This window comes from Providencia sp. 2023EL-00965, from assembly GCF_033550225.1.
Lineage (GTDB): Bacteria > Pseudomonadota > Gammaproteobacteria > Enterobacterales > Enterobacteriaceae > Providencia > Providencia manganoxydans.
In genome coordinates this window covers 1-46823 of the sequence record NZ_JAWUEH010000022.1, presented here as the reverse complement: position 1 = coordinate 46823, position 46823 = coordinate 1, and the positions used below count along the sequence as shown (strand labels likewise).

The following is a 46823-nucleotide window of genomic DNA, read 5'->3' as shown; positions in this document are numbered from 1 at the left end:
GTGGGATGTCTGGAAATGGGAGGATATCCCCCGACAGGTTTTGCCAAACAAAGCCATCTTCGGTTTTTATTAATCGGCTTTCCCAAAAGAAGCTCCAACCACGGCCGAGTACACCGTCATAGCAATAACTGCTTAAATAATTGCGTTGCCAGTAAAGTGGTAATTCAGATTCATAGGTAAAATCCAGCTCCTCTTCACCGTTTAATACTTTTTGCCCACCAATGATTTCGACAGGACGAGTGAGTATACCGAAGGTGCCAATACCCAAGGATAGACCTGTAAACGCTTTACCAAATCGGCAGAAAAAGCGACCGATTTTGGCACTGCTCGGTAATTTCTCCCACAGCTTCGCCACTGCACCGGGGCCTTTTGCTGCCCCAGCACCAAAGCTTAAAAAGCCGGCGAATAACATCGTGAGGTCAGAGGCAGTGGTGAGCCAAGAGGGGATTTCAGGTTCAATATCTTCGGTTGCTTGTGTACCGCCACCAATTCTGACATTGGGGGAGCCTTCCATCACCGTCGCATCACAGGTGGTCTTATCACCGACCCGAGAAGCGGGAAACCCATTGATATACACCGAGCCAGAGCCTTCTGCCATTTGACGGAGGCTATTTTCTTTGTCACAGTTGACCTGACTCTGCGTGGAGATAGCAGCGGGTTTACCATTAATGCGAACATTGCGTGAGCCGGTTTTGATTTCCCCACTGGGACTTAACGATTTAGACCCCGTTTCAACGCACTTATCCCGCACCCATTCTGCCAGCAGCCCTGTACCATAGCCGACCGCCAGTGAAGCACCAATGGCAAGCACACCGACCCCAATACAGCTTGCAGCAATACCAACGCCCATTAAGACACCGGAAACAACGGCACCTCCGATGGCGATGGCTGCACCTAATACCGTACCGACAAGCATTCCCCACATTGATTTGGAGTGACCGATAATATCCCCGACTCTGGCGGCTTCTGGCATGGCGATTACCCTCTTGGTTGAAAGCTAAGTAGGAGGGTATTCATCCATGCCCATTGCTCATCATTAAAGGCGTTCGGCGATGACATTGTAAAAATCAGGGTTTGGGTATCACTGAAAGGGTAAACGGCCTGAATTTGATAGACTTGCTGCTTTTTGTTCGGGCGGTAGCGTGAACTAATAAGGTGGCCGTGAATACCATTCTCACCGAGCACCGAAGGCTTTTCTTCAAGGAGTTGCCAATCTTTCAAGGAACGTTGTAACAGCTGCTTTTGGTGAGCAACATAGTCATCAAAGGTTTCATCAGCGGGTTTGTCATCCCGAGAAATGTTAACCGCATTGCCAGTGGGGGAAATCAAGATGTTGACAGTTTGTTCTTTGTAGCCCTCAGGCAGGCTGATGCTTCCTTCCGTGAATAAACAACGTTGCTTCATGTACGTAATCCTTTGTTTTTTTATATGGTTTGTTGAAGGGTAAATATTAATGTAATAGTGAAAATTATTAGATTAAAACGAAATTTATAGGCTACTATGTCACATAAATCAAATTATCAACATTATTGAATGGTTGTAAATATAAAATAGTTGTGAGGCTTTATGATTAAGAGCCTATCTCGATAGGTGATACAAACAGTATTTTAAGCAGCTGGTATTAACGTTTAAAGACGATAGATACTGCATCAGCAAACATCAGTTCTCTAAAGTTATTTATTTGTCAACTCCCTATTGAGATAGGTTCTAAATAAAGAAAATAGGATAATTAATGTTGATTATGCATGGAAATCAATGCTGGGACTTATCGAGGCCCAGCTCCAAGCTTTGGATATATTCCATTATTAAAGTATTCTGTTTGATTAAAGCAAAGCAGCTGGTGAAAATCACATACACACTGAAAGTGATCCAGTTTTTCATGTAGAAATTAGTCTTATACGCCAGTATTGCTCTGAGCATAAAGTCATGGATTTATCCTATTACACCCTGTATACCACTGTGAACCCTGATGTATGTATCCTGTTTAGTGATGGAATCAACTAGGTCGTATGGTTTATAGCCTTTCTCATAATAAGCTGCTGAAATAGTAGGTTTTAACAGTATGTTAGGGAGTGATGAAATCTTTGCTAAAAGCCCCTTAGGCCCTAAAGTTGTCAAAGGGAGCTTAAAGGGGCAAGCTGTTTCAAAAGGCAGGTAGTGGGCGCTACCTGCCTAAGTCGCTTCTAGTACTGACTATAGCCTATCGTACGGTAATTCGAACTGTAGTGTTTAGAATATTCTTTAGCTAGGTAATTTAATCGTTCTATTACGGTATTATAGTCATCGCTAAAGGATAAGGCTTCTCGATTTAAACAGTACCGACAGTTCTCAGGGTAGTGAACTAATGGACCAGTATCAATAATAGGGTCTAATTCGAGCTGTAACGCACTGTACCACGCTGTGGTAATCATCGTCCGTAAACTAGGTATATTTAAGTCATAGTCTCCTAGATGATAGTAGGCGTCTTTATTGAAGATTAATGCACAGTGGTAGTGAGGGAGGTATCCATCTACGAGCTCTTTTACCCAGATGTAACGTAAACGGTTAGGGTAAACGCGTATCCCTTGACCTATTTTACGGTGTTGATCGTGTTTAAGCTTTGCATTTAAGGAGTTCATAAAACGGGTGATAGGAGAGCCTTCTGTGTTAGGGAAGCAGTTTGGCATATCCCCATATTCATCCATCATAGGGAAATGGAGATCTACTCGTATCACAGTAATACGAGGGTATGCTTGTAAGGCACAATCTAAAGTTTCAGCAATCGCACCTTGGTAACCTGGGTTGTATTCTTTTTTAGACATAATGATCCCTTAGAGTCATTTGGAATGACCCTTTCGTATGAATGTTGGTAGTGATAAAGGACAGATAATGTGGTTATCTGATCCCTTATGGTTTATTGAGTATTGTGTTATTCCTGTTTAACAGGCATAGATTTATTAATCTATAGATTAATAATGACGTATTTATTTAGATGTTGACCTCTGGCTAAGCTGATATTATTGATATTAGGTTACAGTCAGTATTGGATTATATTGATATCTACGGTGTAAGTTATATTAGTTAGTTATTCAGGTTATGTTATTGGTAATATATATTACCTTTCCAACATCAATAATATTGATAATACCCCACCAATACTGAATTGGTTAATAAATAATCACTCTGTAGTTAGTGCTATTCGAATAGTCTTTTTTTCCAATATCGTTTCACGGTAGAAAGGCTAATATTAAAATGATTAGCGACTTCTCGTTGTTTATATCCTTTGCTCCTCATTTCATAAATAGCTTGTTTATAAACACTTCCTTCGGGGCGTCCTAATATTTTTCCTTGTTGTAATGCAATCACATGTCGTCTATCGAGTTTCATTTTTTCATAATTATCCTCAATGTTTTTTAATTGATTGAGTATTTCGGCTAAAGGGACATTTAGCGAAAATACATTTTGGCCTAAGTCGTTGAGGAAGAGTAATTTCATCCCCAGAGATTGGCAGCGTTGTATAACATAAGCGATTTGTTGTGTGTTATTCCCCAAATCATGGAGTGTTCTTGTAATTAAGGTATCATCAGGTGTAAATACCCTATCAATATAATACATCAATTGACTTGGTAGCTCATTGACATCCGTTATTGATTGATGTTCTAAAATAATATGTTCTCTTTTTATTGGATGGGTGCCAGCGATATCGTTTAGGCATTGCTCAACCTCTTGTAGACTAAAATTGCTATTTTGAACGATTCTAAAATATGCATAATGGCTCATTTTGTCACCTTAAGGGTCATAAAACGAATTAATGAACGGTTAGATTGGATTTATGATAATCGTATCTGGACTGCTCTCTATTTTTCTATTTACTCGCGTTTTATCTATCACACCAATTAAAACACACTGATTGTTTGAGTGATAAATAGGAATAAAAGCGACATAACTTTCTTTTAATATTATTTGGTTTTTTTTGAATGCTGCCTCTATTCCATGGAAAACAATATCCTTTATCGGGATGTGAATAATTGCGTTAAAATCGAATAGGTAATTTTTGTATTCAGTGTTTCTAATTAATATTGTATTTGAAAACCCACCTGCTTTATGTAATTTATAGTGAACGTGCCTGTCTGTATAAATAAAAATGGCCTTTTTAATATATGGTGAATCTATATAGCTATTCAATGTTTCTTGAATGGTTTTCTTTTCCTTTAAACCTATTTTGGGGCTTTTATAAGTATGAGGGTAAGCATGTTTATCAATAATGATCCCTTTTTCTATTATGTGGGTTTGCCAAATATCCAATAAGTATTCAGGTAGTGAAAATACGGGGGTGTCTCCCCATAATTTTTGTGAGTTTTTTTTAGGATTAAATAGCTGGTTTTCCAATTCATTAACTATCTGTGTATGTTGATTTATTTCATTCAACAGCGGGCAAGCACTCGCTAATATGTTCGCTATTACAGCGGAGCGTGTTAAATTATTTTTATGGCAGTATTCATCAATAGCTTTTAGGCTTGATTCATTTTTTATGGTAATAGAAATCCGTTGGGACATGATAATTATCCTTTTCTCTGGGTTATATATATATAAATGAAGACAGTCATAGTTGAATCATCAAAATTCAATAAATTAACTGTTTAGTTTTTTATTTTTTTGTGTAATCACAGAAAATAACATGAAGATTTTTAATCTATTCTCCTTATTTGCTATAGTGAATTAAATTAAACTGATTGTCTGTTAAGTAGCCAATCATTTATTTCTGATTCAACCCAGCCAACGGATTGGCGTCCCAAGCGCTTTTGCTTTGGAAAGGTTGGGTCATAGCGTGGCGATTTGGGATTCATCCAGTCGTACAATGTTGAACGTGCTATACCAATACGTTGTAGTACAGCGGGTAAACGCAATATTTTAATATGAGATGTATTCATTGTCGTTAAGTCTCTATAGGTGTGTATGGGATAAGAAATAGCATAATGAAATGTGCTGAGCATAAACATGTAAGGGCCAATCTTTTTTTTTTTACAAGCCTACTTTTTGTGAGGGTATTTGGTTAAATGAATGAATTAAAAGATATTTATGATTTTTTGATTGATACGTATAATCAAAAAAGGAAAGATGCGCTGAAGGTTGCTATTGAATGTAAGTGGTTATCTTCATCAGTAAAAAAAGAAATTGCAGATATCCTTTCTGAGGATAGTGAAAAGGTTCAAAAATTTTTTAAGGATTTTAAAGGGTATTTTTTTGGTACGGCAAAAGGCGTTGCTAAGGATGTGGTTGAGCTGATAAGACTGAAAGGAACCGTTATGCTGATTACGGCTGGTGGGGGTGGATTAAATGATTATGTTAAGACATTATTTTTATGGGCTGCGATTAATAAATCCTGGGCAGAATTTTGCTGGTCTTTTGATAAAAAGGTATCTGTTGAAGCTTTTTTGGTTTCGATTAGCTATTTAACTCAACTGTATTCAGTTGAACATTATCGAGAGCTTTTGAAGATAGAACGAGAATACCGTTTGAAGAGGATATCTTCATCAAAAAAAGGCGGTAATGTCGTTGCTGAATTAGCGGCGCTTTTTCGAAATGAAGCGATAAGGTTACTTCATCTCGCCAAATCAGATGGTAAGGAATGGAAAAGTAAGAAAAAAGCCGTGGAAGCAATAGAAAATGAGTTGTGGCAATTTATTGAGACTAAAAGAAAAGAAGGGCATAAAACGTTACTAAAACAAGAATCTTTGAATGATGCAGTTTTACGTTGGGCAACATGTCATGATGATCTTCGGTTTGCATTGGAAAATGTTGTAAAAAACAAAAAAACAAGGCGTGATTAGTATTTGATGAAAGAAAGCTAGCTAAATAGATTAGCTAGCTTTCTCGATTTATTTTGATGGCGGTAAAAGATAATCTGCCCAAGCTTGCATCATGGGTCTTCGTTGCTCTAATAAATCAGTGCGGTGGTACGCCGCTTCCACTTTATTTTTAACGGTATGTGCAAGTGCCCGTTCAGCTAAATCCCGCGAATAGCCATGTTCTGAACACCAATCTCGAAAGGTAGAACGAAAACCATGTGCTGTTGCAACGCGACCATTGGTGTCACTGGGGGCTTTGGTTCGCCTAAGAAATGAGGTGACAACCATATCGGAGAGCACAATTTGTTTTCTAGGTGATGGAAAAACTAGTGTGTCATGTACGCCTTTTAGATTGTTCAATAGCGCTAAAGTTTGCTCAGATAATGGCACTCGGTGTTGCAACCCTGATTTCATACGTTCTGCGGGTATTGTCCACACCGCTCGTTTAAAATCAATTTCCTGCCATTGCATCGCTCTAGCCTCGCCAGAACGACAGGCTGTTAACATGATAAATAGCAGTATTGCTCGGGTAACATTGTAACGTTCGGGTTGGTATATATGTGTGCGAATATATAAAGGTAGCCTTTTCCAAGGCATCGCAGGTTGATGCTCGGTACGTACATGAGCGCTGATTTGTTGCGGTAATAAATGGTTAACGACATCAGTAGGGTTGGCTGCGCAATAGCCATGAGCCCATCCCCACTGCATAACTGCGTGGATACGTTGTTTTATGCGGGATGCTGTTTCTGAGCGAGTTAGCCAGATAGGGCGTAATGCATCTGCAATATTGGCTGTAGTTATGATATCCAACTTTAATAAACCTATGGTAGGAAATACATATTGTTCCAGTGTAGTGATCCATTGTTTACCGTGTTTTTTATTTTTCCAACCAGGTAGTAACTCTGCATGGAGTTTACGGGCAGCCACCTCAAAAGTAGGGATTGAAGGTTCATCGGAGATTGATTTTTTGAGCTCAAGAGGATCAATGCCTTTAATAATTTGTTCTCGCATTGTTGATGCGATATTTGTAACTTCGGAAATAGATATTTCGGGAAAACTACCTAATCCAGCATTTCTTCGTTTTTGTGTTACAGGACTCATATAACGAAGAACCCACTTACCTCTACCCTTTGTTGATGATGGATGAAGAGTAAGACCGGTAATACCACCATGAGACAATGGTTTATCCCCTGGTTGAATATGTTTTGCTTTAGAATGAGTTAATACCGCCATGATGAATCGATCCTCAAAGTTGGGTATGCCATTTGGTATGCCATTTATGTTAAGTTTTGAATGGAGTTAATTATATGTGTTTGGAAGTGACGTTTGAATAAGTAATTGAAAATAAAGTATAATTTGGATTTGTTCGTACTGGGTTGGAATTGTTTTAGGCAGACGTCCGTTCCGCCACTTATTAAGCCCCGTGAGATAACTCACGGGGCTTTTTACTATGTAATTTTTACTCTTTGTATTACAACTCATTTATCTAATCTCTATTTATAATTCTTATTAAAATCAAGTTATTGTATCAAAAATGCTATCGGTGATAGTAAACACTACTTATCGTTCATTAATGATGAATGAGTAGTTAATTATCACGCCAACTCTGTATTAACTTCATAAGATATAACATGCCGGCTTTGATATACTACAGGGCAGATAGTTTATGAAATTGCTAAAATGCTTTTAATTTCCAATAATTGTAGGGATCCGAAACGTGGCGAAAAGAACCTATTCAGTAAGATATATTGCAGGTCAGCCCGCTAAACGTATTCAGCCAATGCCTGTGCATATGCTAGGTGATTCATTACCCGTAGGTTTGCCTTTGTTTGCTGCGGGGGAAACCTTAGATGTTGTCACTTGGAATATTTATAAACAACAGCGCTCTAACTGGAAAGCAGTACTTAATGAGCTGGTTAAGGATAAAAAGCTTATCCTATTGCAAGAGGCTCAAATGTCACCTGAATTGATTTCTTTTGCAGCATCACACCAACTTATCGCTGATCAGGTTCCTGCTTTACCTTTTTCACCACACCCTGCTGGGGTTATGACATTAGCTACTTCACACCCTATATATTGTTGCCCTCTGCGAGAAAAAGAACCTTTATTACGGCTAGTTAAATCTGCATTGATCACTGTTTACCCTTTACCTAATGGAAAGCACCTTATGGTAGCGAATGTGCATGCCATTAATTTTAGCTTTGGTGTGGATGTTTACATTAGGCAATTAAGTAAACTCGGTGAACATATTGCTAAACACGTTGGTCCCGTTCTTTTAGCTGGTGATTTTAATGCATGGAGCCGTCAAAGAGTAAATGCATTGAAACGCTTTGTAAGAAGCGTAGGTTTAAAGGAAGTGAGTTATAATAATGACCAAAGGACTAAAGCATTTGGTAGACCTTTAGATTACTTTTTTTATAAAGGTCTCAAGATAAAAGATAGTTATGTGATAAACACTGATGCATCAGATCATAATCCGATAATTACACAATTTGATCTGGTATAGAGATATTTAAGATTAGCTAACCTTTTTTGGGTTGCCGCTTTGTCTTACATTTTGATCTGATTCTCAAGATGTTAGAGGGCAATTCAATGCGTGTATTTTTCATTCTCTTGTTTGTATCTAGTTACGTTGTGGCAGATAACAATCTACTTCTCGCTAGGCAAGCAGAACAACTTCCTCGAATTGTTATTTACGACCCTTCTTATCGACAAATTAACTATCCAAATGGGGATGTTCCTCAAGGCTATGGAGTTTGCTCTGATGTGGTTATACGAAGCTATCGCAAAATAGGTATCGATTTACAGCAACTTCTACATGAGGATATTAAGAATAATTTTAGCCAATATCCTAGCCAAAAAATGTGGGGTTTAAGTAAGCCCGATACAAATATTGACCATCGTCGAGTACCAAATTTAGAAGTTTTCTTTTCACGTAAAGGTATTACTAAACCGATTACATCAAATGCAGAAGATTATTTACCGGGAGATATCGTTTCTTGGCGTTTAGATAATGGGCGTCCACATATTGGGATAGTGACTACACATAGAACGGTAGATAATAAACGGTATTTAATTATGCATAACATTGGATATGGACAAGTATCTGAAGATATATTATTTCGATGGGGTATTGTTGGTCACTACTCATACTTAAAGTAAAAGATAATCAAAAAAAGACTGATTTATTTTCAGTAAGTGATAAATAATGTGCTTAATTATAATTTTGTTTATTTTAAATTTTTGATATTTTAATTTTCGTAATTAATTTCATTTGTTTTATTAGTATTAATTGTCAAATAAATGCATGGCGAATTATTTAATTTAAGCTATATTTGTTCAATCAAGCGTTATTTACTTGAAACTCATTGAAATATAGGTGGCTATAGAATGAAAAATATTATTATCGTTGGTGGTGGAACTGGTGGCACAATGCTAGCAAACACCCTTGCTAGGAAGTTAAATAAAGATATTTTTTCTAAAAAAATAAAAATAACACTAGTTACAGATAACCCCATTCATTATTATAAACCAGCCTTTATGTATGTTGCATTTAACTTATTCTTTAAGGATGAATTAAGTCGCGATCAACAGTCATTATTACGACCAGAAATTAATTTAGTCATAGATAAAATTGATTCTTTTGACTTTAAGAATAAAGAGTTAAGAGGCCATAGTGGTAAAATATTGAATTATGATTATTTGGTTATTGCGACAGGTTGTGTACCTAGACCCGATAGAATCGAAGGATTAAAAGAGATAGGTAATCATTTTTACGCTTATGAGCCTGCACGAAAATTAGCAGATCAATTATCTAAAATAGAAAAAGGACGAATTTTTATCACGGTTTCATTTCCAGAAACGCCTAATGTACCTCATCAATGTGGCATTGCTCCAATGGAAACAACGCTGATGTTGGATGAGTTTTTGCGCAAGCGGCGTGTGAGAGACAATATTGAAATTGTTTATACCTACCCAACCGTCTCCCAGCTATTACGAAATTGTCTTTTCATGCAGCAACCTGTTTGTGAAGCTATCCCTGAAATTTTTGATATGAAGAATATTAAAGCCCAACGTGGGTTTACTTTAAATAAGGTTGATCCTGATAAAAAAATAGCTTATTCAAAAGAAGGTGATGAACAACCTTTTGATATTTTAATTAGTACCCCACCAATTACTGCGGTAGAAGCTGTTATTAATACAGGTTTAAGTGAACACAATAATGGTGAAGGCTGGTTGCCAACTGATCATGAAACTATGCAAGTTTATGGTACAGAAGGTGTTTATGTTATCGGTGATACAGTTGACTTACCAATTAGTAAGGCTGGAGGTAGCTGTCACAATCAAGCATCAATTATAGCGGATAATATTTGTGGTGAATTAACTTATGGGTATCCAGCTGCTATCTATGATGGGCGTGTACAAGCTGTTGCGCAAATGGGATTAAATGCAGGTATGCCATTACAGTATGATTACAAACACGATGTGATACCTACTCCTGCGACGAAAGTGGGAGGACTATTAAGAAATGGTTTTAATAGAGGTATCTATTGGGCCGCTATTCGTGGTTTAGTGTAAAGGGAGATTAATTATGTCAAATGATAATGCACAATCTAAATTAATCGAGTTAATTAACTCTGAATCTGCGGCTCACCTTGCTGATAAATTATCACCTTTATTACAATTAAAACGTTTAGATAATATTGTTGATTTACTTTCTTTGATATCTGATCTCGTTGATATTTTAGATTTGGCTACAGTAGAAAAATTAGCGAATTCATTTGAAGATACGTTATCGCCAGTTTGGGAGCTAAGTACTGCGTATAACATGGCTAAAATGGAATCGGTATATGATGATAAAAAACAAAACTTTCGTTCAGTTTATAGCTTATTGAAGGATCCAAATACATTACGGGGAATAAGTATCCTACTCAGAACATTGCAAATTATGGGTTCAAGGGTACCTCTATCCAATGAAAAGTAATTTTTTAGGAGAGTGGTATGAGCGTAAATAAAACTAATGCTTTCGAAACAAGGATTATACATAGTTTTTATAATCAACAAGAAAATAAAGGTGCATTGGTACCTCCTGTATATCAAACATCTACCTACTCATTTAGTAGTGCAGAAGAAGGGGCTGCTTGCTTCAGTGGAGAAAAAGATGGTTATATTTATACAAGGATCAATAATCCTACTTTAGATTTATTAGAGAAAAGGATTGCAGATTTAGAAGGTGGAGAAGCTGCCATTGTATTTTCATCAGGAATGGGAGCAATAACATCAACCTTTTGGTCCTTAGTAGTTCCTGGTGACGAAATATTAGTGGATATGACAGTTTATGGATGTACTTACTCATTTTTCCATGGTGGTCTTGAGCGGTTTGGTCTTAAAGTACGTCATATTGATATGAGTGACCCAACAAATGTGGCTAATGCAATAACTGAAAATACCCGCGCTATTTTTTTTGAGTCGCCAGCTAACCCTGATATGCGTTTAGTGGACATACAAGCAGTTAGCCAAATAGCTAAACGTAACAATGTGATCGTGATAGTTGATAATACCTACTGTACACCTTACGTGCAGCAACCTCTCACTTTAGGAGCAGATATTGCCATTCATTCATTAACAAAATATATGAGTGGTCATGGTGATGTAGTCGCGGGTGCTGTGATTACAACCAAAGAAATCGCCGCGAAAATTAGAATGGTAGGCCTAAAAGATATGACTGGCGCTTGTTTGTCACCACATGATGCTAGTTTAGTGATGAGAGGAATGAAGACCTTACCCGTGCGCTTAGAACGTATTGTGAAGAATGCTCAAATTGTTGCACAATATTTAGAGTCACACCCTAAAATAGCCTCTGTTATTTACCCAGGTTTACCCAGTTTTAAACAATATGAGCTTGCGAAAAAGCAGATGAAACTTGCAGGTGGAATGATTGCCTGTGAAATAAAGGGGGGACTAGAATCAGGTAAGCATTTTTTAAACCGTCTTAATTTGTTCTCTAGAGCTGTTAGTTTAGGAGATTGTGAATCTTTAGCGCAGCACCCTGCCAGTATGACGCATTCAACCTATACGCCTGAAGAGCGCCAATTTTATGGGATCAGTGATGGACTACTTCGATTATCTATTGGTTTGGAAGATGTTAATGATTTGATTGAAGATCTTGAGCAAGCTCTCCAATAATAAGTGGATAAAAAACGCCCCAACGGATTAAATTGGGGCGTAGGTTTTTGATATTAAGTTATTAGTTGAAAATCAAGCAACTGATGTTTCAACTTAATTCTGAGAGGCGTCACCTTTTTGGAACGAGCGCATAATAAAGAAAGTTATTGTCAGTATTACTACCCATACACAGCCAACAATTAAGGCTATCTGAGTATCTTTAAAAAAACCGAGTAATGCGATAACGAACGCCATAAATGCAATGGTGATCGCAGGGCCGATAGGCCAAAATGGCACCGGAAATTTCAATTTTTTAACTTCTTCTTTGCTCATTTTACGGCGCATCGCTACTTGAGACAGTAAGATCATTAACCAAACCCATACCGTTGCAAAGGTAGCAATTGATGCAATAATAACGAAGATCCGCTCAGGTAACAGGTAATTGAGGTAAACACCGAGTAACATAACAACTGACATCACTAAAACAGTGACCCATGGCACACCATTGCGTGTGAGCTTAGTGAAAACTTTAGGTGCCTGTTTATCTTGAGCCATACCATACATCATACGTCCAGCACCAAAAATATCACTGTTAATAGCGGAAACGGCTGCGGTTATCACGACGATATTTAGAATGTTTGCAGCAGAGGAAATGTTTAAGCTAGAAAAAATTTGGACAAATGGGCTACCATTTTGACCAATTTGGTTCCATGGATAGATACACATCAATATAAATAGTGTTAATCCATAAAATAATAAAATACGAATAGGAACGGCATTGATGGCTTTAGGAATTGTTTTTTCTGGATCTTGAGCTTCACTTGCTGTGATACCAATCACTTCAATACCACCAAAGGCAAACATCACTATAGCTAAAGAGGCTATCACCCCAGCTATACCATTAGGCATAAAACCGCCATGCTCCCAGAGGTTTTGAATACCAACAGCATGCTCCGTTTCTTTACCGAATCCATAAAACATAAGAAAGGCACCACCAACAATCATGGCAATGATTGCGGTAACTTTGACGATGGATAACCAAAACTCCATTTCGCCAAAAATTTTCACGTGGCAGAGATTAAGTGCGCCAATAAATAAAACAATGCTGAGTACCCATATCCACTGATCTACATGCGGGAACCAAAAGCCCATGTACATCCCAAATGCAGTAATATCGGCAAGGCAGACAACAAGCATTTCAAAAACATAGTTCCAGCCAGTCAGGAAACCTGCTAATGGCCCCATATAATGGCTAGCGTAGTGAGAGAATGAGCCAGGCACTGGGTGGTGAACTGCCATTTCACCTAAGGCACGCATAACCATAAAAACGGCTGCGCCACCAACCATATAGGCAATAAGAACAGCGGGGCCAGCCGCTTGTATTGCAGAGGCTGAGCCATAAAACAGGCCCGTACCAATAGCGGAGCCAAGCGCCATAAAGCGAATGTGCCGGACACTCAATCCCTTTCTAAGTTGGTTTGTTTTACTACTTTGCATGTTTTTTCCTGTCGTGATCTACCGAATATTGTTTCGGTTTTTTTATCTGATGTACTTCTTCTAATCCAAGCTAGTTACATTACCATAAAGTAGGATAACCAGAGAAAGATATCTACGATATACTTGTCATACTTTAAGTTGAAGGTCCTTGAGTGGCGATGTGCACGTATGCCAGCTACATAATTTTCTATGCAGCTTATTGGCTTAGCTGCAACCTTAATTATTTAGAGTATACAATACACATTATGCTGACAGCGTTAGAGAGTGCGATGAATTACCCAATTAATGAAATTTTTCAAACATTACAAGGTGAAGGTGTGTTCACCGGTGTTCCTGCCATTTTTATTCGTTTACAAGGTTGCCCTGTGGGTTGTAGTTGGTGCGATACCAAACACACGTGGGAAAAAGAAAAGGATAAAGAAGCAACGCTTGGTGATATTGCACTAAAAACTATTGATACAGACAGATGGGCGCTAGCTAACAGTAATGAACTGATTAACCTGATGAATGAAAAAGGTTATACAGCAAAGCATATTGTCATTACCGGTGGGGAGCCATGTATTTATGATTTAGTTCCTTTAACCAGCGAATTAGAAAAACAAGGCTATCAATGCCAAATTGAAACCAGTGGAACTTATCCGATCCAATGCTCTGCTCAAACGTGGGTAACAGTTTCTCCTAAAGTGGGTATGAAGGGGGGATTACAGGTGCTTACGGATTCAATCAATCGAGCGAATGAAATTAAGCACCCAGTGGCACGTGCAAGAGATATTGATGATTTGGATAGCTTACTCGCAAGGCGTACTGTACTGAATACTCCGATTGTTGCATTACAACCGATTAGTCAAAAAGCTTCAGCAACTAAACTGTGTATTGATACGTGTATTGCGCGTAATTGGCGGCTTTCAATTCAAACACATAAATATTTGCATATTGCTTGATGTGCCGCGATGCTCACGGCATATCAGTCATAGCATTACTTACCGCGGTAAATACAGCCTGCATTACAGGTTTCTTTAACGGTAACAGCGCTTAAGAGTGGCAAGAGGGGTTTGGTTTTATGCCAAATCCAGCTTGCTAGCACTTCACTGGTTGGATTTTCAAGGCCATCAATATCATTCAAATAATAGTGATCAAGCTGATCTAAAATGGGTTTAAAGGCTTGCTTGACGTCACCAAAATCAATAATCCAACCACTTTTTGTGTCAACCTCACCCGTTAGCTCTAATCTAACCATGAAAGAATGGCCATGAAGGCGACCGCATTTATGGCCTTCTGGTACATGAGGTAGCTTGTGAGCGGCTTCAAAATGAAAATCTTTATAGATACTTGTTGTCATAATACACTCCTAATAAATCAAAACGCAGCGTATCCTACTGTAATTTGTCCTTCAAGCTACTTATTTTACCGAATTATCAATAACCGTTTTTATGAGTATGATCTACAAACGAATTTCATTAGGCTTTTTAGCTATTACTTATGGCAATACTTTCTTATCCCATTATTGGAGGGTGTTATAACCTGACAAACTATCGGGGTAGTCATTGATGATAAGCAACTCTGGGGTTACAGGATAATGACAAATAAACAGCCTCCAATATCGGCATTGCCAATATCAACGGAGCAACTTTCTCGTTTGCAGACAGCGGTTGATGACTTTTCATCACACCAGCTTGCTTGGCTGTCTGGATATTTGTGGGGAATGGTCAATCAAAATACGGTGACAAGTGTACCGACTAGTGCACCTGTCCCACAAAATGAAACGATAACCATCCTTTCTGCTTCACAGACAGGAAATGCACGTCGTTTAGCTGAACAATTAAGAGAACGGTTAATAAGCGAAAAGCTTAATGTAAATTTAGTGAATGCGGGTGAATATAAATTTAAGCAAATCGCTCAAGAAAAAGTATTAGTCATTGTTGCATCAACGCAAGGTGAAGGGGAGCCAGCTGAAGAGGCTGTTGCTCTATATAAATATTTGTATTCGAAAAAGGCACCTGCTCTTAATGATACCGCCTATGCTGTTTTTGCACTTGGTGATTCGTCCTATGAAAAATTCTGCCAAGCAGGTAAAGATTTTGATACTCAATTGGCGAAGTTAGGTGCGCAATCATTACTTAATAGAATTGATGCAGACGTAGAATATCAAGCTGAGGCTGAAAGGTGGGTTGAAGAATTAACGCAGTTGCTTAAAGCAAGAGTTCCATCACAAACTGCTAGCCAGTTAATCGCGGCTCAGACTGGTTCGGTTGATGAAATCCATACATCACCTTATACAAAAACCGCACCTCTTACAGCATCCTTGTCTGTAAATCAAAAAATCACAGGCCGTAATTCATTAAAGGATGTTCGTCATATAGAAATTGATTTGGGGGACTCAGGCCTGCGTTATCAGCCGGGGGATGCGCTAGGGGTATGGTTTGATAACGATCCTTTGCTTGTTGATGAGTTAGTACAGCTCTTATGGTTAAAAGGTGATGAAAGTGTTCATGTAGGTGAAAATACTTACACTCTTCGTGAAGCATTGACTCATCATTTAGAGCTCACACAGAACACCCATTTAATTGTTGAAAAATATGCACATCTTTCAAAAGATGATTCATTGTTGGGTTTGATCAGTGATAAACAAGCTATTTTGCATTTTGCGCAAAATACGCCGATCGTGGACATGGTAAGGCATGCAGCGGCGCAACCGACGGCTCAAGAGTTTGTTGATATTTTAAGGCCATTGACTCCAAGGTTATATTCTATCGCCTCTTCACAGGCAGAAACAGAAGATGAAGTTCATGTCACCGTGGGAGTCGTGCGTTATGACATCGATGGTCGTGCGCGTACTGGCGGCGCTTCAGGGTTTTTAGCGGATCGTTTAAAAGAAGGTGATGAGTTACGTGTTTTCATTGAGCACAATGATAACTTTCGCCTTCCCAGTGATACCTCAAAACCTGTGATTATGATTGGCCCTGGTACTGGTATTGCCCCTTTTAGAGCGTTTATGCAGCAACGCGATAATGATCAAGCAACAGGAAAGAATTGGCTATTTTTTGGTAATCCACACTTTGTTGAAGATTTTTTATATCAGGTGGAATGGCAACGTTACGTGAAAGATGGGCTACTCACTCATATTTCACTAGCTTGGTCGCGCGATCAAGCTCAAAAAGTGTATGTGCAAGATAAGCTACGCGAAGAAGGTGAACAGGTATGGCGCTGGATTGAAGAAGGTGCGCATATTTATGTTTGTGGTGATGCTAATCATATGGCACGTGATGTTGAACAGGCTTTACTGGATATCATCAGCCAATACGGAAATATGGATAACGAATCGGCGGATGAATTTTTAAGTGAGCTGCGCGTAGAGCGCCGGTATCAGAGGGATGTCTACTAATGAGCGAAAAAAAATATGGGCCTTTGGTCGTAGAAGGCAAGCTCGCTGATAGTGAGCGGATGAAAAATGACAGTAATTATTTACGCGGAACGATTAAAGAAGATTTAAAAAATGGATTAAGCGGTGGTTTTGAGGGAGATAACTTCTTGCTGATCCGTTTTCATGGCATGTACCAACAGGATGATCGGGATATTAGAGCTGAACGAGCGGAGCAAAAGTTAGAACCTCGTCATGCAATGATGCTGCGTTGTCGGCTACCTGGGGGCATTATCACGCCGAAACAGTGGCTTGATATCGATAGATTTGCATCGGAACACACGTTATATGGCAGTGTGCGTATCACTAACCGGCAGACATTTCAGTTTCACGGTATTTTAAAAGGTGACGTGAAGCCTGCTCATCAAATGTTGGCTCATGTCGGTTTAGATGCATTAGCGACAGCGAATGATGTCAACCGTAATGTGTTATGTACATCTAACCCTGTACAGTCAGAATTACATCAACAGGCTTATGAATGGGCTAAAAAAATCTCTGAGCACTTATTGCCGAAAACAAGTGCTTATGCAGAGATTTGGCTTGATAAAGAGAAAGTGGTTACGACAGATGAAGAGCCCATTTTAGGTAAAACTTATTTGCCTCGAAAATTTAAGACATCGGTAGTGATCCCACCACTTAATGATGTGGACTTACATGCGAATGACATGAACTTTATCGCAATAGCACAAGATGGTGAGCTGATTGGTTTTAACGTACTGGTGGGGGGGGGCCTTGCTATGACCCATGGGGATACGGCGACCTTTCCTCGATTAGCCAGCGAGTTTGGGTTTATTGCATTGAAGGACACTTTGGCTATTGCTGAAGCGATAGTGACCACTCAACGTGATTGGGGTAATCGAACTGAACGTAAAAACGCAAAAACCAAATATACCCTTGAACGGGTCGGTGTTGAGGCGTTTAAACAGGAAGTGGAGCGACGTTCAGGGGTCACATTCGGTGATATCCAACCTTATCAATTTACTCATAGAGGGGATCAGATTGGTTGGTTAAAAGGGATAGACGATCGTTGGCATCTCACGTTGTTTATTGAAAATGGTCGTTTAATTGATCTTCCTAATAAACCGTTAAAAACGGGGGTCGCTGAAATAGCCAAGATCCACCAAGGTGACTTCCGTTTAACCGCAAATCAAAACTTGATTGTTGCGGGTGTGCCTGAAGAAGAAAAATCACGGATTGAGTCGATTGCGCGTGCACATGGTTTAATCAGTGATGAAATCACTTCACAGCGTGAAAATTCAATGGCCTGTGTTTCTTTTCCGACGTGCCCATTAGCGATGGCAGAAGCGGAACGTTTTTTACCAGAATTTGTTACGCAAGTTGAACAGATCATGTCATCACATGGTGTGGGCCATGAACACATTGTATTACGGGTAACTGGATGTCCAAATGGTTGCGGTCGCGCAATGCTGGCTGAAGTTGGATTAGTGGGGAAAGCCCTTGATCGATATAACTTACATTTAGGGGGAAATCGTATAGGAACACGCATTCCTCGTATGTATCGAGAAAATATTAGCTCAGCAGAAATTTTATCTATCCTTGATACACTGATAGGCCGTTGGGCAAAAGAGCGTGAGGAGCAAGAAGGATTTGGTGATTATTTAATTCGTAGTGATGTTGTGAAACCGGTGCTTAATTCTGCGGTTGATTTCTATGAGGTAAAGGAGGCAGTATGAGTCAGCTTGAACTTACTGAAGTATTAAACTTAGATAAGCAACAGCAAACTGCTTATTTATCTGATTTTAATGCTCAGTTAGAAAAACAGGATGCAATAAAAAGGATTGAATGGGCTCTAGAGCATTTACCCAATCAATTTGTATTATCATCCAGTTTTGGTATACAAGCTGCACTAACGTTGCATATGGTGACACAAGCATTGCCTGATATACCTGTTATTTTAACTGATACTGGGTATCTATTTCCTGAAACTTATCATTTTATTGAGCAGTTAACAGAAAAGCTTAATTTAAACTTACAGGTTTATCGGGCTGCAAAATCACCTGCATGGCAGGAAGCTATCTATGGTCAATTATGGGAGCAAGGGTTAGACGGTATAGAACAATATAATCAGCTCAATAAAGTTGAGCCAATGGAGCGCGCTTTGCATGAATTAAATGCACAAAGTTGGTTTTCAGGGCTACGTAGAGAGCAATCGGCAAGTCGCTCCACATTACCTGTGTTGAGTATTGGTCGAGGGATCTTCAAAGTCTTGCCAGTGATTGATTGGAATAATCGTCAAGTACACGAGTATTTGACCAAATATGATTTACCTTATCATCCTCTTTGGGAACAAGGATACCTATCTGTTGGTGATACTCACACAACTCGTAAATGGGAACCGGGTATGAGTGAAGAAGAAACCCGCTTTTTTGGTTTAAAGCGAGAGTGTGGGTTGCATGAAGGGTAAGTTACTGCAAATAACTTGAGTGGCTGACCAGATAAATCAGCCACTCAATGTTTAATTCAATTTTAGAATAAGTATTTAAATCTGACCCTGGAGCCATAACGATCTTTATCGCTATTTTTCACTTCGATATCTTTTCCATCAATTACAGAGTAGTAAGCGCCGATATAAATTTTAAAATTATCCATATCAAGTATGTTTGGTAACTCATATGAAGTATATAAAGTGTGAATATCATATTTTCCTGGACCAAAAATGACTTCATTATCGATGTCACTATCATAATTTAATGCGTAGGACTTGATATCATTATGAGCGTAAATATAACCTAGCTGTAAGCGGCGCCATAAAATATTAGTACCGGTAGTAAAATCTGTTTCATTGCTAGCATCTAAATAAGCCGTACTCCAGTTTACGTCGATACCATTTGTTGGATCATCTTTTAAGCTATTCCAACCTAGAGTTAAACCATATCCATTACGCTTAGATTGGTTTTTAAACTCACCTGTATTTTTATCTTCATAGCCATAAGCATTTTGAATAACATTACTTTCAATAGCGGCGGCTACTTTAAAGTTGTCTTTATTCCAAGCGATCACAGGTCGAACATAGATAACATTTTTCTTATTGATTTGTTTTCGCCCATGGTATTCGCCATCGGTAAAGATACTGGTGCCATCTTCAATTAATAGATTTGTTTCAAAATACCAATTATCGTATTTAGTATTAAACATCATGCTGCCGCCACTATTGCTTCTTCCTCGGCCTTCTTTCATCATATAGATATAGCCAAAGCCATCGCTATAGGTATCATTCGCGGTATTACCTGAATACTCAATAAAGGTATCTTGATTTAATGGGAACATATCGTAGGCTTCATAGCGGCCTAATTTTATTTGCCAACTCTCTTTTTTACCAAAATAGAAATTGGCATCATCTAGACCAATTTGTCCATTAATATTAGCGAGTGGTTGAACGGAAAAGCCTGCGTAGTTGTTATTCTCTAAGGAACGCTCACCATCAAGTCCAATTAGAATACGGCCATTAATTCCCCATTTATCGTAATCACCAAAATCTTTATCTTTTCCTGCCTGAGTATTTACTGAGGTCAGTTGTCCTTTTTTACTGGCAATATCAGTATTAAATTCGACATCACCGTAAAGTTTAAGTTTGCCATATTGGCTATTAGTTTCGATTAAATGTGGGGCTTCAGTATGATTTATCGTGGCTGTTGTATTATTGATTGGTTGATTAATAACTTGACGATTTTGTAATGCTTTTTCTAAATTAGCTGCTTTTTGTTCAGCAAGTTCTGCTCTTTTTTCAGCAGCAAGTGTTCTTTGCTCTAAAAGCGCTAAACGTTGCTCTATTGATAGAGAACTTGTATTAGCTTCGGTTATAACAGGCACAGCTAATCCTAAGCTAACAGCAGTAGCTAATAGTTTAGTTTTCATTCTTTATTCCTTGTTTATATCTGGATGGAAAACAGAGTTTCCATCCGATAATTTATTATTTGATTAGTGTATGTATGTCTATTTCAGTTAATGAGTGCACTTCACGATCAGCTTCAGGCAGTGGGCCTTCAGCGATAATACCAATAGCATAAATCCTCGCTTTTTTAAGGGCTTGAATTCCTGCCATTGAATCTTCAAAACCAACACAATACTGAGCAGGCACATCAATGAGCTGCGCTGCTTTTAAAAAGATTTCAGGATCGGGTTTACCTTGTTTTAATGACTTAGGATCAACAATAGATTGAAAATAGTGCTCTATAGCCAATTTTTTCAATATCGTTGGCGCATTTTGGGATGCAGAGGCAATAACACAAGGTATATTGTATTGGTTAGCCTGCTTAATTAAATCTAATACGCCAGGTAAAATATCTTTTGGGCTAATGTTATCGAGTAACTTTAAATAATATTCATTTTTTCTTTCCGAGAGCATATTTTTCTCTTCAATAGTAAATGAATTTTGCTTATTACCATGACGTAAAATTTTATCTAATGACTCTACACGGCTAATTCCTTTTAAGGATTGGTTGAATTGTTCATCAATGTCAATCCCGATTTCGCTAGCCAGCTTTTTCCAAGCTAAATAATGGTAACCGGCGGTATCAACAATAACACCATCAAGATCAAATATGAGTCCTTTAACCATTAGCGTTACCCTCCTTAGAATTTAAGGATAAAGGTGTGTTAGGAACAAGGCTATAGAGGTGGTTATTGATTGATATTGTGCATGCTTTATCACTCATAACGGTAATATTGTTATGAGTTACCTTGATGTGAAACAAAGCACATTGGTGCCTTAATTTAAAACTTAAGCCTTGCCACTGTTTAGGTAACGATGGTGCGATATTAAGAATATCTTGTCGAATATCGACACCAGCGTAAGCCATGATCGTAGTATTTAAAGTCGCTGCCATCACTCCAGTATGTATGCCTTCAGCTGTCGTTCCACCTTGGATATCGTTGTAATCTGAGTACAAAGCATCCTGATAGAGTTGCCACGATAGGTCATGGAGCTGTATTTGTTCGGCTAAATAAGCATGAACAATGCGTGATAAGGTTGACCCATGAGAGGTGCGTTTAAGGTAATAATGTAGATTTTTCTCTGCAAAGCTTTCAGATAATGAGTGGCCCAGAGATTCAATTAAAGATTTCACAGTTGTTTTATCTAAGTTATTAAACAACATGAGTGTGTCGGCTTGTTTAGCGACTTTGAAATCATCTGCTGATTTATTTTCTTTACGTAGGATCCGATCCATTCGATAAATATTGCCATATTTCTGGCGATAACTTTCCCAGTCGAGATCATCTAACGCAAAGTAGCCTGCAAATTGCTCAATAACGTCATCTTGATTTAGCGTGACAGCGAGCTGCGTTTTAATTTGGCAGAGCTTGTCGAGCGTATTTGCAGAAAAACCAAATTCAGATAATTTGTCAGTAAAACGTTTATCGCGATACAGCGTCGTCATCTCATTGAAAAGCCACGCCACCATTAAATTGGTATAGGCATTATCTTTTAGGCCACCTTCTTGAGCATCGGCATATTTTTCATGAAATTCATCGGGACCCATGACGCCACTGATATGAAAACGTTGGTCTTGCTCATCCCACTGACATAGGCCAAGCCAAAATAACGTGATGTCATTGAGCAGCTCTAAGCCATACTCTTTCATAAATAGGTTATCAAGGGTATTACGCCAATATAGCCACACGTTGTAAGCGATAGCTAATGAAACATGGCGTTGGCGACAACTGTGGTCAGGATCCCACTGACCAGATAATGGATTTAAATGCAGAACTTGAGTTTGCTCTGTACCATCGTGACCTGACTGCCATGGGAACATAGCACCTTGGAAACCGGCGGCCTTCGCTGCGAGTCGGGCAGTTTCTAATCGACGATAGCGATAGAGTAAAAGTTGGCGAGCGGTATCAGGGAAATGCATGATATAAAATGGGAAAATGAAGATCTCATCCCAAAAAATATGCCCTCGATAAGCTTCTCCGTGTAGCCCTCGTGCGGTGACGGAAACATCAAGTTTATTTTTTTCGTTACTAAACGGTGACGCTGATGAAAGTAAATGGTAGGTATGTAGACGTAATAATTTTTGCGTCATTAAATCCCCTGATACTGCAATATCAGCTTCATCCCATAAAGTTTGCCATGCTTGTTTTGTTTCTGCTAACTGGGTTTGCCAAGAGGGGAGTTCCCATTTCGTAATATCTTGCCAATTATCGGGGTAGGCCGTAGATGTGGTTAGCGCGACACTTTTTTCAACAGTATAGGGGGTATTTTTCTGAGCATTGAATATGATACTTTGCTCAACAACTGAGTCAGAAAAATGGCAAATAATGTCTTGTGGTGAAAAGAAATCACCACAAAGAGAGGATGCTAAGCCAATCCCTATTTTTGATTGATGAGTTTGAGCTAACAGATAAGCATTTTGTTGCTTTGCACCACCTTCTAACACACTGTAATGGTTTTGATTTAGGCTACGATATCGTTCTACTCCCGCATTACAAGTGTTCCCTTCTAAGCGAGTGAGAAGGGTCATTTCGCCAGAAAAATTTAACGGAATAAATTGGTAATGTAGGCAGTAATGAGACATATTTGCCATATTGGCAAATTTGAAACAGCGAATATTCAGTTGTTTCCCGTCTGTTGTTTCAATAAGCCAGTCAGAAGATAGGACACCGGTTTTAAAATCTAAATGGCGGGTTAGAGCAAGTGTGGTTACATTATTTGGATGAATGTAGTCGCCATCTCCGATTTTAAGCGAAATAAACTGGCCATTAGGTGCATTAACAAAGTCTTCGTTGACCACTTGGTGATCGTTGACTTGAGAGGTTGCTTGATTATATAGGCCTGCAATATAAGTTGCAGGGTAATAATCATGACTAGCTGTCATCTCCGGTAATGTACCGCGCAGGCCAATATACCCATTTGCCACCGTTAGTAGTGACTCTTGGCAATACTCATCTTTCCCTGACGTTAAACCGGAATACTCAATTGACCAAGTAAGTTCTTTTTCCCGATGAATGAATTTCCTCTCTAAGCTGTTCTGTTGATTTACTTCCCTGATATTTTCAATAATAAATGGCTTATTAAGAGATTCAGTAAATAAATTTGCGACATCAATAGTTTTATTATCTTGTGTTTTTATCACATAAGATTTTTTTCCATCGCCATCGACTGGCCGTTGTATAACGCCACCGTCAATTAATTGAAAGTCGCTATTTATTTTCTTAGCAATATTTAACCAGTCATGATAAGTACTATTTACGGTGTCAAAGGTGTAATCATATTTATTATTATTGTACCCAACAGACACGCTGATATCTGTAAAAGCAATGTATAAGTAATTCATAATAAACCTTAAATTTGATGATATATTAATTAGCTTGTAGCGTGCCTTTTCTTTCTTTATAGCGATAGGCGATAACGGTTAATGCAATGGGAACGACAACGGCGATGACCATAGCGAACAGGTAAACTAACCAATAAGTTGGTTGTATCGATAAAATGCCAGGTAAACCACCCACGCCAATACCATTAGATAGAACATGGTTTAAACCGCAAACCAATCCTGCGAGTGAGGCACCAACCATCGCACATAGCATTGGGAAGCCATATTTTAGGTTAACACCATACATAGCCGGCTCTGTTACACCCAAATAGGCTGAAATAGCGGCTGGGATAGTAATTTCATGTTCATTTGCTTTACGGCTAACAATAATGATACCGACAACCGCTGAAGCTTGGGCAATATTTGATAATGCGATAATAGGCCAAATAGGGGTGCCGCCGTAACTTTGAGTCATCTGTAAGTCGATCGCTAAGGTTGTGTGATGTAACCCTGTGATCACCATTGGTGAGTAGAAAAAACCGAAGATAGCTGAGCCAATAGGCGCAAAGTCACCTAGCATTAATAGCTTGATGACTTCGGCAATACCGTTGCCAATGCTTCTGCCAATAGGGCCTAAGATAACGTGTGCGACGAAGACTGAGATAATCAATGTGACGATTGGAACAATAACCAATTTTAAATAATCGGGAATGTAACGGCGTAAACGGGTTTCAAACCAGCCGAGGAATAAACCTGCTAAGATAGAAGGGATGACTTGCGCCTGATAACCGACTTTCTCAATTGTAAACAGCCCAAAGTTCCAAACATCAGGGATTTGTGAGCCTAAATTATAGGCATTCATTAGCTGAGGAGAAACTAAAGTGATCCCTAATACTAAACCTAGGGCTGGAGTACCCCCCATCTTTTTAGTTGCAGACCAGCAGATGCTAACAGGTAAAAAGTGGAATATTGCTTCACAAGGTAACCATAGGAAATCATAAATAGGCTTTAACCAAGGATAAAAATAGGTTAAAGGTTTATTATCCGATACAGGCATCTCACCAATAACGTTACGCAAACCTAAAAGTAAACCACCACAAATTAAAATAGGTAATAGTGGTACGAATATCTCTGCCAAATTTGCGATAAGCCTTTGCCAAAAACTCATATTTTTTTTGGCATCAGACTTTACTTCATCTTTACTTTTTGTTTGTAACTCAAGATGCTTTGAAAGAATTTGATAATAGTGGTCAACATCGACACCAATAATAACTTGGAACTGTCCGGCATTATTAAAACACCCCTTAACAAAAGGGATTTGTTTTATTTTATCTATTTCTGTGATATTAGGGTCATTAAGAACAAAGCGCAGCCTTGTTAAGCAGTGAGAAACACTAATAATATTATTTTTACCGCCAATCAGTGCAATAAGTTCTTCAATGGCCTTTAAATCTTTGGCACTAGGCATATTTATTTTCTCATCGTAGTTATGTTTTTTTTAATATATATCCTTGTTGTCATTATTTGAACGGGAACGTTCCCATAACTAGACGATGATCACAAGTAATAATAATTACTTTCTTAAGTTATTAATTTAAATTATCACTGGAGATAATGATTTTTTGTGGCGGAACATCTTCTTTTGCCATTTTAATCAATATATTAGCAGCCTCTTTCCCACTTTCTCTAAAGCCTAAACGGTAGAATTTGGTTTGAGGAAATAAAAAGGCCAGTAAATCATTTCGCCCAATACAGGCCACATCGATATGATTCATGTTTTGTTCGGATAAATACTTTTGTACACCAAATGCTAATGAGTCTGTTGCGCACAGTATGGCTTGTGGTGATGTGGTTAAGATCTCTTTAGCAAGCATATAGCCACTTTGGTAATTAAGTTCACCTAATTGTGCGTGAGGGGTTAAACCTTGCTGCTGACAATAGTGTAGATAAGATTGGTAACGGAGTAGGCCCGTTGTTTCATCGTGAACATTGATCCCGATATAACTTATTTGTTGGTAATTTTTTTGTTTATGAAAATAGTGCATAAGGTTTTTAACCGCACTTTCATCATCGTGACAAATAGAGACAAAACCTTCTAATGGTCGCGCAATAACAACCATTTTTTGTTTCCAATTGGAGAGCTTATTGATATCAATGCCTGAAAAAGCAAAAAAGACAATCCCATCAACCTTTTGGCGAGTAAGCATTTTAATATGTTCTTCAACTTTTTCCGGTTTAAATTGACTCTCTAAAATAATAGGGTCGATATTATTTTGATAGAAAATAGGTAGCATGGAACTGACTGCTTGGTTTTCAGCATAAGAATCTAAACGCGTCATGATGATGCCGAAAGAGCGGTTTGAATAGCCTCGCATTGCACGGGCAGATTTTGAGGGAGTAAATTGGTATTTTTCAATTATTTGATTAACTTTTTGCCGAGTCTCTTCATTAACCATTGGGTCTTGATTAATCACCCTTGAAACTGTTGATTTACCTACGCCACATAGCTTTGCAATATCATTAATGGTGAGTTTCTTTTTATCCGTTTTTATCATAATGTTTTGTCTTTATTAGCTAAATACTTATAAGGGCTTAGTCATTTATATTTATTTTCTATTTATGTGCTTAGTCTAACTCATTTTTTTCAAGGCATCTGTAGAAAAGAAGCGAACAATATTTATCTTAGTCGTGAAATTGCGTTTTGCTTTGATGCCATTATGAGTATTTCTTCTTCATAACTCATTAGGCTGACTTATTCCTTTAGGTTACATCTAATAAACTTTTAGCATTTCATAACCCCACTTGCACGTCATATAGTCAATTTAAATAGTCGTTTCATACTCGTCATCCTTCAAGTTGCAGGGGTGTTGACTACGCTCAGCTAGCCGAGTCACATAGTTTATCTATGCTCCCCGTCTATCTTCACTTGTCGCCTACCTGCAACTCGAATTATTTAGAGTATAAAAAAGTTATATAACACCGGAAGAGCAAGATGGAATATTTACCATTATTTGTGGATTTACGTTCCCGCAAGGTTGTCTTGGTTGGGGGAGGCGATGTTGCCGCACGCAAAGCGGAACTATTGTTACGCGCTAATGCGGCTTTGGTGATTATTGCGCCGGCACTTAATTCAGCTTTACAACAACTTTGTGAGCAACAATATTTCACGTGGATTGAGGGGGAATATCATCCACAACATATTGAGAAGTCTTATTTGGTGATTGCCGCCACTGACGATGCTGAATTGAATAAGAAAATTTTTCATGATGCAGAGAAACAACAAATTTTTGTCAATGTTGTTGATGATAAACCGTTGTGTTCTTTTATTGTCCCTTCAATCATCGATAGAGATCCTGTCGTGATTGCGATTTCTTCTGGTGGTACCGCGCCTGTTTTGGCTCGCTTATTACGTGAAAAATTAGAAACCATGCTACCAAGTTATTTGGGCCATATGGCTGAAATAGCCGGGCGGTGGCGAGAAAAAGTGAAATCATCAATTAGCAGCATGCGTGAGCGCAAACGTTTTTGGGAAAAAAGTTTCAGTGGCCACTTTGCCTCATTGGTCGAAAAAGGCCAGCTATCACAAGCCGAATTGCAATTAGAAAAGCAATTGTATGAACCCGATAATACGGGGGAGCTGGTTTTAGTCGGAGCGGGTCCTGGAGATGCTGGGTTATTAACGCTTAAAGGCTTACAAGTTTTGCAAAATGCTGATGTCGTTTTATATGACCATCTTGTCAGTGATGAAGTCCTTGAGTTAGTGCGACGAGATGCAGACAAAATTTGTGTTGGGAAACGTGCTAAAGCGCATTCGGTCTTACAAGAAGAAACCAATGCTTTAATCGTGAAGTTTGCATCGCAAGGGAAGAAAGTAGTCCGATTAAAAGGTGGTGATCCATTTGTTTTCGGGCGTGGTGGTGAAGAGCTGCAAATTGCTGCGGAGGCGGGTATTCCATTTCAGGTGGTTCCTGGGATCACCGCGGCAATAGGGGCAACTGCATACGCCGGTATTCCTCTGACACATCGTGAGCACTCTCAGAGCGTGACATTTATCACGGGTCATTGCAAAGAGGGAGGAAATGAACTTGATTGGCCAGCACTTGCACGAGGCAATCAAACATTAGCCATCTATATGGGAACAGTAAAAGCTGAACATATCAGCCAACAACTGATCCACTTTGGACGCTCACCAGAAACGCCTATTGCCGTGATCGGCTGTGGCACTCGGCAAAACCAACACGTGTTGAGTGGCAAGCTGTATGAGCTGGCTGAATTGGCTCATCAGGCTCCAGCGCCTGCGTTATTGGTGATTGGTGAGGTTGCCGCTTTGCATCAGCAATTGGCTTGGTTCGGTGATCAGGTTGAAAAAAACAGATGGCGTTCAGCCGTGTTGGAATTGGCTTAATTAAGGAGGCCATCATGAATGAGAAACGATTAACCCATTTACAGCAGTTGGAAGCAGAAAGCATTCATATTATCCGTGAAGTGGCGGCTGAATTTGAAAACCCAGTTATGCTTTATTCCATCGGCAAAGATTCATCTGTTATGTTGCATTTGGCTCGCAAGGCTTTTTACCCTGGAAAACTGCCATTTCCGTTATTACATGTTGATACCGGATGGAAGTTTCGTGAGATGTATGAGTTTCGTGATAAAACGGCTAAAAATTATGATTTTGAATTACTGGTTCATCGCAATCCAGCGGGTGAGTCATTAGGGATCAACCCATTTATCCATGGTAGCGCGAAACACACTGATATTATGAAAACGGAAGGGCTAAAACAAGCGCTTGATAAATATGGTTTTGATGCAGCATTTGGTGGTGCTAGGCGTGATGAGGAAAAATCTCGAGCCAAAGAGCGCATTTATTCTTTCCGAGATCGCTCTCATCGTTGGGATCCCAAAAATCAACGCCCTGAGTTGTGGCATAACTACAATGGTCAAATCAATAAAGGAGAAAGTATTCGAGTATTTCCTTTATCAAACTGGACGGAACTCGATATTTGGCAGTATATCTACTTAGAAAATATCGATATTGTCCCTCTTTATTTTGCAAAAGAGCGCCCTGTTTTAGAGAGAAACGGCACATTATTGATGGTAGATGATGACCGTATTGATTTAAAAGCAGGAGAAGTTATCGCTAAGCGAAAGGTTCGATTCCGAACCCTAGGCTGCTGGCCTCTGACAGGTGCTGTTGAATCACAAGCAGAAACGTTACCAGAAATTATTGAAGAAATGTTGATTTCAACGACCAGTGAGCGACAAGGTCGATTAATCGATAGTGACCAATCGGCTTCCATGGAGCAGAAAAAGCGCCAAGGGTATTTTTAAGGGGGAAAACGTCATGGCAGATTTAGCATATAACGAAACAATTGCGGAACAAATTAAGCAACAAGGTGGTGTTGAAGCTTATTTGTTAGCTCAGCAACAAAAGGGCTTATTACGTTTTCTCACCTGCGGTAATGTGGATGATGGTAAAAGCACGCTAATCGGGCGTTTATTGCATGACACGCGACAAATTTATGAAGATCAGTTATCTGTTTTGCAAACCGACAGTAAGCGTATAGGAACTCAAGGTGAAAAACTGGATCTTGCTTTATTAGTGGACGGGCTTGCCGCAGAAAGAGAGCAAGGGATCACTATTGATGTTGCTTATCGTTATTTCTCTACTCAAAAACGTAAATTTATAATCGCAGATACTCCAGGGCATGAGCAGTACACGAGAAATATGGCGACAGGTGCATCAACTTGCTCACTTTCTATATTGCTGATCGATGCTCGAAAAGGCGTTCAAGAACAAACTCGACGCCACAGTTTTATTAGTACATTGCTAGGTATTCGCCATTTGATCGTTGCAGTCAATAAAATGGATCTGGTCGAATATAGCGAAGCGGTATTTGAAAAAATTAAGCAAGATTATCAGAAATTTGCGACTGAATTGCCTGTTGACCTCAAGATTTGGTTTGTACCTATTTCAGCTCTAGATGGCGATAATATCGTCAATGAAAGCTCTCAATTGCCTTGGTATCAGGGGGAAACACTGTTACAAATTCTAGAAACAGTTCAGGTTCAACCAAAAGCATCGGAGCAAGCACTACGTTTTCCAATTCAATACGTGAATAGACCTAATTTGGATTTTAGAGGTTACAGTGGAACTTTGTCCTCTGGGATAGTGAAAGTGGGGCAATCCGTCAAAGTATTACCTTCGGGTCAGATCTCGAAAGTAAAAGAAATTGTCACTTTTGATGGCATACAAGACTTCGCGATACCCGGTGAGGCGATCACATTAGTATTAGAAGATGAAATTGATATTAGCCGTGGAGACTTGATTGTTACAGAAAACGATACGTTGCAGTGTTCTCGTGAGGCATTGGTTGATATTGTTTGGATGTCAGAGCAACCGTTAGTGCAGGGACAACAGCTTGATATTAAGATTGCTGGAAAAAGAAGCCGCGCTAAGGTAGAAAATATTCAATATCAAGTTGATATCAACAATCTTACTCAAAAAGTAGCGACTGAGCTGCCCCTCAATGGTATTGGTTTAGTTGAATTATCATTTGATGAGCCATTGCTACTTGAGAATTATCAGCAAAACGCAGAAACAGGTGGCATGATCCTAATTGATAGGCTGACGAATGTGACAGCTGGAGCAGGGTTAGTGCGTGAAGTGACAGAGCGATTTACTGAGCAAAATGATAATTTTAGTGAATTTGAAATAGAGTTAAATCAATTAATTCGCCGTCATTTCCCTCATTGGGGAGCTCGAGATCTATTAGGTGGTAAATAAGTATGGCGAGTACGACAGATAATCATATCGTTTGGCACGACCATCCGATCACTCGGCAATTTAGAGAAAATGCGAATGGTCATAAAGGCGCGGTATTATGGTTTACTGGACTGTCTGGCTCGGGTAAATCTACTTTAGCAGGGGCTTGCGAGCAAGCACTGGCTTCATTAGGGGTAAAAACGTATTTGCTTGATGGCGATAATATCCGTCATGGGTTATGTAAAGACTTAGGTTTTGATGAATCCGATAGACAAGAAAACATTCGCCGTATTGGTGAGGTCGCTAAACTGATGGTTGATGCTGGGCTGGTGGTTGCGACAGCGTTTATTTCGCCTTATCGTGAAGATAGACAGAAAGTTCGTGAGCTATTTGGGGCGAACCAGTTTTTTGAATTGCATATTGCAACCCCTGTTGAAGTTTGTGAACAGCGCGACCCAAAAGGGCTTTATCAGCAGGCAAGAGCGGGGAAAATAAAAAACTTCACTGGGATTGACTCTCCATATCAAGAGCCTTTACAACCTGAATTACGTATAGATGGAAGGCAGGCGATACCTGATTCAGTAACACAAATTCTTCAATTACTGGGTGAGAAAAAAATCATCAAAACTCATAATTAGTACGATAACTTTTTATGAATTTTGCCTAACGGCTCCTTGGGTGTGTCTACGCCTCTGGAGCCGTTTTTGTAAACAAATTACGGATTAACTGAGTATTTTGCGTAGCTGCTCGTAATTTTATTAAACAAATTCACTCGCTTAGGTGATAGTTCTGTAAACCAGTTCAAGATAGTATCCAATTAATCACAGCATATTTCTTAGGTTGATTTTTGAACAGGAATGCCCTGTTTTTGTCCTAGTTTTGATACATTACTTTCTTGATAGTAGCGCGATGAGCTGAGTTATGGGATGATTAGCAAATCATTTCAGGGGGCAGAATGGGCAAATTAACGCTTCTATTAATCGCAGTATTGGCTTGGACACAATATTCTTTATGGCTAGGTAAGAATGGCATTCACGACTATGTCCGAGTGAAAGACGATGTTGCGGCGCAAGAGATCATCAATTCTCGCTTAAAAGTGCGTAATGAACAGCTGTTTGCTGAAATTAATGATTTGAATGATGGACAAGACGCTATTGAGGAACGGGCGCGTACAGAGCTTGGTATGGTTAAGCCTGGCGAATCATTTTATAGAATGGTGAAAGAGAGTAATAATCAGAGAACAAATAATTAAATATACTTGTCATACGGTAGGTTGCAGTTCGATAGGCACTGTATAGATAAACGTTATATGAGTAACAACATCAATCATATAGTGTTCAAGTATATGATTATGCTATGTACAAAAACTAAAAATATTACAGGTTGTGTTTACGTTTATGAAATTGATTACCTCTACTAGCCCACAAATTTCGATGTAAGATCCAAAATAATGAATAACTCAATCACTGGGAGAGCCCCAAACGTTGTTGCGATAATTCCAGCAGCCGGTATTGGTAGTCGTATGAATGCGGACTGTCCAAAACAATACTTGCAGGTCGCTGGGAAGACAATCATTGAACACACTATTAATGCATTGTTATTGAATCCTCTTGTTTCTAATATTGTTGTCGCTTTAAGCCCTGATGATAATTATTTTGCTTCGCTTGAGGTAGCAAGTAACCCGCGAGTTACCACTGTTCATGGTGGAAAAGAGCGTGCAGATTCCGTGCTGGCAGGGTTAAACTTTTTAGCTCAGAATGAACAGATGCAAAATCGATGGGTATTGGTACACGATGCCGCGCGCCCTTGTTTACATCAAGATGATTTAAATAAAATTATTCAGTTATCAACAACGGATTACTGCGGTGGCATTCTTGCTGCTCCTGTAAGAGATACCATGAAGCGTAGTGCCAAAACGTCAGATGTGATTGATCATACCGTTGAGCGTGATGCTTTATGGCACGCACTTACACCACAATTTTTTCCTTTAATTTTGTTGCGTGATTGTTTGAGTAAAGCATTGAAAGAAAATGCTATTATTACTGATGAAGCATCTGCATTGGAATATTGTGGCTATCAGCCTGTTTTAGTCTCAGGTCGCACTGATAATTTAAAGGTAACTCGCCCAGAAGATCTCGCTTTGGCTGAATTTTACCTTTCTAGAATGAAATAAAAGGATCAAATAATGAGAATCGGACATGGTTTTGACGTACATAAGTTTGGCGGGGAAGGACCTATTGTCATTGGTGGCGTACGTATCCCTTATGAACAAGGCCTACTTGCTCACTCTGATGGTGATGTGGTGCTACACGCTGTCACTGATGCCATCTTAGGGGCTGCGGCACTGGGGGATATAGGTAAATTATTCCCTGATACTGATCCTGCGTATAAAGGTGCAGATAGCCGCGTTTTACTCAGAGAAGCCTATCGCCACGTTCGTGAAAAAGGTTATAGCATTGGTAACCTTGATATTACAATTATGGCTCAAGCACCTAAAATGTTACCTCATATTCCACAAATGCGTGTCAATATTGCAGAAGATCTTGAATGTCATATGGATGATGTGAATGCTAAAGCAACAACCACAGAGCAACTCGGTTTTGTTGGGCGTAAAGAAGGGATTGCTTGTGCCGCAGTGGTATTGTTAGTGAAAGATAATGGTAATGAAAGTCATGAATGTACAGTACCTGCATGGTAAACCACTCTCATCAGGTAAGTTAAAAAGCCAACCTGAAGATTTTATTGTTAAAGAAGACCTTGGCTTTGAGCTTGATGGTGAGGGCGAACATGTCATGGTTCGTGTTGAAAAAACAGGGTATAACACCTTATTTGTGGCTGAACAATTGGCTAAATTTGCAAAAATTTCAGCACGAGCAGTCAGTTACGCAGGTTTAAAAGATCGCAATGCGGTTACTGAACAATGGTTCTGTTTACAGATGCCAGGTAAAGAAACCCCAGATTTTTCAAAATGGATGCTTGAAGGTTGTCGTGTTATTGCAACAACTAGACAAAAAAGAAAGTTGCGTATTGGCACACTGAAAGGCAATCACTTTGAGCTAATCATTCGCGATATTTCAGCACCTGAGGATGTCGAATTACGTTTAGAGAAAATCGTTAAGGGGGGCGTTCCTAACTATTTTGGTGAGCAACGGTTTGGGCGAAATGGACAAAACTTAGTCCAAGCTCAACGATGGGCAAATCAAGAAATTACGGTTCGTGAACGAAATAAACGTAGTTTCTACCTCTCTGCGGCTCGAAGTGCTATGTTTAATCATATTGTTAGCGAACGGATTGCCAACCAAACTGAAAATAAAGTACTACTTGGTGACGCATTACAATTAACAGGGCGTGGAAGCTGGTTTGTTGCCACAGAGGAAGAGCTATCGACTTTACAACCTCGTGTTGACTCATCTGAATTGACTATTACGGCTGCTTTACCCGGCGATGGGGAACTTGGAACTCAATTTGATGCATTAAATTTTGAGACAAAGTGTTTAGAAAACTATAATACTTTTATTGCGTTAATGAAAAGTGAAAGAGTTTCACCAGCACGCAGAGCTGCAATCGTGAAACCACAAAATTTTCATTGGCAATGGCTTGATGCCAATACACTGAAGCTTAATTTCTTTTTAAGTTCAGGGTGTTTTGCAACCAGTCTTGTTCGAGAAATCATTAATCAGGAAAGTGCCGATGTTGAAAATTTTATTGAGTAATGATGACGGTGTGACAGCGCCGGGGATCCAAACATTAGCTGCGGCATTACGACAACACTATCATGTGCAAGTGATTGCGCCTGATCGTAACCGTAGTGGTGCATCCAATGCATTAACGTTGGATAGACCGTTAAGGATCCAAACATTGGCTAATGGTGATTTATCTGTACAAGAAGGTACGCCAACAGACTGTGTTTATATTGGCGTTAATAAAGTTGTGAGACCAAGGCCGGATATTGTGGTTTCTGGGATCAATTGTGGTCCTAATCTAGGGGACGATGTCATTTATTCAGGTACTGTTGCTGCGGCAATGGAAGGGCGACATTTAGGTCTACCTTCCGTAGCTGTTTCACTTGATGGGGAAACTCATTATGAAACCGCAGCAAAAGTCACTTGCGACATACTGGATTTATTGCACAAAAATCCATTGCGTGCAGGCAATATTCTGAATATTAATGTACCTGATATTCCCTATGAGGAAATAAAAGGCATAAAAGTGACGCGCTGTGGTAGTCGTCATGCCGCATCTGAAGTTTATAACCTTGAAGATCCTAAAGGGAATATGCTGTATTGGTTAGGGCCTGTTGGCGAGATCCGTGATGCAGGGCCTGGAAGTGATTTTGAAGCTGTTTCTCAAGGCTATGTTTCAATAACACCTTTGCAAGTTGATTTAACGGCATATAAAGCACATTCATTAATTGAAGAGTGGTTAGAGAAATCAGGAGTGACCGTAAAATGAAAACAGGCCTCATGAAAGAACTTTTGGCACAATTACGCCAACAGGGAATTCACGATGAGCGCTTGTTAGAAGCTTTATCACAGGTTCCTCGTGAGCGCTTTGTTGATGAAGCGCTTTCACACAAAGCCTATGATAACATACCGTTACCAATAGGCTATGGGCAGACTATTTCTCAACCTTATATTGTTGCTAAAATGACTGCTCTACTTGATATTTCAGCAAATGACCATGTGCTTGAAATAGGTACAGGCTCAGGTTATCAAACCGCAGTTTTAGCCCATTTAGCCAGTCATGTTTATTCCGTCGAAAGAGTGAAAAGTTTACAATGGACTGCAAAACGCCGTTTTAAGCAGCTCGATTTGCACAATATCTCTACACGACATGGTGATGGTTGGGAAGGGTGGCAATCAAAAGGGCCTTTTGATGCCATTATTGTTACAGCGGCACCTAGTGAAATCCCTTCAAAGCTTTTAGAGCAATTAAAAGAAGGAGGGCGCTTGGTATTACCTGTTGGTGATCAAGATCAGGCGTTGAAGCTCATTACGCGTAGAGGGAATGATTATCACTCAAATGTGATAGAGAAAGTTCGCTTTGTTCCTCTGGTTGCTGGAGATTTAGCTTAATTTCATTTTGAATTGTCTGGCTAATTTTGATAATTTATGGCTCCAAAATCGGGAAACTCGCATTTTCTATTAAGTCATAATCTCAAATTGTTATATTTTTGATACATTTGGCTTGTCCAAGATTTTATATTTCTGCTTTAATAAGCAAAATACTTTTCGTTACGAGAGCTGTGCTCTAAATAATTCAAGGCGTATGTAGGCGATCAACGAAGTTACCCCTATAGAGTAGTTGAGAGGAGTCAACCTACATGCAACTTGGAGGATGGCGAATATCACAGGCTCTGATGTTTACTGACGCAACATAAATTAGCTTGTTATGTCAGATTTTTCTTCACGGGAGAAGAAGCATGAAAATTGTTAGCCCAATAAGCAAAATTCGATGGGCGGTGATCTTTTCATTTGGTGGCGCTTTATTAGCAGGTTGTTCCACGCCGTATCATACAGCCGCCCCCATTTCGAGTGTAAATGATGGCCAAACGACTCGCCAGCAGACCGTTCAAAGAACTGCTCCAGTAACTGGTGGTACAAGTACGGCGATGCCTTCTTCTCGACCTAATTTGTCTTCAAATACATCACCTTCAGTGACCAACTCTGCACCTGTTAACATGAATGGCCAAGGGCGTATTATCTATAATCGTGATTACGGTAGTATCCCTAAAGGTAGTTACAACGGTAGTAGCTATACGGTCCAGCGTGGTGATACCCTATTCTACATTGCCTATATAACGGGTAATGATTTCCGTGAGTTAGCAGATAGAAACAATATTGCTGAGCCATATAGCTTAAATGTTGGTCAAGTTATTAATATTGGTAATGGAAATGTGAACTCGAACGGGCAATTGGCTGCAAATTCATCAAATAGTAACCAGCAACCGGTTGATCTTCGAACAACTAATGCGTATCCTGCAAATGGAAGTGGTCAAACTTCAGGTAAGATGTTGCCTAACAATAAGAAGCCTGCAACACAGACTTCTACGGCAACAACTACCACGGCAGTTTCTACAACCTCTCCGACGACAGGAAGCAGTACTAACAGTTCATCGATAAAATGGCGTTGGCCAGCTGAAGGGAAAATGATTGAAGGTTTCTCTGACGCTCAAGGTGGAAATAAAGGCATTGATATTGCGGGTTCACGCGGTCAGCCTGTACTTGCTTCTGCTCCAGGAAAAGTGGTTTACGCAGGTAACGCACTGCGCGGATATGGAAATCTTATAATAATAAAACATAACGATGACTACCTAAGTGCTTATGCACATAACGATACGTTACTTGTGCGTGATCAGCAGGATGTTACTGCGGGTCAAAAAATAGCCACTATGGGTAGCACCGGTACAAGCTCGGTTAGATTACATTTTGAAATTCGTTACAAGGGAAAATCAGTAAACCCGCTGCGTTACTTACCGCAGCGATAAACTGGGCAGAGTGCAATGACATTCTGTCCTCATTATCAAGGGTAGGAGTCACTGATGAGCCAAAGTTCGCTGAAAGCTAACGAGTTATATGATGACCTCGAAGAGAGCACAATAGAAGATGCTTTCGATGAAAGTCAGTTCAAAGAAGAGGATCTGGTTGCTGAACTAGATGATGAAATGGATTTACTCCAGAGCACAAGTCAACGTGTTTTGGATGCCACACAAATTTATCTCAGTGAAATTGGATTCTCTCCACTCCTAACAGCTGAAGAAGAAGTGTTCTATGCAAGAAGGGCGCTACGTGGTGATATTGCATCACGCCAGCGCATGATAGAAAGTAACCTTCGATTAGTTGTTAAGATCTCTCGACGTTATAATAATCGGGGCCTCGCTTTACTTGATCTCATTGAGGAAGGTAATTTGGGGCTAATTCGTGCAGTTGAAAAATTTGATCCTGAAAAAGGTTTCCGTTTTTCAACTTATGCGACATGGTGGATCCGTCAAACCATTGAACGAGCCATCATGAACCAAACGAGAACGATCCGTCTCCCTATTCATATCGTCAAAGAGCTCAATATTTATCTTAGAACCGCCCGCGAACTAGCGCAAAAGTTAGATCACGAGCCTAGTGCTGAGGAAATCGCTGAGCAGCTCGATAAACCAGTAGAAGATGTCAGCCGTATGTTACGTTTAAATGAACGTATTACATCGGTTGATACGCCTATTGCTGGTGATTCAGAGAAGTCCTTGCTAGAAGTTCTGTCTGATGAAAATGAATCAGGGCCAGAACATACAATTCAAGATAACAACTTAAAAGAAAACATTGTTAAGTGGTTATTTGAATTGAATCCAAAGCAGCGAGAGGTACTCGCTCGCCGTTTTGGTTTGCTAGGCTATGAAGCTGAAACTCTTGAAGAGGTTGGCCGGGAAATTGGTTTAACACGTGAAAGAGTACGCCAGATCCAAGTAGAAGGGTTGAGGCGGTTAAAAGATATTTTACAAGGCGAAGATTTGTCTTTAGAAGCCTTATTTAATATGTAAGATATTTTTAGAATGTTAATAAAGAAGCCCTTAACATCATTAGTTAAGGGCTTCTTTCTATTTTAAGCAGGGACACCACTGTGAAATTTAAAATCACTGTCCATTGAGGAAATTAGTTCGGCTTCCACAGCTCCAAACATATCAACTCGTTCATTGATATCTACCTTACTAATTGATTGAGCTAGCTTTAAGTAATCTTGATAGTGTCTTGCTTCCGAGCGCAACAATGAAATATAAAAATTAGCTAAATCATCATCTAAGAAAGGCGCTAGCTTAGCGAAACGCTCACATGAGCGAGCTTCGATATAAGCCCCAATAATCAGTTTGTCGACCAAGGTTTGTGGTTCATGACCACTCATATGGCTGAATAGGCCTTTCGCATATCGGCTTGCTGTAATGCCATCGTAGCTAATATTTCTTTGATGCATGATTTCAAGTACTTGATAAAAATGATGCAGCTCTTCTTTGATTAAAAGTACCATTTTATCGATCAGATCTTGGCTGTAAGGTGATTGTTTTTTAGCTAAAATCTGTTTTGAAATTTGGTTTTTATCTTTTAATGAATGAATATCACCAATACGATCGTAGGCAAAGTCCTCATAAGGCTTAAACCATGTCAGTAACACTGCGGCACTTTCTTTATCTACCGCATATTTGCGAATTAAAAACATCGCACTTTGCGCAGCCTTCAATTCACATAATAAATGGTCTTTTAGCAGTATAGGCAAATTCTCTGGTTTACTGGCTTTTTCAACCCAACTATCGGGCGTTTCGCAATGTAAAAATTGCCTGATAGGGGCAAGTAATTCAGCGTGATCTTGCATACTACTTATCCATTTCCTTTAAGCGATATAACCAGTCTAACGCCTGCCTTGGGGTTAATTTGTCAGGATCGATATTCTCTAAAGCACTTAACACAGGTGATGGTTCTTCTTGCGCTAAGAAACTTAACTGCGCACTGTCGACATGACTAGAGTTGGTATTATTTGAAATCAGTTCTAATTCTTTAAGTTTTTGTTTCGCACGTTTAATGACATCTTTAGGCACACCAGCCAGAGAAGCGACGGCTAAACCATAGCTTTTACTAGCTGCGCCATCTTGAACATTATGCATAAATGCGATGGTATCACCATGCTCCATCGCATCTAAGTGAATATTAGCGGCACCTTCTAATTTTTCGGGCAAATTAGTGAGCTCAAAATAGTGGGTTGCAAACAAGGTCATCGATTTTATGCGGTTGACGAGATTTTCTGCACAGGCCCAAGCGAGAGATAGGCCGTCATAGGTTGAGGTTCCTCGACCTATTTCATCCATTAACACTAAACTCTGCTCCGTCGCATTATGTAGGATATTCGCTGTTTCGGTCATTTCAACCATAAACGTTGAACGTCCAGATGCTAAATCATCGGATGCGCCGACGCGTGTAAAAATACGATCGATAGGACCGATGATGGCTTTAGTCGCGGGGACGAAGCTACCAATATAAGCCAGTAAAGTAATTAATGCGGCTTGGCGCATATAAGTACTTTTTCCGCCCATATTTGGGCCTGTAATAATGAGTAGACGTCGCTGTGGTGACAGAGAAAGCGGGTTTGAAATAAATGGCTCACTCAACACTTGCTCGACAACAGGGTGACGCCCTTCAGTAATTTGAATGCCAGGCTTATCTGTTAATTGTGGGCAATGATAGCCCAGCGTTTCAGCGCGCTCTGCTAAATTATTAAGTACATCGAGCTCAGCCAATGCTTCCGCACTAAGCTGTAAATCAGCTAGATGTGGTAACAACATATCAAATAGCTCATCGTAAAGCGCTTTTTCGATTGCTAACGCTTTGCCTTTTGAGGTTAAAACTTTATCTTCATATTCTTTTAATTCAGGGATGATATAGCGTTCAGCATTTTTCAAGGTTTGGCGGCGCACATAGTGGATCGGCACTAAATGGCTCTGACCACGACTAACTTGGATAAAATAGCCATGAACCGCGTTGTAACCAACTTTTAATGTATCAATGCCAAGCTTCTCTTTTTCGCGAATTTCAAGGCGATCTAAGTAGTCAGTTGCGCCATCGGCAAGTGCTCGCCACTCATCAAGTTCGCTATTATATCCAGGGGCAATAACACCGCCATCTCGTACTAGAACAGGCGGTGCATCAATAATAGCGCGTTGTAGCAAATCTTGTAGCTCATCGAACTGATTAATACGCTTTTGTAAGTTTTGCAGATATTCGCTGTTTGATTGGCTTAGAATTTGATGAATATCCTGATATTGCTCAAAGGCATGGCGCATTCGCGCTAAATCACGCGGGCGTGCTGAACGTAATGCTAAACGCGCCAACACGCGCTCTAAATCACCAATTTGGCGTAACAAAGGTTGCAGTTCTAAACCACACTCTTGCAAAGCTTTGATTGCTTGTTGGCGATTATTCAGTGTTTGAATATGACGAAGTGGGGTATGAAGCCAGCGTTTTAACATGCGGCTACCCATTGGCGTGACACATAAATCTAATATGGATGCGAGAGTATTTTCTGTTCCACCTGATAAATTTTGTGTAATTTCCAAATTACGGCGTGTTGCCGCATCAAGAATGACATTATCTGTTTGTTTTTCCATTACAATGCTGCGGATATGCGGCAATGCGGTGCGTTGTGTATCTTTGACATATTGAAGAAGACAGCCCGCAGCACGTAGTGCTCTTGTCGCATTTTCTACACCAAAACCAATAAGGTCTTTTGTGCCGAATTGTAGACCTAACTGCTGCTTCGCTGTCTCTAATTCAAATTCCCATAATGGGCGGCGGCGTAAACCTTTACAGCCTTCAATCAGAGCCATACTGGCAAAATCTTCTGAATAAAGTAATTCAGCAGGGCGAGTACGTTGTAATTCAGCTCGTAATGACTCTTCATCGTCTATTTCACTGATAATAAAGCGACCTGATGTGATATCCAGTGTTGCAAACCCATAACCTTGAGCTTCTTGCCAAATCGCTGCCAGCAAATTATCTTGCCGCTCATTCAATAAGGCTTCATCAGTAATAGTACCTGGAGTGACAATTCGAACCACTTTCCGTTCAACTGGCCCTTTGCTGGTGGCGGGATCGCCAATTTGCTCGCAAATTGCCACAGATTCGCCCATTTGCACTAATTTTGCTAAATAGTTTTCTGCTGCATGGTGAGGAACACCCGCCATTGGGATGGGTTGTCCCGCTGTTTGGCCTCGTTTGGTGAGTGAGATATCTAGCAGTTGAGAGGCTTTTTTTGCATCATCGAAGAACAGTTCGTAAAAGTCCCCCATACGATAGAACAGCAGTATATCTGGATGTTGTGCTTTTAGTTTTAGATACTGCTGCATCATTGGTGTGTGGGATTCGAAGTTTTGGCTGTCAGTCATGGGGTTATCTATATTAACTTATTGAATTAACTTGATTCTATTTTTTTTCATTGTCTCATAAGATCTCATTATATCTTATAAAATATCACAGAATCCCATATATGAGTGTAGGTTGAAGTGTAGGTTGTTGGTCGTGATATGGTTAATGGGCATAACAAAACTGATAACCTACACTCTTCACTAAAAATCTTTAATTATCTTATAGTCAGCGCTAAACAAGGTAACACTTATGAGCCAAAAGCAACCAACAAAACCCTTATCAACGAAAGCTATTGAGGCAATGAAACCTAATAGTAAAGATAGGTCTGATACAGGTGAAAATACAGGTTTACGTGTATTTTGTGGCGCAACAGGCATTAAGACATTTTTCTACCGTTATAGTAGCCCAGTTACACATAAACTTGTACAGCTAAAGATCGGTAATTTTCCTCAAACTTCACTGAGTGAGGCGAGAGTTAAGTTACAAGCGTTGAAACAGTTACGTCAATTAGGCCGATGCCTCGCGACTGAGATGAAAGAAGAAAAGCAATATAAAAAACAGGAACAGCTCCAACCGTAAAAACGCAGTTAACAGTAAAAGAACTTATTGGGCTTTACTTGGTTGAACGGATTGCAGATCGTAAAGGTAAAGATGGTAAAACAATTTCTGGCTCAAGAAAGAAGAAAGGGCAAATAGAAATTCGTCGTATGCTTGAAGCCGATGTTGTTCGTGTTTTAGGTGAGCTTATGGCTCATGAAGTAACCAAAAAAATGTGATAGAACTTGTGCCTGAAAATACTCACTCATTGAGAAATATCAGGATCTCCAGGGTTCCACATTGTTCTATACAAACTCGCAGGCGCCTGCGGCTTCGGTATGTGTTGTTGTATGGATATTTGCCAGTATGTGCATTCAGTAACTGTTGCCTGCTAGCTGGACTAACTATCGGCACACACGAGCTGGTGTATTTTGGAGCTATCACGTTCATCATTAGATTCCGGCTCGCATGTTTCGTTGTCTACGCTTCGTTTCCATTGTTGCCGCCGTACACACAAGACTCGCTACGTAGTGGTCTGGCTAACCTTCTACGATGGGACTTTCACCTACAAGGTCAATATAGCTTTTCCCAGCGCACCGCCCATTTCATTGAAAAGCTGAAAGTTTGCTCACATACCGTTGATGTCAAGCCTCATCAGGGGACGGTTTTTTGAAGGGCAATGCAGGCTTGTTGTAATCCGTTATCACAGGCTAACTGAAAGTAATAACGTGCAGCATGGTGTGAAGTTTGCGCCACTTGGCCTTTTTGGATCAGCCAACCTAAATTGTATTGAGCATAGGCATTATTTTGTTCCGCAGCACGCATAAACCATTTTTGTGCCAGCTCGATGGAAACGGGTACGCCATCACCTTGATAATAAATCAACCCTAAATTCAACTGAGCATCGTTATCCCCTAATTCGGCCGCTTGCGTAAAGTAGCTGAGTGCTTTTTCTTTGTCGACTTTGCCTCCTTTACCTTGCCAATAAAACCAGCCCAAATTATTCAATGCATAAGCATTGTTTTGATCTGCGGCGGCTTGATACCACCTGATTGCTTCTGCCATGTTGGGGTAGCCGCTAGCGCCATTTTCATATAACCAACCCAACATATTTTGTGCAGAGGCATGCCCTTGTTCGGCTGCGGCTTGAAACCACTTGAGTGCTGATTGTGCAGATGATTGATTATACTGACTTTCTTCCATATACAACCATCCCAGTTGATGCTGTGCATCAGCTTCACCTTGTTCCGCTGCTAAAGTGAGCCAATGTAAAGCTTCCGATCGTGATTGTTCGACACCTTTCCCTTTTTCATAAATCAATCCTAATTGGTATTGCGCTGGCAAACTGCCTTGTGTGGCGGCAGATTTAAACCAGTGAATGGCTTTTGGCCAAGATTGCTCCACACCCAAGCCTGATTCATACAACGCAGCAAGGTAAAGTTGTGCATCAACATTGCCTTGTTCAGCGGCTTTTTGAAAATGCTCCGCTGCCGATAAATAATCAGGGGGGCTGGCTTGGTAATCACTCAATCCCTCTTCAAAATGTTTAGTGGCATTGATGGCTTGTGTGGCAGCTTGCTCTTCTGGTGCGGGCTGGTTATCGCAGCCTGCCAGTAGTAAGGGGCTGATAAGTATAAGTGCCCCAAAATGTCTTTTCATCATACCGTGCTGACCTTATTGTATTGGGGCGTTTTGAATATCGGCAATGCGCAATGTGTAAATTAACGAAGCGCCCGGTGGAACGGAGGGGGGGTAGCCTTCATCGCCATAGGCTAATTCAGGTGGCACCACAAAAGTAATTTCACCGTGGTTTTGTAAATGACGGATCGCTGATTGGAACAGTGGTGGATAGTTATCAAGCGGTAGGGTCAAGGATTTATTTTGCAGATCCATATCACTGACGACGGTACCATCGAGTAACGATTCTTTGACTACAATGCTTATCACATCGTTGTCTTTAATTTTGCCTTGTCCTAGATAATTAATTTTGTAGTCATAGCCCATTGGGTCTGATTTTACTTCTTTTTGCTTTTTCCAATTATCTAAGAAATGTTTTGCTAAAGTCGCTTGCTGGGCTTTCTGTTTCCCTTTATTTTTTTCTATTGATGCTTCTGAGGCAATTAATGCGGTGTGTAGTTCAGTGGGAGAGAGCAGTATACGCCCCTCAAATGCATCAGTGATCCCTGCAAGATAAGCTTGCTTATCCAACGATTGCCCATAGGACTGATTATCTTGGTGAATGGTGAGTGCATCTTGGCCAATAGCGATCCCCGCAGCATAAGCTTGTCGTAACTGCTCATTTTTTTTTAGCGCATCGATTGTTAAGGTGGACCGAGTTGAACTCGCTGGTGGGGGTGTACTGTTTTTTTTCGCTAGTAATTGTAGATTGTTGTTAAGACTTTGAAAATCAGCTTGTTGTTGCTGAAGTTGTTCGCGGTATTGTTGTTCACGACGCTGGCTAGCGTGCAATTGTTGCTGCAATATTTTCAATTTGATTTGGGGTAACTGGATCCCCGTTTGTGAGAATGCTTCAGGAGTATTATCTGATAGCTGAGCTTTACGTGCTTCATATTCTTGTGCGAATTGAAGTAACCCCGGTAAGCTATTATTTTTTTCTTCGCTGTATGCTGTAGAAATAAAGAAACAGGTACAGAAAAAACCGACTGTAAATGTCAAGTTAATCGAGGGCCACACACGATATAAAGCAGCCATAATGAACTCCTTGAATAACTAAAAGGCTATTATTAAAAATAGATCTAAATACAAGAATAAAGATGATGAATTTATTATCATTTTGTTCTTGTTACATAAATGATGTAGTTAATCGAGTTAATATAAAAACTAAAATTATGTAGATGAATAACGCAGAGAAGCGTTGTTTTCTTTATTAGTATTTTATCACTCGGTAGTTGAATAAAGATTACAAATTTAATTTTCAATAATCAATCAGAATTTTTGGGATGATGATGGGATAAAATAAATTTAACTTAGTTTTTTTGCAGTTGATAAATAAAAAAAATAAAACTAACGTCAATTGATAGTCTAAAAAGGTAATTGTTACAAAAATAAAGAGTGTAGACGATAAGGAAGAACAGGGGGAGTGATGCTTAACCTTTTGATTTAAATGTATTTTTGTTTATTTGTTATGCAACAAAATAATTTATTTCGTTGCCTTGTGTGCTAACTAATTTACTCGACACTTTTTATAAAATCAAACCGCACTTAAAAACAAAAATAGTAAATTTGAAGCACTCTTAACTCATATTTAGTGTATTAAATTTTACTCCATATGGGAGTTATGCGGCTTTGCTGGGAGTGTCGCATTAAGACTATCTTTTGTGTGCAGTTTTTTATATTAAATTAATTCATAACAGATGATTAATAAGGGATTTAATTCTGTTATTAATAATAATTAATAAATTTTAATCTATGTTTCTTATAATGCAACGAAATAAATTATTTTGTTGCATTTATGGAGTAAAAAATAAACACAGCTGGAGTGTTAAAATGAATGACATTTATTTCGATGAACGCTCTGAATATGATATGAGAACCGTATTTACTAAAGCGGTCGGCCAAGAGATATATCGAATACGCCGTAGTCGAGTAATGACAGGGAAAGAGTTAGCCATTCAGTTGAATGTTTCCCAACAGCAGGTATCTCGTTATGAGCGAGGTATTTGTAATATTACAGTTGATACTTTAATTTTAATTTTGAATGTTTTAAATGTATCAATTGATGAGTTTTTTAAACATGTATATTTGAATATCTCAGATATAAAGGGAAAGGTCGATGAGAGTTATCAACGGATATTCCTTTCATTAAAAGAGAATGATAAGAATATGTTTAAAATTAATTAGTATATAAATTTAATGTTATTATTTTAATTTTCGGTTTTATTTTAAATAAAGACAATATCTTCCTATGTGAATTTAAGGGGGATGTTTTCTTTATTTCAATATAGAGATAAGTCACAACTTGAAAAGGGATGATGTGATCATCCCTTTAATTAAACCACGCTATTTTTATTGCAGAGGCAAATTATGAAAAAGATTATTTTAGCAACCCTGATTTCTGGCGCAATGAGTGTTTCAGCATTCGCAGTCGAGTCTAACCAAGGTCACGGTAAAGTGACCTTCAAAGGCGAAATCATTGATGCACCATGCTCAATCAGCTCAGATTCAATTGACCAAACAGTTGACCTAGGCCAAATCGCAAACTCTGTGTTGGCGAACGGCGGTGCGTCTTCACCAAAACAATTCACTATTGAATTAGAAGATTGTGTGTTCCCAGCTGGCGGTGGTAACGACAAAGTGCAAATTGTCACTGATCATGTAAAACTGATCCACTAACGATCATAGAAAACTGAGCCACTTGGTATTATCCGTACATTTTTGTACGGGGAATTTATGATTACCAAGGAGATATTTGTGGATATTCATGTT

General features: G+C 39.4%; 44 protein-coding genes. 26 read left to right on the top strand and 18 right to left on the bottom strand.

Annotated elements, in window-relative coordinates:
• The 6 genes from SC428_RS20605 to SC428_RS20580 form a co-directional block, all read right to left on the bottom strand.
• A partial coding sequence (locus SC428_RS20605) for a PAAR domain-containing protein (RefSeq protein WP_318710062.1) occupies window positions 1–973 on the bottom strand: 973 nt, incomplete at its 3' end.
• A 5-nt stretch (window positions 974–978) separates the two neighbouring features.
• On the bottom strand, window positions 979–1404 hold the full coding sequence (locus tag SC428_RS20600; protein ID WP_318710060.1) for a DUF1795 domain-containing protein: 426 nt from the start codon (window positions 1402–1404) through the stop codon (window positions 979–981).
• 779 nt (window positions 1405–2183) lie between these two features.
• A complete protein-coding gene (locus SC428_RS20595; RefSeq protein ID WP_154628735.1) occupies window positions 2184–2801 on the bottom strand; it encodes an inovirus Gp2 family protein in 618 nt (205 codons plus the stop codon).
• 373 nt (window positions 2802–3174) lie between these two features.
• Window positions 3175–3759 (bottom strand): helix-turn-helix domain-containing protein, encoded by a 585-nt coding sequence (locus SC428_RS20590; protein WP_318710059.1) that lies wholly within the window; start codon window positions 3757–3759, stop codon window positions 3175–3177.
• Between the two features lie 39 nt (window positions 3760–3798).
• Window positions 3799–4536: a hypothetical protein gene (locus tag SC428_RS20585; RefSeq protein ID WP_140187070.1), complete on the bottom strand. Its 738-nt coding sequence runs from the start codon at window positions 4534–4536 to the stop codon at window positions 3799–3801.
• Between the two features lie 167 nt (window positions 4537–4703).
• Window positions 4704–4910, bottom strand: coding sequence for a helix-turn-helix transcriptional regulator (locus tag SC428_RS20580; protein ID WP_076914474.1), 207 nt, complete (start codon window positions 4908–4910; stop codon window positions 4704–4706).
• A 126-nt stretch (window positions 4911–5036) separates the two neighbouring features.
• Here SC428_RS20580 and SC428_RS20575 point away from each other — a divergent pair, with 126 nt between their 5' ends.
• Window positions 5037–5810 carry a hypothetical protein gene (locus SC428_RS20575; RefSeq protein WP_318710054.1) on the top strand — a complete coding sequence of 258 codons (774 nt, stop codon included), beginning with the start codon at window positions 5037–5039 and terminating at the stop codon, window positions 5808–5810.
• A 48-nt stretch (window positions 5811–5858) separates the two neighbouring features.
• Here the strand turns inward: SC428_RS20575 and SC428_RS20570 are convergent, their stop codons facing one another.
• Window positions 5859–7061: a tyrosine-type recombinase/integrase gene (locus SC428_RS20570; RefSeq protein ID WP_318710052.1), complete on the bottom strand. Its 1203-nt coding sequence runs from the start codon at window positions 7059–7061 to the stop codon at window positions 5859–5861.
• 484 nt (window positions 7062–7545) lie between these two features.
• Between SC428_RS20570 and SC428_RS20565 the strand changes: the two genes are divergently transcribed.
• The 5 genes from SC428_RS20565 (at window position 7546) to megL (ending at window position 12014) form a co-directional block, all read left to right on the top strand.
• On the top strand, window positions 7546–8334 hold the full coding sequence (locus tag SC428_RS20565; protein ID WP_070926461.1) for an endonuclease/exonuclease/phosphatase family protein: 789 nt from the start codon (window positions 7546–7548) through the stop codon (window positions 8332–8334).
• A gap of 86 nt (window positions 8335–8420) precedes the next feature.
• On the top strand, window positions 8421–8990 hold the full coding sequence (locus SC428_RS20560; protein ID WP_081335896.1) for a DUF1287 domain-containing protein: 570 nt from the start codon (window positions 8421–8423) through the stop codon (window positions 8988–8990).
• A 228-nt stretch (window positions 8991–9218) separates the two neighbouring features.
• Window positions 9219–10406, top strand: a complete 1188-nt coding sequence (locus SC428_RS20555) for an FAD/NAD(P)-binding oxidoreductase (RefSeq protein ID WP_070926457.1) — start codon at window positions 9219–9221, stop codon at window positions 10404–10406.
• A gap of 13 nt (window positions 10407–10419) precedes the next feature.
• Window positions 10420–10812, top strand: a complete 393-nt coding sequence (locus tag SC428_RS20550; RefSeq protein WP_070926455.1) for a hypothetical protein — start codon at window positions 10420–10422, stop codon at window positions 10810–10812.
• Between the two features lie 17 nt (window positions 10813–10829).
• Window positions 10830–12014 (top strand): methionine gamma-lyase, encoded by a 1185-nt coding sequence (megL, locus tag SC428_RS20545; RefSeq protein ID WP_140187076.1) that lies wholly within the window; start codon window positions 10830–10832, stop codon window positions 12012–12014.
• A gap of 93 nt (window positions 12015–12107) precedes the next feature.
• Here megL and SC428_RS20540 read toward each other — a convergent pair whose 3' ends face one another.
• Entirely contained in the window at window positions 12108–13490 is a 1383-nt protein-coding gene (locus SC428_RS20540) for an amino acid permease (RefSeq protein WP_318710047.1), read from the bottom strand.
• Window positions 13491–13759: 269 nt separating this feature from the next.
• Here SC428_RS20540 and queE point away from each other — a divergent pair, with 269 nt between their 5' ends.
• Window positions 13760–14431, top strand: a complete 672-nt coding sequence (gene queE / locus SC428_RS20535) for a 7-carboxy-7-deazaguanine synthase QueE (RefSeq protein WP_140182939.1) — start codon at window positions 13760–13762, stop codon at window positions 14429–14431.
• A gap of 35 nt (window positions 14432–14466) precedes the next feature.
• Here queE and queD read toward each other — a convergent pair whose 3' ends face one another.
• Window positions 14467–14829: a 6-carboxytetrahydropterin synthase QueD gene (queD, locus tag SC428_RS20530; protein WP_318710045.1), complete on the bottom strand. Its 363-nt coding sequence runs from the start codon at window positions 14827–14829 to the stop codon at window positions 14467–14469.
• A gap of 237 nt (window positions 14830–15066) precedes the next feature.
• Here queD and cysJ point away from each other — a divergent pair, with 237 nt between their 5' ends.
• From cysJ to SC428_RS20515, 3 genes are read left to right on the top strand one after another with little or no spacing between them, the layout of a single operon-like run.
• Window positions 15067–16872 carry an NADPH-dependent assimilatory sulfite reductase flavoprotein subunit gene (cysJ, locus tag SC428_RS20525; RefSeq protein ID WP_140182938.1) on the top strand — a complete coding sequence of 602 codons (1806 nt, stop codon included), beginning with the start codon at window positions 15067–15069 and terminating at the stop codon, window positions 16870–16872.
• Window positions 16872–18602 (top strand): assimilatory sulfite reductase (NADPH) hemoprotein subunit, encoded by a 1731-nt coding sequence (gene cysI / locus SC428_RS20520; protein WP_318710042.1) that lies wholly within the window; start codon window positions 16872–16874, stop codon window positions 18600–18602. Before cysJ ends, cysI begins: the two co-directional genes overlap by 1 nt.
• A complete protein-coding gene (locus tag SC428_RS20515) occupies window positions 18599–19333 on the top strand; it encodes a phosphoadenylyl-sulfate reductase (RefSeq protein ID WP_140187080.1) in 735 nt (244 codons plus the stop codon). The genes cysI and SC428_RS20515 overlap by 4 nt, the downstream gene beginning before the upstream one ends.
• A gap of 62 nt (window positions 19334–19395) precedes the next feature.
• Here the strand turns inward: SC428_RS20515 and SC428_RS20510 are convergent, their stop codons facing one another.
• From SC428_RS20510 to treR, 5 genes are all read right to left on the bottom strand, one after another.
• Window positions 19396–20784, bottom strand: a complete 1389-nt coding sequence (locus tag SC428_RS20510) for a carbohydrate porin (RefSeq protein WP_318710039.1) — start codon at window positions 20782–20784, stop codon at window positions 19396–19398.
• A gap of 55 nt (window positions 20785–20839) precedes the next feature.
• Window positions 20840–21487, bottom strand: coding sequence for a beta-phosphoglucomutase (gene pgmB, locus SC428_RS20505; protein WP_318710037.1), 648 nt, complete (start codon window positions 21485–21487; stop codon window positions 20840–20842).
• Entirely contained in the window at window positions 21480–24203 is a 2724-nt protein-coding gene (locus SC428_RS20500; protein WP_318710035.1) for a glycoside hydrolase family 65 protein, read from the bottom strand. Before SC428_RS20500 ends, pgmB begins: the two co-directional genes overlap by 8 nt.
• Window positions 24204–24228: 25 nt before the next feature.
• A complete protein-coding gene (gene treB, locus SC428_RS20495) occupies window positions 24229–25650 on the bottom strand; it encodes a PTS trehalose transporter subunit IIBC (protein ID WP_318710034.1) in 1422 nt (473 codons plus the stop codon).
• Between the two features lie 121 nt (window positions 25651–25771).
• Window positions 25772–26737, bottom strand: a complete 966-nt coding sequence (treR, locus tag SC428_RS20490; protein WP_283126376.1) for a trehalose operon repressor TreR — start codon at window positions 26735–26737, stop codon at window positions 25772–25774.
• 437 nt (window positions 26738–27174) lie between these two features.
• Here treR and cysG point away from each other — a divergent pair, with 437 nt between their 5' ends.
• From cysG to rpoS, 12 genes are all read left to right on the top strand, one after another.
• The gene (gene cysG, locus SC428_RS20485; protein ID WP_140187084.1) at window positions 27175–28587 is read left to right on the top strand and encodes a siroheme synthase CysG; all 1413 of its coding nucleotides are present in this window, start codon (window positions 27175–27177) and stop codon (window positions 28585–28587) included.
• 14 nt (window positions 28588–28601) lie between these two features.
• Window positions 28602–29510 (top strand): sulfate adenylyltransferase subunit CysD, encoded by a 909-nt coding sequence (gene cysD, locus SC428_RS20480; protein ID WP_070926433.1) that lies wholly within the window; start codon window positions 28602–28604, stop codon window positions 29508–29510.
• 13 nt (window positions 29511–29523) lie between these two features.
• Window positions 29524–30966 carry a sulfate adenylyltransferase subunit CysN gene (cysN, locus tag SC428_RS20475; RefSeq protein ID WP_070926431.1) on the top strand — a complete coding sequence of 481 codons (1443 nt, stop codon included), beginning with the start codon at window positions 29524–29526 and terminating at the stop codon, window positions 30964–30966.
• Window positions 30967–30968: 2 nt separating this feature from the next.
• Window positions 30969–31583, top strand: coding sequence for an adenylyl-sulfate kinase (gene cysC, locus SC428_RS20470; RefSeq protein WP_318710028.1), 615 nt, complete (start codon window positions 30969–30971; stop codon window positions 31581–31583).
• Window positions 31584–31900: 317 nt separating this feature from the next.
• A complete protein-coding gene (ftsB, locus tag SC428_RS20465) occupies window positions 31901–32197 on the top strand; it encodes a cell division protein FtsB (RefSeq protein WP_140182927.1) in 297 nt (98 codons plus the stop codon).
• Between the two features lie 198 nt (window positions 32198–32395).
• Window positions 32396–33118 (top strand): 2-C-methyl-D-erythritol 4-phosphate cytidylyltransferase, encoded by a 723-nt coding sequence (ispD, locus tag SC428_RS20460; protein WP_070926428.1) that lies wholly within the window; start codon window positions 32396–32398, stop codon window positions 33116–33118.
• Window positions 33119–33130: 12 nt separating this feature from the next.
• Window positions 33131–33643, top strand: coding sequence for a 2-C-methyl-D-erythritol 2,4-cyclodiphosphate synthase (gene ispF / locus SC428_RS20455; RefSeq protein ID WP_070926426.1), 513 nt, complete (start codon window positions 33131–33133; stop codon window positions 33641–33643).
• Complete coding sequence (gene truD / locus SC428_RS20450; RefSeq protein WP_283126380.1) at window positions 33609–34658, top strand: tRNA pseudouridine(13) synthase TruD; 1050 nt, start codon at window positions 33609–33611, stop codon at window positions 34656–34658. The genes ispF and truD overlap by 35 nt, the downstream gene beginning before the upstream one ends.
• Window positions 34636–35397, top strand: coding sequence for a 5'/3'-nucleotidase SurE (gene surE, locus SC428_RS20445; RefSeq protein WP_070926424.1), 762 nt, complete (start codon window positions 34636–34638; stop codon window positions 35395–35397). Before truD ends, surE begins: the two co-directional genes overlap by 23 nt.
• Window positions 35394–36020 (top strand): protein-L-isoaspartate(D-aspartate) O-methyltransferase, encoded by a 627-nt coding sequence (locus SC428_RS20440; protein WP_070926422.1) that lies wholly within the window; start codon window positions 35394–35396, stop codon window positions 36018–36020. Before surE ends, SC428_RS20440 begins: the two co-directional genes overlap by 4 nt.
• A 347-nt stretch (window positions 36021–36367) precedes the next feature.
• The gene (gene nlpD / locus SC428_RS20435; protein WP_070926420.1) at window positions 36368–37432 is read left to right on the top strand and encodes a murein hydrolase activator NlpD; all 1065 of its coding nucleotides are present in this window, start codon (window positions 36368–36370) and stop codon (window positions 37430–37432) included.
• A 54-nt stretch (window positions 37433–37486) separates the two neighbouring features.
• Window positions 37487–38473 (top strand): RNA polymerase sigma factor RpoS, encoded by a 987-nt coding sequence (gene rpoS / locus SC428_RS20430; protein ID WP_070926418.1) that lies wholly within the window; start codon window positions 37487–37489, stop codon window positions 38471–38473.
• A gap of 62 nt (window positions 38474–38535) precedes the next feature.
• On the opposite strand, the gene miaE is transcribed toward rpoS, so the two are convergent.
• Complete coding sequence (miaE, locus tag SC428_RS20425) at window positions 38536–39297, bottom strand: tRNA isopentenyl-2-thiomethyl-A-37 hydroxylase MiaE (protein ID WP_140182924.1); 762 nt, start codon at window positions 39295–39297, stop codon at window positions 38536–38538.
• Between the two features lies 1 nt (window position 39298).
• Window positions 39299–41860, bottom strand: coding sequence for a DNA mismatch repair protein MutS (gene mutS / locus SC428_RS20420; protein WP_140182923.1), 2562 nt, complete (start codon window positions 41858–41860; stop codon window positions 39299–39301).
• Window positions 41861–42089: 229 nt separating this feature from the next.
• On the opposite strand from mutS, the gene SC428_RS20415 reads away from it, so the two are divergent.
• Both SC428_RS20415 and SC428_RS20410 read left to right on the top strand, forming a co-directional pair.
• On the top strand, window positions 42090–42419 hold the full coding sequence (locus SC428_RS20415; RefSeq protein WP_257644858.1) for an Arm DNA-binding domain-containing protein: 330 nt from the start codon (window positions 42090–42092) through the stop codon (window positions 42417–42419).
• Between the two features lie 38 nt (window positions 42420–42457).
• Window positions 42458–42616, top strand: coding sequence for a hypothetical protein (locus SC428_RS20410; protein WP_233445731.1), 159 nt, complete (start codon window positions 42458–42460; stop codon window positions 42614–42616).
• A 415-nt stretch (window positions 42617–43031) separates the two neighbouring features.
• Here SC428_RS20410 and SC428_RS20405 read toward each other — a convergent pair whose 3' ends face one another.
• Together SC428_RS20405 and SC428_RS20400 are read right to left on the bottom strand one after the other, a co-directional pair.
• A complete protein-coding gene (locus tag SC428_RS20405) occupies window positions 43032–44039 on the bottom strand; it encodes a tetratricopeptide repeat protein (RefSeq protein ID WP_070926412.1) in 1008 nt (335 codons plus the stop codon).
• A gap of 12 nt (window positions 44040–44051) precedes the next feature.
• Window positions 44052–45089 (bottom strand): FKBP-type peptidyl-prolyl cis-trans isomerase N-terminal domain-containing protein, encoded by a 1038-nt coding sequence (locus SC428_RS20400; RefSeq protein WP_318710010.1) that lies wholly within the window; start codon window positions 45087–45089, stop codon window positions 44052–44054.
• Between the two features lie 795 nt (window positions 45090–45884).
• Between SC428_RS20400 and SC428_RS20395 the strand changes: the two genes are divergently transcribed.
• Together SC428_RS20395 and SC428_RS20390 are read left to right on the top strand one after the other, a co-directional pair.
• The gene (locus SC428_RS20395; RefSeq protein ID WP_283126385.1) at window positions 45885–46238 is read left to right on the top strand and encodes a helix-turn-helix domain-containing protein; all 354 of its coding nucleotides are present in this window, start codon (window positions 45885–45887) and stop codon (window positions 46236–46238) included.
• A 183-nt stretch (window positions 46239–46421) separates the two neighbouring features.
• Complete coding sequence (locus SC428_RS20390) at window positions 46422–46730, top strand: fimbrial protein (protein WP_318710008.1); 309 nt, start codon at window positions 46422–46424, stop codon at window positions 46728–46730.
• Window positions 46731–46823 lie beyond the last annotated feature (93 nt).

Excerpts from the sequence above, each read along its gene's own strand:
- SC428_RS20600 (WP_318710060.1), bottom strand. The coding sequence starts at position 1,404 with ATGAAGCAACGTTGTTTATTCACGGAAGGAAGCATCAGCCTGCCTGAG.
- SC428_RS20595 (WP_154628735.1), bottom strand. The coding sequence starts at position 2,801 with ATGTCTAAAAAAGAATACAACCCAGGTTACCAAGGTGCGATTGCTGAA.
- SC428_RS20590 (WP_318710059.1), bottom strand. The coding sequence starts at position 3,759 with ATGAGCCATTATGCATATTTTAGAATCGTTCAAAATAGCAATTTTAGT.
- SC428_RS20585 (WP_140187070.1), bottom strand. The coding sequence starts at position 4,536 with ATGTCCCAACGGATTTCTATTACCATAAAAAATGAATCAAGCCTAAAA.
- SC428_RS20580 (WP_076914474.1), bottom strand. The coding sequence starts at position 4,910 with ATGAATACATCTCATATTAAAATATTGCGTTTACCCGCTGTACTACAA.
- SC428_RS20575 (WP_318710054.1), top strand. The coding sequence starts at position 5,037 with ATGAATGAATTAAAAGATATTTATGATTTTTTGATTGATACGTATAAT.
- SC428_RS20570 (WP_318710052.1), bottom strand. The coding sequence starts at position 7,061 with ATGGCGGTATTAACTCATTCTAAAGCAAAACATATTCAACCAGGGGAT.
- SC428_RS20560 (WP_081335896.1), top strand. The coding sequence starts at position 8,421 with ATGCGTGTATTTTTCATTCTCTTGTTTGTATCTAGTTACGTTGTGGCA.
- SC428_RS20555 (WP_070926457.1), top strand. The coding sequence starts at position 9,219 with ATGAAAAATATTATTATCGTTGGTGGTGGAACTGGTGGCACAATGCTA.
- SC428_RS20550 (WP_070926455.1), top strand. The coding sequence starts at position 10,420 with ATGTCAAATGATAATGCACAATCTAAATTAATCGAGTTAATTAACTCT.
- megL (WP_140187076.1), top strand. The coding sequence starts at position 10,830 with ATGAGCGTAAATAAAACTAATGCTTTCGAAACAAGGATTATACATAGT.
- SC428_RS20540 (WP_318710047.1), bottom strand. The coding sequence starts at position 13,490 with ATGCAAAGTAGTAAAACAAACCAACTTAGAAAGGGATTGAGTGTCCGG.
- queE (WP_140182939.1), top strand. The coding sequence starts at position 13,760 with ATGAATTACCCAATTAATGAAATTTTTCAAACATTACAAGGTGAAGGT.
- queD (WP_318710045.1), bottom strand. The coding sequence starts at position 14,829 with ATGACAACAAGTATCTATAAAGATTTTCATTTTGAAGCCGCTCACAAG.
- cysJ (WP_140182938.1), top strand. The coding sequence starts at position 15,067 with ATGACAAATAAACAGCCTCCAATATCGGCATTGCCAATATCAACGGAG.
- cysI (WP_318710042.1), top strand. The coding sequence starts at position 16,872 with ATGAGCGAAAAAAAATATGGGCCTTTGGTCGTAGAAGGCAAGCTCGCT.
- SC428_RS20515 (WP_140187080.1), top strand. The coding sequence starts at position 18,599 with ATGAGTCAGCTTGAACTTACTGAAGTATTAAACTTAGATAAGCAACAG.
- SC428_RS20510 (WP_318710039.1), bottom strand. The coding sequence starts at position 20,784 with ATGAAAACTAAACTATTAGCTACTGCTGTTAGCTTAGGATTAGCTGTG.
- pgmB (WP_318710037.1), bottom strand. The coding sequence starts at position 21,487 with ATGGTTAAAGGACTCATATTTGATCTTGATGGTGTTATTGTTGATACC.
- SC428_RS20500 (WP_318710035.1), bottom strand. The coding sequence starts at position 24,203 with ATGAATTACTTATACATTGCTTTTACAGATATCAGCGTGTCTGTTGGG.
- treB (WP_318710034.1), bottom strand. The coding sequence starts at position 25,650 with ATGCCTAGTGCCAAAGATTTAAAGGCCATTGAAGAACTTATTGCACTG.
- treR (WP_283126376.1), bottom strand. The coding sequence starts at position 26,737 with ATGATAAAAACGGATAAAAAGAAACTCACCATTAATGATATTGCAAAG.
- cysG (WP_140187084.1), top strand. The coding sequence starts at position 27,175 with ATGGAATATTTACCATTATTTGTGGATTTACGTTCCCGCAAGGTTGTC.
- cysD (WP_070926433.1), top strand. The coding sequence starts at position 28,602 with ATGAATGAGAAACGATTAACCCATTTACAGCAGTTGGAAGCAGAAAGC.
- cysN (WP_070926431.1), top strand. The coding sequence starts at position 29,524 with ATGGCAGATTTAGCATATAACGAAACAATTGCGGAACAAATTAAGCAA.
- cysC (WP_318710028.1), top strand. The coding sequence starts at position 30,969 with ATGGCGAGTACGACAGATAATCATATCGTTTGGCACGACCATCCGATC.
- ftsB (WP_140182927.1), top strand. The coding sequence starts at position 31,901 with ATGGGCAAATTAACGCTTCTATTAATCGCAGTATTGGCTTGGACACAA.
- ispD (WP_070926428.1), top strand. The coding sequence starts at position 32,396 with ATGAATAACTCAATCACTGGGAGAGCCCCAAACGTTGTTGCGATAATT.
- ispF (WP_070926426.1), top strand. The coding sequence starts at position 33,131 with ATGAGAATCGGACATGGTTTTGACGTACATAAGTTTGGCGGGGAAGGA.
- truD (WP_283126380.1), top strand. The coding sequence starts at position 33,609 with ATGAAAGTCATGAATGTACAGTACCTGCATGGTAAACCACTCTCATCA.
- surE (WP_070926424.1), top strand. The coding sequence starts at position 34,636 with ATGTTGAAAATTTTATTGAGTAATGATGACGGTGTGACAGCGCCGGGG.
- SC428_RS20440 (WP_070926422.1), top strand. The coding sequence starts at position 35,394 with ATGAAAACAGGCCTCATGAAAGAACTTTTGGCACAATTACGCCAACAG.
- nlpD (WP_070926420.1), top strand. The coding sequence starts at position 36,368 with ATGAAAATTGTTAGCCCAATAAGCAAAATTCGATGGGCGGTGATCTTT.
- rpoS (WP_070926418.1), top strand. The coding sequence starts at position 37,487 with ATGAGCCAAAGTTCGCTGAAAGCTAACGAGTTATATGATGACCTCGAA.
- miaE (WP_140182924.1), bottom strand. The coding sequence starts at position 39,297 with ATGCAAGATCACGCTGAATTACTTGCCCCTATCAGGCAATTTTTACAT.
- mutS (WP_140182923.1), bottom strand. The coding sequence starts at position 41,860 with ATGACTGACAGCCAAAACTTCGAATCCCACACACCAATGATGCAGCAG.
- SC428_RS20415 (WP_257644858.1), top strand. The coding sequence starts at position 42,090 with ATGAGCCAAAAGCAACCAACAAAACCCTTATCAACGAAAGCTATTGAG.
- SC428_RS20405 (WP_070926412.1), bottom strand. The coding sequence starts at position 44,039 with ATGATGAAAAGACATTTTGGGGCACTTATACTTATCAGCCCCTTACTA.
- SC428_RS20400 (WP_318710010.1), bottom strand. The coding sequence starts at position 45,089 with ATGGCTGCTTTATATCGTGTGTGGCCCTCGATTAACTTGACATTTACA.
- SC428_RS20395 (WP_283126385.1), top strand. The coding sequence starts at position 45,885 with ATGAATGACATTTATTTCGATGAACGCTCTGAATATGATATGAGAACC.
- SC428_RS20390 (WP_318710008.1), top strand. The coding sequence starts at position 46,422 with ATGAAAAAGATTATTTTAGCAACCCTGATTTCTGGCGCAATGAGTGTT.